This is a genomic window from Pseudomonas sp. IT-P258 (assembly GCF_949767825.1).
Lineage (GTDB): Bacteria > Pseudomonadota > Gammaproteobacteria > Pseudomonadales > Pseudomonadaceae > Aquipseudomonas > Aquipseudomonas monachiensis.
Genome location: NZ_CATKPU010000032.1, coordinates 338508 through 395684, shown reverse-complemented (window position 1 = coordinate 395684; position 57177 = coordinate 338508). Strand labels below are relative to the sequence as shown.

At 61.1% G+C, this 57177-nt stretch carries 52 protein-coding genes (2 of these 52 running past the window's edge); 36 read left to right on the top strand and 16 right to left on the bottom strand.

Translation table 11 applies throughout. The features are described 5' to 3' along the window. The 14 genes from hscA to ACM6G4_RS14290 all read left to right on the top strand — a co-directional run. A protein-coding gene (gene hscA, locus ACM6G4_RS14355) for a Fe-S protein assembly chaperone HscA (protein WP_414913938.1) crosses the window boundary here: on the top strand, window positions 1-884 show its 3' portion. Its footprint begins 979 nt before the window's first position; the window shows 884 of its 1863 coding nt (coding positions 980-1863); its start codon lies off the left edge, out of view; it ends in the stop codon at window positions 882-884. Window positions 885-886: 2 nt separating this feature from the next. Further along, entirely contained in the window at window positions 887-1228 is a 342-nt protein-coding gene (gene fdx, locus ACM6G4_RS14350) for an ISC system 2Fe-2S type ferredoxin (RefSeq protein WP_007998670.1), read from the top strand. Window positions 1229-1242: 14 nt separating this feature from the next. After that, entirely contained in the window at window positions 1243-1443 is a 201-nt protein-coding gene (gene iscX / locus ACM6G4_RS14345) for a Fe-S cluster assembly protein IscX (protein ID WP_056721260.1), read from the top strand. Window positions 1444-1644: 201 nt separating this feature from the next. Further along, window positions 1645-2070 carry a nucleoside-diphosphate kinase gene (ndk, locus tag ACM6G4_RS14340; protein WP_007903599.1) on the top strand — a complete coding sequence of 142 codons (426 nt, stop codon included), beginning with the start codon at window positions 1645-1647 and terminating at the stop codon, window positions 2068-2070. A 28-nt stretch (window positions 2071-2098) separates the two neighbouring features. Next, window positions 2099-3241: a 23S rRNA (adenine(2503)-C(2))-methyltransferase RlmN gene (rlmN, locus tag ACM6G4_RS14335; protein WP_056721259.1), complete on the top strand. Its 1143-nt coding sequence runs from the start codon at window positions 2099-2101 to the stop codon at window positions 3239-3241. Window positions 3242-3257: 16 nt separating this feature from the next. After that, a complete protein-coding gene (gene pilW / locus ACM6G4_RS14330; RefSeq protein WP_056721257.1) occupies window positions 3258-4016 on the top strand; it encodes a type IV pilus biogenesis/stability protein PilW in 759 nt (252 codons plus the stop codon). Continuing rightward, window positions 4016-5038: a RodZ domain-containing protein gene (locus ACM6G4_RS14325; protein ID WP_414913937.1), complete on the top strand. Its 1023-nt coding sequence runs from the start codon at window positions 4016-4018 to the stop codon at window positions 5036-5038. Before pilW ends, ACM6G4_RS14325 begins: the two co-directional genes overlap by 1 nt. Window positions 5039-5041: 3 nt before the next feature. Further along, entirely contained in the window at window positions 5042-6151 is a 1110-nt protein-coding gene (gene ispG, locus ACM6G4_RS14320) for a flavodoxin-dependent (E)-4-hydroxy-3-methylbut-2-enyl-diphosphate synthase (protein ID WP_003185136.1), read from the top strand. Between the two features lie 37 nt (window positions 6152-6188). Further along, window positions 6189-7478: a histidine--tRNA ligase gene (gene hisS, locus ACM6G4_RS14315; protein WP_008053247.1), complete on the top strand. Its 1290-nt coding sequence runs from the start codon at window positions 6189-6191 to the stop codon at window positions 7476-7478. Window positions 7479-7519: 41 nt separating this feature from the next. Next, window positions 7520-8161, top strand: a complete 642-nt coding sequence (locus ACM6G4_RS14310; RefSeq protein ID WP_008053246.1) for a tetratricopeptide repeat protein — start codon at window positions 7520-7522, stop codon at window positions 8159-8161. Further along, a complete protein-coding gene (gene bamB / locus ACM6G4_RS14305) occupies window positions 8154-9305 on the top strand; it encodes an outer membrane protein assembly factor BamB (protein ID WP_056721253.1) in 1152 nt (383 codons plus the stop codon). Before ACM6G4_RS14310 ends, bamB begins: the two co-directional genes overlap by 8 nt. A gap of 136 nt (window positions 9306-9441) precedes the next feature. Continuing rightward, on the top strand, window positions 9442-10911 hold the full coding sequence (gene der, locus ACM6G4_RS14300) for a ribosome biogenesis GTPase Der (RefSeq protein ID WP_046040936.1): 1470 nt from the start codon (window positions 9442-9444) through the stop codon (window positions 10909-10911). Between the two features lie 122 nt (window positions 10912-11033). After that, window positions 11034-12182 carry a pyridoxal phosphate-dependent aminotransferase gene (locus tag ACM6G4_RS14295; RefSeq protein ID WP_223542210.1) on the top strand — a complete coding sequence of 383 codons (1149 nt, stop codon included), beginning with the start codon at window positions 11034-11036 and terminating at the stop codon, window positions 12180-12182. Continuing rightward, entirely contained in the window at window positions 12170-12961 is a 792-nt protein-coding gene (locus ACM6G4_RS14290) for an amidohydrolase (RefSeq protein WP_414913936.1), read from the top strand. Before ACM6G4_RS14295 ends, ACM6G4_RS14290 begins: the two co-directional genes overlap by 13 nt. 178 nt (window positions 12962-13139) lie before the next feature. Here ACM6G4_RS14290 and leuA read toward each other — a convergent pair whose 3' ends face one another. The 3 genes from leuA to xseA form a co-directional block, all read right to left on the bottom strand. Next, window positions 13140-14819, bottom strand: a complete 1680-nt coding sequence (gene leuA, locus ACM6G4_RS14285; protein ID WP_414913935.1) for a 2-isopropylmalate synthase — start codon at window positions 14817-14819, stop codon at window positions 13140-13142. 408 nt (window positions 14820-15227) lie between these two features. Further along, on the bottom strand, window positions 15228-16049 hold the full coding sequence (locus ACM6G4_RS14280) for a peptidoglycan DD-metalloendopeptidase family protein (protein ID WP_414913934.1): 822 nt from the start codon (window positions 16047-16049) through the stop codon (window positions 15228-15230). A 3-nt stretch (window positions 16050-16052) separates the two neighbouring features. Continuing rightward, a complete protein-coding gene (gene xseA, locus ACM6G4_RS14275; protein WP_056721244.1) occupies window positions 16053-17432 on the bottom strand; it encodes an exodeoxyribonuclease VII large subunit in 1380 nt (459 codons plus the stop codon). Window positions 17433-17577: 145 nt separating this feature from the next. Here xseA and ACM6G4_RS14270 point away from each other — a divergent pair, with 145 nt between their 5' ends. Then, on the top strand, window positions 17578-18345 hold the full coding sequence (locus ACM6G4_RS14270) for a sulfite exporter TauE/SafE family protein (RefSeq protein ID WP_409078267.1): 768 nt from the start codon (window positions 17578-17580) through the stop codon (window positions 18343-18345). 42 nt (window positions 18346-18387) lie between these two features. Here the strand turns inward: ACM6G4_RS14270 and ACM6G4_RS14265 are convergent, their stop codons facing one another. From ACM6G4_RS14265 to ACM6G4_RS14255, 3 genes are read right to left on the bottom strand one after another with little or no spacing between them, the layout of a single operon-like run. Then, window positions 18388-18795, bottom strand: coding sequence for a DNA polymerase III subunit chi (locus ACM6G4_RS14265; RefSeq protein ID WP_414913933.1), 408 nt, complete (start codon window positions 18793-18795; stop codon window positions 18388-18390). Between the two features lie 8 nt (window positions 18796-18803). Further along, window positions 18804-19232, bottom strand: coding sequence for a DNA polymerase III subunit chi (locus ACM6G4_RS14260; RefSeq protein WP_056721239.1), 429 nt, complete (start codon window positions 19230-19232; stop codon window positions 18804-18806). Between the two features lie 60 nt (window positions 19233-19292). Continuing rightward, window positions 19293-20783: a leucyl aminopeptidase gene (locus ACM6G4_RS14255; RefSeq protein ID WP_414914034.1), complete on the bottom strand. Its 1491-nt coding sequence runs from the start codon at window positions 20781-20783 to the stop codon at window positions 19293-19295. Window positions 20784-21091: 308 nt separating this feature from the next. Here ACM6G4_RS14255 and lptF point away from each other — a divergent pair, with 308 nt between their 5' ends. The 8 genes from lptF to pdxJ all read left to right on the top strand — a co-directional run bounded on the left by lptF (window position 21092) and on the right by pdxJ (window position 29470). After that, on the top strand, window positions 21092-22210 hold the full coding sequence (gene lptF, locus ACM6G4_RS14250) for an LPS export ABC transporter permease LptF (RefSeq protein ID WP_056721237.1): 1119 nt from the start codon (window positions 21092-21094) through the stop codon (window positions 22208-22210). Next, window positions 22203-23264: an LPS export ABC transporter permease LptG gene (gene lptG, locus ACM6G4_RS14245; RefSeq protein WP_056721235.1), complete on the top strand. Its 1062-nt coding sequence runs from the start codon at window positions 22203-22205 to the stop codon at window positions 23262-23264. Before lptF ends, lptG begins: the two co-directional genes overlap by 8 nt. A 171-nt stretch (window positions 23265-23435) precedes the next feature. Next, entirely contained in the window at window positions 23436-25235 is a 1800-nt protein-coding gene (lepA, locus tag ACM6G4_RS14240; protein ID WP_008053223.1) for a translation elongation factor 4, read from the top strand. 5 nt (window positions 25236-25240) lie between these two features. Then, the gene (gene lepB / locus ACM6G4_RS14235; protein ID WP_056721233.1) at window positions 25241-26095 is read left to right on the top strand and encodes a signal peptidase I; all 855 of its coding nucleotides are present in this window, start codon (window positions 25241-25243) and stop codon (window positions 26093-26095) included. 183 nt (window positions 26096-26278) lie between these two features. Beyond that, window positions 26279-26968: a ribonuclease III gene (rnc, locus tag ACM6G4_RS14230; protein WP_008053221.1), complete on the top strand. Its 690-nt coding sequence runs from the start codon at window positions 26279-26281 to the stop codon at window positions 26966-26968. Continuing rightward, window positions 26961-27863 (top strand): GTPase Era, encoded by a 903-nt coding sequence (era, locus tag ACM6G4_RS14225; protein WP_007973959.1) that lies wholly within the window; start codon window positions 26961-26963, stop codon window positions 27861-27863. Before rnc ends, era begins: the two co-directional genes overlap by 8 nt. 120 nt (window positions 27864-27983) lie before the next feature. After that, window positions 27984-28673, top strand: a complete 690-nt coding sequence (gene recO / locus ACM6G4_RS14220; RefSeq protein ID WP_223542204.1) for a DNA repair protein RecO — start codon at window positions 27984-27986, stop codon at window positions 28671-28673. 50 nt (window positions 28674-28723) lie between these two features. Then, the gene (gene pdxJ, locus ACM6G4_RS14215; protein ID WP_056721229.1) at window positions 28724-29470 is read left to right on the top strand and encodes a pyridoxine 5'-phosphate synthase; all 747 of its coding nucleotides are present in this window, start codon (window positions 28724-28726) and stop codon (window positions 29468-29470) included. An 85-nt stretch (window positions 29471-29555) separates the two neighbouring features. Here pdxJ and mltF read toward each other — a convergent pair whose 3' ends face one another. Then, complete coding sequence (gene mltF / locus ACM6G4_RS14210; RefSeq protein ID WP_414913932.1) at window positions 29556-31016, bottom strand: membrane-bound lytic murein transglycosylase MltF; 1461 nt, start codon at window positions 31014-31016, stop codon at window positions 29556-29558. Between the two features lie 285 nt (window positions 31017-31301). Between mltF and purL the strand changes: the two genes are divergently transcribed. Both purL and ACM6G4_RS14200 read left to right on the top strand, forming a co-directional pair. Continuing rightward, a complete protein-coding gene (gene purL, locus ACM6G4_RS14205; RefSeq protein WP_414913931.1) occupies window positions 31302-35198 on the top strand; it encodes a phosphoribosylformylglycinamidine synthase in 3897 nt (1298 codons plus the stop codon). 20 nt (window positions 35199-35218) lie between these two features. Beyond that, complete coding sequence (locus ACM6G4_RS14200; protein WP_056721222.1) at window positions 35219-35530, top strand: YqfO family protein; 312 nt, start codon at window positions 35219-35221, stop codon at window positions 35528-35530. A gap of 95 nt (window positions 35531-35625) precedes the next feature. On the opposite strand, the gene nagE is transcribed toward ACM6G4_RS14200, so the two are convergent. From nagE to ACM6G4_RS14165, 7 genes are all read right to left on the bottom strand, one after another. Beyond that, window positions 35626-37341: an N-acetylglucosamine-specific PTS transporter subunit IIBC gene (nagE, locus tag ACM6G4_RS14195; RefSeq protein ID WP_223542203.1), complete on the bottom strand. Its 1716-nt coding sequence runs from the start codon at window positions 37339-37341 to the stop codon at window positions 35626-35628. Between the two features lie 41 nt (window positions 37342-37382). Then, window positions 37383-39899 carry a phosphoenolpyruvate--protein phosphotransferase gene (gene ptsP / locus ACM6G4_RS14190; RefSeq protein WP_414913930.1) on the bottom strand — a complete coding sequence of 839 codons (2517 nt, stop codon included), beginning with the start codon at window positions 39897-39899 and terminating at the stop codon, window positions 37383-37385. Window positions 39900-40044: 145 nt separating this feature from the next. Then, window positions 40045-41067, bottom strand: a complete 1023-nt coding sequence (locus ACM6G4_RS14185) for an SIS domain-containing protein (RefSeq protein ID WP_156385694.1) — start codon at window positions 41065-41067, stop codon at window positions 40045-40047. Continuing rightward, the gene (nagA, locus tag ACM6G4_RS14180; protein ID WP_056721211.1) at window positions 41048-42154 is read right to left on the bottom strand and encodes an N-acetylglucosamine-6-phosphate deacetylase; all 1107 of its coding nucleotides are present in this window, start codon (window positions 42152-42154) and stop codon (window positions 41048-41050) included. The genes ACM6G4_RS14185 and nagA overlap by 20 nt, the downstream gene beginning before the upstream one ends. A 49-nt stretch (window positions 42155-42203) precedes the next feature. Next, entirely contained in the window at window positions 42204-42935 is a 732-nt protein-coding gene (locus ACM6G4_RS14175) for a GntR family transcriptional regulator (RefSeq protein ID WP_056721209.1), read from the bottom strand. A 294-nt stretch (window positions 42936-43229) separates the two neighbouring features. Next, window positions 43230-43733 carry a L,D-transpeptidase family protein gene (locus ACM6G4_RS14170; protein WP_007982819.1) on the bottom strand — a complete coding sequence of 168 codons (504 nt, stop codon included), beginning with the start codon at window positions 43731-43733 and terminating at the stop codon, window positions 43230-43232. 121 nt (window positions 43734-43854) lie between these two features. After that, complete coding sequence (locus ACM6G4_RS14165) at window positions 43855-44406, bottom strand: NUDIX hydrolase (protein WP_414913929.1); 552 nt, start codon at window positions 44404-44406, stop codon at window positions 43855-43857. A gap of 14 nt (window positions 44407-44420) precedes the next feature. Here ACM6G4_RS14165 and ACM6G4_RS14160 point away from each other — a divergent pair, with 14 nt between their 5' ends. The 9 genes from ACM6G4_RS14160 to guaA all read left to right on the top strand — a co-directional run bounded on the left by ACM6G4_RS14160 (window position 44421) and on the right by guaA (window position 51865). Continuing rightward, entirely contained in the window at window positions 44421-44564 is a 144-nt protein-coding gene (locus tag ACM6G4_RS14160; protein ID WP_185754788.1) for a hypothetical protein, read from the top strand. Continuing rightward, window positions 44554-45153 (top strand): CoA pyrophosphatase, encoded by a 600-nt coding sequence (locus tag ACM6G4_RS14155; protein ID WP_056721205.1) that lies wholly within the window; start codon window positions 44554-44556, stop codon window positions 45151-45153. Before ACM6G4_RS14160 ends, ACM6G4_RS14155 begins: the two co-directional genes overlap by 11 nt. A gap of 72 nt (window positions 45154-45225) precedes the next feature. Next, the gene (locus ACM6G4_RS14150) at window positions 45226-45750 is read left to right on the top strand and encodes a gamma carbonic anhydrase family protein (protein ID WP_150754487.1); all 525 of its coding nucleotides are present in this window, start codon (window positions 45226-45228) and stop codon (window positions 45748-45750) included. Further along, window positions 45747-45962: a DUF1289 domain-containing protein gene (locus tag ACM6G4_RS14145; protein ID WP_056721201.1), complete on the top strand. Its 216-nt coding sequence runs from the start codon at window positions 45747-45749 to the stop codon at window positions 45960-45962. The genes ACM6G4_RS14150 and ACM6G4_RS14145 overlap by 4 nt, the downstream gene beginning before the upstream one ends. A 135-nt stretch (window positions 45963-46097) precedes the next feature. Beyond that, complete coding sequence (locus ACM6G4_RS14140) at window positions 46098-46565, top strand: VUT family protein (RefSeq protein ID WP_056721198.1); 468 nt, start codon at window positions 46098-46100, stop codon at window positions 46563-46565. 87 nt (window positions 46566-46652) lie between these two features. Further along, window positions 46653-47834, top strand: a complete 1182-nt coding sequence (gene purT, locus ACM6G4_RS14135; protein WP_056721196.1) for a formate-dependent phosphoribosylglycinamide formyltransferase — start codon at window positions 46653-46655, stop codon at window positions 47832-47834. A 117-nt stretch (window positions 47835-47951) separates the two neighbouring features. Then, window positions 47952-48500, top strand: coding sequence for a sugar ABC transporter ATPase (locus ACM6G4_RS14130; protein WP_414913928.1), 549 nt, complete (start codon window positions 47952-47954; stop codon window positions 48498-48500). Between the two features lie 218 nt (window positions 48501-48718). Continuing rightward, entirely contained in the window at window positions 48719-50188 is a 1470-nt protein-coding gene (guaB, locus tag ACM6G4_RS14125) for an IMP dehydrogenase (RefSeq protein ID WP_102670162.1), read from the top strand. 99 nt (window positions 50189-50287) lie between these two features. Continuing rightward, complete coding sequence (gene guaA / locus ACM6G4_RS14120) at window positions 50288-51865, top strand: glutamine-hydrolyzing GMP synthase (protein WP_008053207.1); 1578 nt, start codon at window positions 50288-50290, stop codon at window positions 51863-51865. Between the two features lie 80 nt (window positions 51866-51945). Here the strand turns inward: guaA and ACM6G4_RS14115 are convergent, their stop codons facing one another. Then, on the bottom strand, window positions 51946-54909 hold the full coding sequence (locus ACM6G4_RS14115; protein WP_414913927.1) for a dermonecrotic toxin domain-containing protein: 2964 nt from the start codon (window positions 54907-54909) through the stop codon (window positions 51946-51948). Between the two features lie 256 nt (window positions 54910-55165). Between ACM6G4_RS14115 and ACM6G4_RS14110 the strand changes: the two genes are divergently transcribed. Together ACM6G4_RS14110 and tadA are read left to right on the top strand one after the other, a co-directional pair. Then, window positions 55166-56542: a multicopper oxidase family protein gene (locus ACM6G4_RS14110; protein WP_414913926.1), complete on the top strand. Its 1377-nt coding sequence runs from the start codon at window positions 55166-55168 to the stop codon at window positions 56540-56542. Beyond that, window positions 56542-57039 carry a tRNA adenosine(34) deaminase TadA gene (tadA, locus tag ACM6G4_RS14105; RefSeq protein WP_414914033.1) on the top strand — a complete coding sequence of 166 codons (498 nt, stop codon included), beginning with the start codon at window positions 56542-56544 and terminating at the stop codon, window positions 57037-57039. Before ACM6G4_RS14110 ends, tadA begins: the two co-directional genes overlap by 1 nt. Window positions 57040-57111: 72 nt before the next feature. On the opposite strand, the gene cmoB is transcribed toward tadA, so the two are convergent. After that, window positions 57112-57177, bottom strand: the end of a protein-coding gene (cmoB, locus tag ACM6G4_RS14100) for a tRNA 5-methoxyuridine(34)/uridine 5-oxyacetic acid(34) synthase CmoB (RefSeq protein WP_414913925.1). It continues 891 nt past the right edge of the window; the window shows 66 of its 957 coding nt (coding positions 892-957); the start codon falls outside the window, past its right edge; it ends in the stop codon at window positions 57112-57114.

The following is a 57177-nucleotide window of genomic DNA, read 5'->3' as shown; positions in this document are numbered from 1 at the left end:
AAGACGTGCACGCCGTGGTCATGGTCGGTGGTTCGACTCGCGTGCCTCGCGTTCGCGAAGCCGTCGCCGAAGCCTTTGGTCGCCAGCCGCTGACTGAAATCGACCCGGATCAAGTGGTAGCCATCGGTGCTGCGATCCAGGCCGATACCTTGGCGGGCAACAAGCGCGATGGCGGCGAACTGTTGCTGCTGGACGTGATTCCGTTGTCCCTGGGGCTGGAAACCATGGGCGGCCTGATGGAGAAGGTGATTCCGCGCAATACCACCATCCCCGTCGCCCGCGCCCAGGACTTCACCACTTATAAAGACGGCCAGTCGGCCATGGCCATCCACGTATTGCAGGGCGAGCGCGAGCTGATCAGCGACTGCCGCTCCCTGGCGCGCTTCGAGCTGCGCGGCATTCCGGCGATGGTGGCTGGCGCGGCGAAGATCCGCGTGACCTTCCAGGTCGACGCCGACGGTCTGCTCAGCGTTTCCGCCCGTGAGCTGGGTTCGGGAGTTGAGGCCGGCATCCAGGTCAAACCGTCCTACGGTCTGACCGACGGCGAAATCGCCAGGATGCTCAAGGACTCGTTCCAGCACGCCAATGACGACAAGGTTGCCCGCGTACTGCGCGAGCAGCAGGTCGACGCCCAGCGCCTGATCGAGGCGGTGCAGGCTGCCCTGGAGGTCGATGGCGAGCGCTTGCTCGACGCCGAAGAGCGCCTGGTCATCGACATGCAGGTGCAGGAACTGACCGAACTGATGAAAGGTACCGATGGTTACGCCATCGAGCAGCAGACCAAGCGTCTGTCGCAAGTGACCGACGCCTTTGCTGCCCGCCGCCTGGACTCGACGGTGAAAGCCGCGCTGGCGGGGCGCAACCTGAATGAGATTGAGGAATAACGATGCCGCAGGTCATTTTTCTGCCACACGAGAAGTTTTGCCCCGAAGGCATGGTTGTTGAGGCTGAAACAGGTATTTCCATCCTCGAGCTGGCCCATGAGCACCACATCGAGATGGAAAGCGCTTGCGGCGGCGTCTGCGCCTGCACCACCTGCCACTGCATCATCCGCGAGGGTTTCGACTCGCTGGAAGAGGCTGACGAGCTGGAAGAGGACTACCTTGATAAGGCCTGGGGTCTTGAGCGCGAGTCCCGTCTGGGGTGCCAGGCCAAGGTCGGTACCGAAGACCTGACCGTCGAGATTCCGAAGTACTCGCTCAACCACGCAGCCGAAGCACCGCACTGATTCAAGGAATTGTCATGAAACTCAAGTGGACTGATGTGCTGGAGATCGCGATCCAGCTGGCTGAAAGCAAGCCCGACGTGGACCCTATGTCGGTCAACTTCGTCGATCTGCGTAAATGGGTGATGGAACTGCCCGATTTCGACGACATGCCTGAGCATTGTGGCGAAAAGATCCTGGAGGCCATTCAGGCCCACTGGATCGAAGAACGCGAGTAGGAGCTGACTCGCGAAGCGAGGCTGCGATCTTTTCCATCCGCTTGAGTTTCAAGCACGGGATCGGGATCAAAGGATCGCAGCCTTCGGCAGCTCCTACAGAAGGTAGGCGTCGCGACCGTCACTCAGTTAGGCAATACCCGAGAACCCGCGTATAATTCGCGGGTTTAATTTTTCGTAAATTACCGTTTCTGGAGTTACACCATGGCTGTTCAACGTACTTTCTCCATCATCAAGCCTGACGCCGTTGCTAAAAACGTGATCGGCGAGATCACCACTCGTTTCGAAAAAGCTGGCCTGCGCGTTGTAGCTTCGAAACTGAAGCAACTGTCCAAAGCCGAAGCCGAAGGCTTCTACGCTGAGCACAGCGCTCGTGGTTTCTTCAACGACCTGGTTGCTTTCATGATCTCCGGTCCGGTTGTCGTTCAGGTTCTGGAAGGCGAAAACGCTATCGCTCTGAACCGTGAGCTGATGGGCGCTACCAACCCTAAAGAAGCTGCTGCCGGCACCATCCGTGCTGACTTCGCTGACTCCATCGACGCCAACGCTGTACACGGTTCGGACTCCGAAGCCGCTGCCGCTCGCGAAATCTCGTACTTCTTCGCAGCTACTGAAGTAACCACTCGCTAAGCATTGGCTTAAGAGTGAAGGTGAATCCATGACTACATCGACTGTAAAAACTAACCTGCTGGGTCTGACTCAGCTGGAAATGGAAAAATTCTTCGACTCAATCGGGGAGAAGCGTTTCCGTGCCGGTCAGGTAATGAAATGGATTCACCACTTTGGTGTCGATGATTTCGATGCCATGACGAACGTCAGCAAGGCCTTGCGCGAAAAGCTCAAGACTGTTGCCGAGGTCCGTGGTCCGGAAGTGGTCAGCGAGGACATCTCCAGCGACGGCACCCGCAAGTGGGTGGTGCGCGTGGCGTCCGGCAGCTGCGTCGAGACCGTATACATTCCCCAGGGCAAGCGCGGTACCTTGTGCGTTTCGTCCCAGGCAGGCTGTGCCCTGGATTGCAGTTTCTGCTCCACCGGCAAGCAAGGCTTCAACAGCAACCTCACCGCCGCCGAAGTCATCGGCCAGGTGTGGATTGCCAACAAATCCTTTGGTAGCGTCCCGGCAACCGTCGACCGTGCCATCACCAACGTGGTGATGATGGGCATGGGTGAGCCGCTGCTGAACTTCGACAACGTCGTCGCGGCCATGCATCTGATGATGGACGACCTGGGCTACGGCATTTCCAAGCGCCGTGTGACCCTGTCGACCTCCGGCGTGGTGCCGATGATCGATGAGCTGTCCAAGCACATCGACGTCTCCCTGGCGTTGTCCCTGCACGCACCGAATGACGCATTGCGTAACCAATTGGTGCCGATCAACAAGAAGTATCCGCTTAAGATGCTGCTCGAGTCGTGCCAGCGCTACATGTCGAACCTCGGCGAAAAGCGCGTGCTGACCATCGAATACACCTTGCTCAAGGACATCAATGACAAGGTCGAGCACGCCGTGGAGATGATCGAGCTGCTCAAGAACATCCCGTGCAAGATCAACCTGATCCCGTTCAACCCGTTCCCGCACTCCGGTTACGAGCGCCCGAGCAACAACGCCATCCGGCGTTTCCAGGATCAGCTGCATCATGCCGGCTTCAACGTCACCGTCCGCACCACCCGTGGTGAAGACATCGACGCGGCCTGTGGTCAATTGGTAGGGCAGGTGCTGGATCGCACCCGTCGCAGCGAACGTTATATCGCCGTGCGTGAACTCAACGCCGAGAACGATGTAGCGCAAGACGCCGCGAAATAACCGAGAGAGGATCTCTATGTCCCTGCGCTTTGCGCTGCTTTTGCTGTTGGCCAGCCTGTGTGCTGGCTGCGTGCTTTCGGGCGACTACAACCCGATGAAGACCAGCAAGGGCCGTGATGAGGCGCGTGAGGCGTACGTGCAACTTGGTATCGGGTATTTGCAACAAGGCATGACCGAGCGCGCCAAGGTTCCACTGAAGAAAGCGCTGGAGCTCGATGGCTCCGACCCTGATGCCAACGCGGCGCTGGGGCTGGTGTTCCAGGCCGAGATGGAACCGGAACTTGCCGACGAGCATTTTCGCAAGGCGCTGGCTTCCCGTCCCGCCGATGCACGAATCCTCAATAACTACGGCAGTTTTCTGTTCGAGCAGAAACGTTACAACGAAGCCTACGAGCGCTTCGAGCAAGCCGCTGCCGATACCCTGTATCCTGAGCGTTCGCGGGTGTTCGAGAACCTGGGCATGACCGCTGCAATGCTCGGTCAGCGCGATCTGGCCCAACAGCAACTGGAAAAAGCCCTGCGCCTGAACCACCAACAACCACGTGCATTGCTGGAAATGGCTGAGTTGTCTTACGAAGACAGGCATTATGTGCCCGCGCGTGACTATTACGACCGTTTTAGCCAGCTCTCCGAACAAAATGCACGTAGTCTATTGCTCGGCGTTCGGCTGGCAAAAGTGTTCGAAGACCGCGACAAGGCCGCAAGCAAAGGCCTGCAACTAAAAAGACTCTATCCCGGTACGCCGGAATATCAGCAATACCTGTCGGAGCAATGATGAAAGCGGCGCATCCCGAAGTTGTAGCAGCGAATCGCGTAAACCCCGGTGAGACTTTACGCCAGGCCCGCGAAAGCAATGGCTGGTCGCTGGCCGAAGTGGCCCTCAAGCTCAACCTCACCACCACTTCCCTGAGCAATCTGGAAGCCGGCGCCTTCGACAAGCTGCCCGGGCATACGTTTGCTCGCGGTTACATTCGCGCCTATGCCAAATTGCTCGGCATGGACCAGGCCGTTCTGGTCCAGCAATTCGATCAATCCACCGGTACCGACTCCCAGGGCAGCAATGTTCACAGCCTGGGTCGTATTGAAGAGCCGGTGCGGGTTTCCCACACCATTTTGCGAATCGTCAGCCTGCTGTTGCTGGTCGCGGTGATCGGTGGCGGTTTCGTCTGGTGGCAGGATCAGACCTCGATGCGCACCAAGGACCTGATCGGTCTGGCACCAGAACACGTTGAAGTCGAAGGCGCCGACGGTACGACACAGATTCATCCGCTGGACGAGCCGGAAGACCAGGCCGTCGCGGAAGGTCAATCCGACGGCGGAACCGCCCTCGCGCTGCCACAGGCCGACGCTGCGGCCGAAGCACCAGAACAGGCTCAAGTGACTGCGCCAGCCGCCCCGGCAGCGCCGACCGCGCCAGCCGCACCTGCCCATACCACCGCGCCTGTTGTCGCAGCACCGGTGACCCCGGCAGCTCCGGCTCCGGCAGCTCCAGTCGTTCCGGCCCCGGTGGCGACTGCACCGGTAATCGCTCCTGCTCAAGCCGCGCCAGTGGCCGGTGAAGGCCAGGTCCAGGTGCAGTTCACCTCCGATTGCTGGACACAAGTGACCGATGGTAGCGGCAAGGTGCTGTTCAGCGGTCTCAAACGCAAAGGCGACAGCCTGGCAGTCAATGGCAAGCCTCCGTTTGCCGTGCGTCTGGGCTTTGCCCGCGGCGCTCAGGTCAGCTACAACGGCCAGCCGGTCGATGTCGCTCCGTTCACCAGTGGCGAGACTGCTCGCCTGAAGTTGGGTCAATAAGTCATGCACGGCGAATCTCCAATCAAACGTCGCGAATCCCGCAAGATCTGGGTCGGTAACGTGCCTGTTGGCGGCGATGCGCCTATCGCTGTGCAGAGCATGACCAACAGCGACACCAACGATGTCGCGGCCACGGTCGCGCAAATCAATCGTCTGGAAGCGGCCGGCGTCGATATCGTGCGGGTCTCCGTACCGGACATGGACGCCGCCGAAGCCTTCGGCAAGATCAAGCAGCTGGTCAAGGTGCCTCTGGTTGCCGACATTCACTTCGACTACCGGATCGCTCTGCGCGTCGCCGAACTGGGTGTCGATTGCCTGCGGATCAACCCGGGCAACATCGGGCGCGAAGACCGCGTGCGTGCAGTGGTGGACGCCGCCCGTGACCGCGGGATCCCGATCCGTATCGGCGTGAACGCCGGTTCCCTGGAAAAAGACCTGCAAAAGAAATACGGCGAGCCGACCCCGGCGGCGCTGGTCGAGTCGGCCTTGCGCCACGTCGAGCACCTTGAACGCCTGAACTTCCAGGACTTCAAGGTCAGCGTGAAAGCCTCCGACGTGTTCATGGCCGTCGAAGCCTACCGCTTGCTGGCCAAGGAAATCGTCCAGCCGCTGCACCTGGGCATCACCGAAGCCGGTGGTTTGCGTTCCGGCACGGTGAAATCTGCCGTGGGCCTCGGTATGCTGCTCGCCGAAGGGATTGGCGATACTATCCGCATCTCGTTGGCGGCCGACCCGGTCGAGGAAGTGAAAGTCGGCTACGACATTCTCAAGTCCCTGCACCTGCGTTCCCGTGGCATCAACTTCATCGCCTGCCCGAGCTGCTCGCGGCAAAACTTCGATGTGGTCAAGACCATGAACGAGCTGGAAGGGCGTCTCGAAGATTTGCTGGTGCCGCTGGATGTCGCGGTGATCGGTTGCGTGGTCAACGGCCCTGGCGAAGCCAAGGAAGCCCATATCGGCTTGACCGGCGGCACGCCGAACCTGATTTACATCGACGGCAAGCCGTCGCAGAAACTGACGAATGACAATCTGGTGGATGAGCTTGAACGCTTGATCCGCCAGAAAGCGGCCGAAAAGGTCGAAGCTGACGCTGCCGTTATTGCGCGCGGCTGAACCTGACTGAAGAGCCGAACGAATTTAAGGATTTAAAGTGAGCAAGTCATTGCAAGCCATTCGTGGCATGAACGACATCCTGCCCGAACAGACCCCCCTGTGGCGTCATTTCGAAGGCACCGTTTCGCGCCTGCTGGATAACTACGGTTACAAGCAGATCCGCATGCCGATCGTCGAGTTCACCGAGCTGTTCAAGCGTTCCATCGGTGAAGTGACCGACATCGTCGAAAAAGAGATGTACACCTTCGACGACCGCAACGGCGACTCCCTGACCCTGCGCCCTGAAGGCACGGCGGCCTGTGTGCGCGCGGTGCTGGAACACGGCATCACCGGCGGCGGCCAGGTTCAGAAACTCTGGTACATCGGCCCGATGTTCCGCCACGAGCGTCCACAGAAAGGCCGTTATCGCCAGTTCCACCAGATCGGTGTGGAGGTGTTCAACCTCGACGGTCCGGACATCGACGCCGAGCTGATCGTGCTGACGTGGCGCCTGTGGGGCGAACTGGGCATCCGCGATGCGGTCAAGCTCGAGCTCAACAGCCTGGGCACCAGCGAATCCCGTGGTCGTTATCGCGAGGCACTGGTGGAGTTCCTGTCCCGGCATCTGGACAAGCTGGACGAAGACAGCCAGCGCCGCCTGAAGACCAACCCGTTGCGCGTCCTGGACACCAAGAACGCCGAGACACAGGCGATTCTGGTCGATGCGCCGAAAATGGCCGACTACCTCGACGAAGAATCCCGCGTGCACTTCGAGGGCCTCAAGGCTCGCCTGGACGCCGCCGGCATTCCTTACGTGATCAACCCGAAGCTGGTTCGCGGGCTGGATTACTACAGCAAGACCGTTTTCGAATGGGTCACCGACAAACTCGGCGCCCAGGGCACCGTGTGTGCTGGTGGTCGTTACGACGGCCTGGTCGAGCAGATGGGCGGCAAGCCGACCGCCGGCGTTGGCTTTGCGATGGGCATCGAACGCCTGGTGCTGTTGCTCGAAACCCTGGAGCAGATCCCGCAAGAGATCTCCCGTCAGGTCGACGTCTACCTCTGCGCTTTCGGTGAAGCCGCCGAACTGGCTGGCCTGACCCTGGCGGAGCGGGTTCGTGACCAGTTGCCCAACCTGCGCCTGCAAGTGAATGCCGGCGCCGGCAGTTTCAAAAGCCAGTTCAAGAAGGCCGACAAGAGCGGTGCGCTGTACGCGCTGATCCTCGGTGACGACGAAATGGCCCAGCAAGTGGTAGGTTTCAAACCCCTGCGTGGCCAGGGCGAACAACAAAGCATTGCCTGGGATGCGCTTGCAGCGCACCTGGCCACCTGCGTCGTGCAGGGTTGAAGCTGTCTAAACAGCCGAATTAGCGATTAAGGAGTATTGGGGTGTCGAGTACCGAAGACGAACATTTGATGGAATTGAAGGAATGGTGGTCACGCAACGGTAAGCCCCTGGTCACTGGTGGCCTGTTGGCGCTGGTCATCGTGTTCGGCTGGCAGGCGTTCCACAAGTATCAGAGCAATCAGTCGCAAGGCGCCTCGATTCTCTATCAGCAATTGCTCGAAACCACGCTGACGCCTGACGGCAAGCCTGACGCGGCCCGTGTTTCGGACCTGGCCGGCAAGCTCAACAGCGAGTTTGGCGGCAGCGCCTACGCGCAGTACGGCAGCCTGTTCGTGGCCAAGGTAGCGGTCGACAGCGGCAAGCTGGACGACGCGGCCAGCGAGCTCAAAGCCATTGTCGCCAAGCCGGCCAACCCGGCGCTGGGCGAAATCGCCCGTCAGCGTCTGGCCCAGGTACTCGGCGCGCAGAACAAGGCCGACGAAGCACTGAAGCTGCTCGAAGGCGATGCCGACAAGGCATTCCTGGCCACTCGCGAAGAACTCAAGGGTGACCTGCTGGTGCAGCTGGGTCGTACCGACGAGGCGAGCGCGGCGTATCAAAAAGCCAAGGCGGCACTGTCGGATGAAGCGGCGGTCGGTGGCCTGCAAATCAAGCTGGACGACCTGGCCAAAGGGGATGCGTGACGTGATTCGTTGGAAACATGCAGCATTGCTGGCCCTGGCCATTTTGGCCGCGGGTTGCAGCAGCAACAGCAAAAAAGAACTGCCTCCGGCCGAGCTGGTCGACTTCAAGGAAGAAGTGGTTCTGCACAAGCAGTGGAGTCGTTCGATCGGTGACGGTCAGGGCGAAACCTACAACATGCTGGTTCCGGCCATCGATGGCGATACCATCTATGCCGCCGACGTCACTGGCGTGTTGATGGCGATGGACCGCAACACCGGCGACGTCAAATGGAAGAAAGACCTCGAACTGCCTGTCTCCGGCGCCGTGGGTGTTGGTTACGGACTGGTCACCATTGGTACGATCAAGGGTGAAATCGTTGCCCTGGACGCGATCAACGGTGAAGAAAAGTGGCGCGCTCGCGTGTCCAGCGAAGTACTGGCGCCGCCAGCCAACAACGGCGACGTCGTGGTGGTCCAGACCCAGGACGATCGTCTGATCGGCCTGGATGCCTCCACCGGTGACCGTCGCTGGATCTATGACAGTACGCCTGCGGTACTGACCCTGCGCGGTACCAGTGCGCCGATCGTGACCAACCGCCTCGCGGTGGCTGGCCTGTCGACCGGTAAAGTGGTTGCCGTGGACATCACCAACGGCGTACCAGTGTGGGAACAGCGCGTAGCGATCCCGCAAGGCCGTTCGGAACTGGAGCGCGTGGTCGACATCGACGGTGGCTTGCTGCTGTCGGGCGAGACGCTGTATGTCGCCAGCTATCAGGGGCGCGTTGCCGCTCTGGACCTGCAAAGCGGCCGTCAGCTCTGGCAGCGTGATGCTTCCAGCTATGCCGGTGTCGCCCAGGGTTTCGGTACCGTTTATGTGAGCCTGTCTTCGGGCACCGTTGAAGGCGTCGATGAGCGTTCCACCACAGCCTTGTGGAGCAACGACTCGCTGGCCCGCCGTCAACTGTCGGCTCCGGAAGTGTTCTCCAGCTACGTTGCAGTCGGTGACCTGGAAGGTTACCTGCACCTGCTGAGTCAGGTGGACGGTCGTTTCGTCGGCCGCGAGCGCATCGACAGCGACGGCCTGCGTGCCCGTCCGCTGGTGGTGGGTGACACGATTTATGTGTATGGCAACAGCGGCAAACTGGAAGCCCTGACCATCAAGTAACGACTATGCTTGGGGTTTAACCCCCAAGCGGCCCCGGTTTACCGGGGTTTGCAGCGCTTTCAAGCGTTGCCCCGAGCACCAGCCGCTGCCTCGCAGCGGCTTTTGTATTTTCTGAAATAACGAAGTGGAGAGCCGCATGGTTCCCGTAATCGCCCTGGTGGGCCGACCGAACGTCGGCAAGTCCACCTTGTTCAACCGCCTGACCAGGACTCGTGACGCCATCGTCGGCGACTTGTCCGGTCTGACCCGTGATCGCCAGTACGGTGAGGCCAAGTGGCAAGGGCGTTCCTACATTCTGATCGACACCGGCGGTATCTCCGGTGACGAACACGGTATGGACGAAAAGATGGCCGAGCAGTCGCTGCTGGCCATCGAAGAAGCGGATGTCGTTCTGTTCCTGGTAGATGCCAAGGCCGGTTTCACCGCCGCCGACCAGATGATCGCCGAGCATTTGCGCAAACGTAACAAGCGTTCCTACGTGGTTGCCAACAAGGTCGACAACATCGACCCGGAAATGGCCCGCGCCGAATTCGCTCCATTGGGCATGGGCCACGCGATTCCAATCGCTGGTGCTCACGGTCGTGGCATCACCCAGATGCTGGAAATCGCCTTGAGTGACTTCCCGAAAGACGATGACGAGCTGGAAGAAGGCGAGGAAGAAGACGTCGCCGAAGGCGAGGAAGCCAAGCGCATTCCTGGCCCGAGCGAAAAAGACGGGATCAAGATCGCCATCATCGGCCGTCCGAACGTCGGCAAGTCGACCCTGGTCAACCGCATGCTCGGCGAAGACCGGGTAATCGTCTACGACCAACCCGGCACCACCCGCGACAGTATCTACATCCCGTTCGAGCGTAACGACGAGAAGTACACGCTGATCGACACCGCCGGTGTGCGCAAGCGCGGCAAGATCCACGAAGAAGTCGAAAAGTTCTCCGTGGTCAAAACCCTGCAAGCGATCAAAGACGCCAACGTGGTGATCTTCGTGATGGACGCCCGCGAAGGCGTGGTGGACCACGACCTCAACCTGCTGGGCTTTGCCCTCGAGGCCGGTCGTGCGTTGGTCATCGCGATCAACAAGTGGGACGGCATGACGCCGAGCGAGCGCGACTTCGTCAAGATCGAGTTGCAGCGTCGCCTGTTCTTCGTCGAGTTTGCCGATATTCACTTTATCTCGGCACTGCACGGCACCGGCGTGGGCAACCTCTACGCCTCGGTACAGAACTCGTTCAAGTCCGCGGTTACCCGCTGGCCGACCAGCCGCCTGACCCAGATTCTGGAAGACGCGGTCAGCGAGCACCAGCCGCCGATGGTCAACAGCCGCCGGATCAAGCTGCGTTATGCCCACCTGGGTGGCGCGAACCCGCCGATCATCGTGATTCACGGTAACCAGATCGAGAAGGTGCCGAAGTCCTACGTGCGTTACCTGGAAAACACGTATCGCCGTGTGCTGAAGCTGGTCGGTACGCCGATCCGCATCGAGTTCAAGGGTGGCGAGAACCCGTACGAAGGCAACAAGAACACGCTCACCGACCGTCAGGTCAACAAGAAGCGTCGCTTGATGTCGCACCACAAGAAGGCCGACAAGAAGCGTCGCGACAAGCGCTGATCGAGGTTTTTCCCGTGGGATGGAAAGGGCGCCAATGGCGCCCTTTTTCATGCCTGCCGTTTGGGCTATCCTCGGACTCCCCCGCGCCGCCGTAGAGCCGGGTGTAGAGCAGGGAACCACCGATGATCACCAGCAAGCTGCCGAATGTCGGCATCACTATCTTCACTCAGATGTCTCAGCTCGCGGCACAGACCGGCGCGCTCAATCTGTCCCAGGGCTTTCCCGATTTCGCGGCCCCGCAGGCCCTGTGCGATGCGGTCGGCCGGCATATCGCCAGCGGTCATAATCAATATTCGCCAATGACCGGGCTGCCGGTGTTGCGTCAGCAGATCGCGGCGAAGATCGCCCGCAGTTATGGCGCACAGGTGGATGTAGATACTGAAGTGACGGTTACCCCCGGTGCGACCGAGGCGATTTTCTGTGCCATTCAGGCGGTTATCCACAGCGGTGACGAAGTCATCGTGTTTGATCCGGCATACGACAGCTACGAGCCTTCGGTGGAGTTGGCCGGCGGTCGTTGCGTGCATGTGCAACTGGGCCTGAACGACTTCAGTATCGACTTCGAGAAGCTTGCCCTGGCACTCAGCCCGCGTACGCGAATGATCATCCTCAACACCCCGCACAACCCCAGTGGCGCATTGATCAGCCGTGCCGAACTCGACCAGTTGGCAGACTTGATCCGCGATCGCGACATCTACGTGATCAGCGACGAAGTCTATGAACACCTGGTGTATGACGGTGTGCCCCACGTCAGCGTGCTGAATCATGAAGAGCTGTATCAGCGTGCCTTCGTGGTCAGCTCGTTCGGCAAGACCTACCACGTCACAGGCTGGAAAACCGGCTATGTGGTTGCACCACCGGCCCTGACGGCGGAATTGCGCAAGGTGCACCAGTACGTGAATTTTTGTGGGGTGACGCCGCTGCAATATGCATTGGCCGATTACATGGCCGAACATCCCGAACACGTCGAGGAGCTGCCGGGTTTCTATCAGGCCAAGCGTGATTTGTTCTGCGATCTGCTGCTACCGTCGCGTTTCAGCTTCACCCGGGTGACCGGCACCTATTTCCAGTTGGTCGATTACTCGCAGATCCGCCCGGATCTCAATGATGTCGAGATGGCCCTGTGGATGACCCGCGAGCACGGCGTGGCCAGTATCCCGATCTCGGTGTTCTACCAGACGCCACCGGTCGGCCAGCGCCTGGTGCGGCTGTGCTTTGCCAAGCGTGAGGAGACCCTGCGTGAAGCAGCGGAAAAACTATGCGTGATCTGAGTGCATTGCCCAAGCTGACCGTTGCGCTGATCCAGACGTCCCTGGCCTGGCACGACCGCCAGGCCAACCTCGAGCATTTCGAGCCGTTGCTGGAGCAGGCTCGCGGCGCCGACCTGATCATTCTGCCGGAGATGTTCACCACCGGGTTCTCCATGGAATCCGAGGCCCTCGCCGAAGCGGAAAACGGCCCCACCAGCAAATGGCTGCGGGTCCAGGCGGCAAAGCTTGATGCGGTGATCACCGGCAGCGTCATCGTCCAGGCCGCCGACGGCAGCCATCGCAATCGCCTGCTGTGGGCGCGCCCGGATGGCGAGGTGCTGCACTACGACAAGCGTCACCTGTTCCGCATGGCCGGTGAGCATAACCACTACACCCCCGGCGAACGCCAGGTGCAGTTCGAGCTCAAGGGCTGGCGAGTGCGGCCGTTGATCTGCTACGACCTGCGCTTCCCGGTGTGGAGCCGTGACGCCCAAGACACCGACCTGCTGCTGTACACCGCCAACTGGCCAGGTGCGCGGCGCCAGCACTGGAACCGCTTGCTGCCGGCGCGGGCGATCGAGAACCTGTGCTATGTCGCGGCGGTCAATCGCATCGGGACTGATGGCAAGGGCTTTGCCTATACGGGTGACAGTCAGGTGCTGGATTTCCAGGGCGAGACGCTGCTCAGTGCCGGAGAGGCAGACGGGGTGTTCACGGTGGTGCTGGATGCGGCAGAGCTGGCGGCGTATCGCACGCGGTTTCCGGCGAATCTGGATGCCGATACCTTTGAGTTCATCTGATATTCCGGTGTACTCCAAAAGATCGCAGCCTTCGGCAGCTCCTACAGGGGGTCGCGTTCCAACGTAGGAGCTGCCGAAGGCTCGGGCCGCGTTCGGACGATCTTTTGATCTTAAAGCCGCACAAACGAAAAGGCCCCGAGGTTCACACCCCCGGGGCCTTTTGCATTTCAGCGATGGCTTACGCCGCTTTCGCTTCCGGCTGGCTCAGCGAGCGGTTCAGCGCACTGAACAGGGCCTTGAAGCTGGCGGTGGTGATGTTTTCGTCGATGCCGACGCCATGCACCGCACGTTCGCCATTCACTCGCAGTTCAATGTAGGCCGCGGCCTTGGCATTGGTGCCCGCGCCGATGGCGTGCTCGTTGTAGTCCATGATTTCCACCGGTACCGGCAGGCCGGCCACCAGCGCTTCCAGGGCACCGTTGCCCTTGCCGCGCCAGTGCAGGTTGGTCTCGCCCTGGCCCTGGCTGGCCACTTCCACTTCAACGGCGCTGTGACCGTTTTCTTCCTGCAGGCGATGGCTGACCAGCGCGTACGGGGTGTTGGCCTGCAAGTACTCGCTGTGCAGCAGTGCGTGGATCTGCTGGGCGGTCATTTCCAGGCCGAGGCGGTCGGTTTCACGCTGCACGACCTGGCTGAACTCGATCTGCATGCGACGCGGCAGGCTGATGCCGTACTCCTGCTCCAGGAGGTAGGCGATGCCGCCCTTGCCCGACTGGCTGTTGACGCGGATGACCGCCTCGTAGCTGCGGCCGATGTCGGCCGGGTCGATCGGCAGGTACGGTACTTCCCACAGTGCATCGGATTTCTGCTGGGCGAAGCCCTTGCGGATCGCATCCTGGTGCGAGCCGGAGAATGCGGTATGCACCAGGTCGCCGACGTACGGGTGACGCGGGTGCACCTGGATCTGGTTGCACTCTTCGACGACTTTGCGCACGCCGTCGATGTCGGAGAAGTCCAGCTCAGGGTTCACGCCCTGGGTGTAGAGGTTCAGGGCCACGGTCACGAGGTCGACGTTACCGGTACGCTCGCCGTTGCCGAACAGGCAGCCTTCGACACGGTCGGCACCAGCCATCAGGCCCAGTTCGGTGGCGGCAACGCCAGTGCCACGGTCGTTGTGGGTGTGCAGGCTGATGATCACGCTGTCACGACGGTTGATGTGGCGGCCGAACCATTCGATCTGGTCGGCATAGATGTTCGGGGTCGCGCATTCCACCGTGGCCGGCAGGTTGAGGATCATCTTGTGCTCGGGCGTCGGGTTCCAGACCTCGATCACCGCGTCGCAGACTTCCTTGGCGAACTCCATTTCGGTGGCGCTGAAGGTTTCTGGCGAGTATTCGAAGGTCCACTCGGTGTCCGGCTGCAAGGCCGCGTATTTGACGAACAGCTTGGCGGCGTTCACGGCGATGGCCTTGACCCCGTCCTTGTCCTGGTTGAAGACAATGCGGCGGAAGGAAGGGGAGGTCGCGTTGTACAGGTGAACGATGGCTTTCTTCGCGCCGCGCAGGGATTCGAAGGTGCGCTCGATCAGGTCTTCACGGCCCTGGGTCAGCACCTGGATGGTGGTGTCGTCCGGGATGTGGTTGCCTTCGATCAGGGTGCGGACGAAGTCGAAGTCGGTTTGCGAGGCGGCCGGGAACGACGCTTCGATTTCCTTTACGCCGACCTGCACCAGGGTTTTCCAGAAGCGCAGCTTCTTGACGGCGTCCATCGGCTCGATCAGCGACTGGTTGCCGTCACGCAGGTCGGAACTGCACCAGATCGGCGCGGCGGTGATGGTTTTCGACGGCCAGGTGCGGTCCGGAATGTCGATGGTCGGGAACGCGCGGTATTTCGAAGACGGGTCTTTGAGCATGCTCATCGGGAAATCCTTATTGTGTTGGCCGAAAAAAGGCGGCCTGCCGGTGGATCAAAAGTTCTTGGAGTACAGCCTGGGACGAGACACCACGATTCAGCCCGGCAGTCGTGCACTGACGAGGCACAGGCTGCGGTGCTGGCGGAGCTGAATGAGGGTGTGAGAGGTTTTCATGCCTTCAACCCTAACCTTGGGGGGGAAGGTTGGCAAGCAGTCGAAAAAAATTGAGAGGAATACTCGTGAACGGGTATTTATCGAGATTTTATTGCTGTGATTGGCGGTGATTGTTTTGTTGTTTGCGCGAGGTTTGAGTGGTGCGCAATTGACGAGGTGACACTGCCGGACTGCTTTCGGTGTCTGTGATATTGCCATCGCGAGCAAGCTCGCGATGAGGCCAGAGGCCTTATTTTGGAATCAGGGCTGAAACGCACCAATGAAGATTGCCGGATCGACCCGCGCATCGTTCAGGCTGATGTTCCAGTGCATGTGCGGTCCGGTCGCGCGGCCGGTCGCACCGACTTTGCCGACCACGTCACCACGGGCCAGTGGCTGTCCCACCTTCACGTCGATTTTCGACATGTGGCAGAACATGCTGATGAAGCCCTGGCCATGGTCGACGAACACCGTGTTGCCATTGAAGAAGTAGTTGCCGATCAGGATCACCTTGCCGGCAGCCGGGGTTTTGATCGGTGTGCCGGCGCCCACGGCGAAGTCCAGGCCAGAGTGGGGGTTGCGTTCTTCACCGTTGAAAAAACGGCGCACGCCGAACTTGCTCGACAGCGGCCCGTTCACCGGTTTGTCCAGCAGCAGGTTGCTCGGGGTGTTGGGGCTGAACGTGCGGTAAGCGGCAATCTGTTCGGCCAGTTCACGCTCGATGCGCTTGAGGTTCTCCGGGGCCGGATTGACCTGCTGGGTGTTCTTCAGGGTGATGCGCTGTTCCGGGTATTTTTTGTTGCCAACCGTAAAATTCAGGTTACGACCGCCGCTGCTGACCGATTGAGCCCCCGGCTTGACCGTCAGTGGCACGCCGACAATGGCCAGCCAGTTGTTCTGTTCCTTGACTACCAACACCGGTTTGCCTTGATAGGTGGCTTTTGGCGCCTGGGCGGACGTGCCCAGGTCCACCACCGCCACGCCGCCCGGCACCGGTTTGTTCAACTGACGGGTGATGTAGCTGTCGGCGTGGGCGTTGAAGGTCAGCAGCAGTAACAACAACGGAGCAAAGAAGCGCGGCATGGATCAATCCAGTAAAGAAAGGGTGACGGGCGTCAGGTGATTGTCTTCGACCCGCACTTGCAGTTCGCCTTCGCCCAGTTTGGCCTTCAGGCGCTGGCCGGTATGGGTTTGCGCGGCGTTGCGGATCGCGTTGCCGCGCTCATCCAGCAAGATGCTGTAGCCACGGCCAAGGGTCGCCAACGGGCTGACCACATGCAGTGTCTGCATCTGGCTGTGCAGTTGCAGGCGACGGTTCTTCAGCCCTTCGCGGATGGCGCGCGGCAGGCGTTCGGCCAGGCTGTCGAGGCGCTGGCGCAGCATTGCCAGTTGCCGGCCCGGATGTTGTGCGGCCAGACGGGTTTCCAGGCGGATCAAGCGCTCGCGACGGGTGTTGAGGCTGCGCTCGAACGCGCGGCGCATGCGCATGTCCAGGTCATCCAGGCGTTGCGCTTGTTGGCGCAGGCGCTCGCCGGGATGGCGCAGGCGTCGGGAAATGCCTTCCAGGCGCAAGCGATCGCGCATCAAGCGGTCACGCATGCGCATCACCAGCCGTCGGTGCAGGCTTTCGACCCGACGCACCAGATCGCTGGAGTCCGGTGCCAGCAATTCGGCGGCAGCGGAAGGGGTGGGCGCGCGTACGTCAGCCACGAAGTCACTGATCGACACGTCGGTTTCGTGGCCGACCGCGCTGACAATCGGTGTCACGCAAGCGTCCACGGCGCGGGCCACGGCTTCTTCGTTGAAGCACCAGAGGTCTTCCAGGGAACCGCCACCCCGGGCCAGGATCAGTGCGTCGAAACCGCGGGCATCCGCCAGTTTCAGGGCGCGGACAATCTGCGCGGTGGCTTCGCGGCCCTGCACGGCGGTAGGGATCAGCGTCAGTTGTATTTGCGGTGCACGGCGGCGGAACACGCTGATGATGTCGCGGATCACCGCCCCGGTGGGCGAACTGATGATGCCGATGCGTTGCGGATGCGCCGGCAACGGCACCTTGCGTTCGGCACTGAACAGGCCTTCGGCGCTGAGCTTTTCCTTGAGTGCATCGAAGGCCAGGCGCAAGGCGCCGTCGCCGGCCGGCTCCACGGTGTCGAGGATCAGCTGATAATCACCGCGCCCCTCGAACAGAGAGACCTTGCCGCGCACCTTGACCGCCAGACCGTCCTTCAAGGCCTGGCGAACCCGTGCCGCGTTCTGCCGGAAAAGCGCGCAACGCACCTGGGCGCCGCTGTCCTTGAGGGTGAAATACACGTGGCCGGACGCCGGGCGGGCGAGGTTGGAGATTTCGCCTTCGACCCAGATGTTGCTGAACACGTCTTCGAGCAACACCCGGGCGCGGCCGTTGAGCTGGCTGACGGTCAGGACTTCGCGGTCCAGGCCGAGTCTTGCAAAGGGATCTTTAATCATGGGGCGCAGTTTAAAGGCATTTTCCAACTGAATGCACGATCCCTTGTAGGAGCTGCCGAAGGCTGCGATCTTTTGAATTTGCTTTCAAAAGCAAAAGATCGCAGCCTTCGGCAGCTCCTACGGAGATAACGGATATTCAAGGAAGGTGTACGTGCTCGAGTTGTTGAATCAATGGCCCTTCGGCCCGCTGGACTGGCTGGTGATCGGTGCAGGCGTCGCCCTGGCCTACATCGTGTTCGGCATCGCCGGTTTTGGCACCGCACTGGTGGCGGGGCCGATTCTGATTCTGTTCATGCCGCTGTCCAAGATCGTGCCCTTGCTGGTGTTGCTCGACTTTGTCGCGGCATTCGGCAATCTGTTGCCTTCGCGGCGTGATGTGGCGAAACCGGAACTTCTGCGGTTGCTGCCGTGCATGGCGGTGGGGTGCACCCTCGGCGTGATATTCCTGCTGAACCTGAAATCCGACCTGTTGCTGCTGTTGATGGGGCTGTTTATCAGTGCCTATGCGATTTACAGCCTGTGGATAAAGGTCCGTCCGGCGCAGTTGTCCGCCGCGTGGGCGCTGCCGATGGGGACGGTGGGCGGGATGTTCGGCGCGTTGTTTGGCAGCGGCGGCTTTCTCTATGCGATCTATTTGAACAGCCGATTGCCCAAGGAGGCGGCGCGGGCGACCCAGAGTGCGCTGATCAGTTGCAGTACGGTGGTGCGTTTGAGCCTGTTTGCCATCGCCGGTGTGTATGCCGATTTGCCGTTGCTGGTGCTTGCGGTTTGTCTGTTGCCGGCGATGGTGCTGGGGCTTTGGGTTGGCCGGAAGTTGACCATGCGCCTGTCCCGCGAGGCGTTCGTGCGGCTGGTGACGTGGCTGGTGCTGGCCAGTGGAATTGCGTTGATCGGGCGTTACTTGAGCACCTGAAGATTCAACCTGTGGAGAGGGAGCAAGCTCCCTCTCTACTATTCAGTCGTTGTACTGGCTCAACAACCGCTCCAGTCGTGCACTGAGGCGACGTTTGATTTCGGTCTCGATGTGCGGGGCGAAGTCGTCGATCACGTCTTGCATGATCAACTGCGCGGCGGCGCGCAATTCGCTGTCCAGGTGCAGCAGGTCATCCGGGTTCTTGCTGGCGGCAGGCGCCGGCGTTGCCATGGTGACGGGTTCAACGTTGGGGGCAGGGGTTGTCGGTACGACAGGGGGCGAAGGCTCGCTCACGGCGTCGAACAACATGGGAATCTGTTCCTGGTCACCTTCCTCGACCGTGTCGGTCAGCAGGGGCGGTTGCAGGTTGTCATCGCCGAGCAATTGGCGGATCGACTCAAGGTCGTCCAGCAGGTGCGCGGACTGTTGCAGCGGTTTTGGAGTGTCCATTGGAAGGCTCAGAGTCGCTGTAAACGGTGATCTTGCAGAGGATAGCCCTGTTCGCGGTAGAAACGGAAACTCTCCCGCGCGGCCGCTCTGATCGTCGGATCCTCCACCACCACTTCCGCCACCCGGGCGAACTTGTTGGCGAAGGCCGGGACCTTCAGGTCGAGATTGACCAGCAAATCCTGATGCTGACCGCAGTCATCGCCCAACCCAAGGACAATAAAACCTTCAGGTTCGCTGTCGGCAGGGCCGTGGGGCACGAAGCTTTCACCCTTGAACGCCCACAGCCGCGCATCGAGATCGTCACGCTGGGCCGCGTCGCTGCAATGCAGGTAGATGCGGTGGCCCATGCGCCAGGCTTTCTCGGTGAGCTTGCAGGCAAAGTCCAGGCGTGCCGAAGGATCGGCGCTGGGCAGGATATAGAAGTCGACTTTGGTCATTGCGGTTCCAGAGCGGCAAGCGGCGTCACCGCAGAGTGACGCCGCCGCCCATCAACGGTTTCAGGCTTTGGCGCGGTCCAGCAGGTATTGGGTCAGCAGGGGAACCGGACGGCCGGTGGCGCCCTTATCCTTGCCGCCGCTGGTCCAGGCCGTGCCGGCGATGTCCAGGTGCGCCCAGTTCAGGTTCTTGGTGAAGCGCGACAGGAAGCAGGCCGCGGTGATGGTGCCGGCTTTCGGGCCGCCAATGTTGGCGATGTCGGCGAACGGGCTGTCAAGCTGTTCCTGGTACTCATCGAACAGCGGCAGTTGCCAGGCGCGGTCGTCGGCAGCCTTGCCGGCGCTCAGCAGTTGGCCGATCAGTTCGTCATTGTTGCCCAGCAGGCCCGAGGTGTGGGAACCCAGGGCAACCACGCAGGCGCCGGTCAGGGTCGCGATGTCGATGACCGCTTGCGGCTTGAAGCGCTCCGAGTAGGTCAGGGCGTCGCACAGCACCAGACGGCCTTCGGCGTCGGTGTTGAGGATTTCCACGGTCTGGCCGCTCATGGTGGTGACGATGTCGCCCGGGCGCGAAGCGTTGCCGCTCGGCATGTTCTCGGCGCAGGCCAGGATGCACACCAGGTTGATCGGCAGCTTCAGTTCGAGCACGGCACGCAGGGTACCGAACACGCTGGCGGCGCCGCCCATGTCGTACTTCATTTCATCCATGCCGGCACCTGGCTTGAGGCTGATGCCGCCGGTGTCGAAGGTGATGCCCTTGCCGACCAGCGCGTACGGCTTCTCGGATTTCTTGCCGCCGTTGTACTGCATGACGATCAGGCGCGGAGGCTGGGCGCTGCCCTGGCCGACGGCGTAGAACGAGCCCATGCCCAGGGCCTTGATCTTCTTCTCGTCGAGGACTTCGACTTTCAGGTCCTTGAATTCCTTGCCCAGGTCTTTGGCCTGCTCGCCGAGGAAGGTCGGGTGGCAGATGTTCGGCGGCAGGTTGCCCAGGTTGCGGGTGAAGGCCATGCCGTTGGCGATGGCGGTGGCGTGGGCCACGGCGCGTTGCACTTCGGCCTGGGCAGCCTTGATGGTCAGCAGGGTGATTTTCTTCAGGGCGCGGGCTTCGGCTTTCTGGCTCTTGAACTGGTCGAAGCTGTACTCGCCGTCCACCAGGGTTTCGGCCAGCAGGCGGGTCTTGCCATAGCTGTCGCGGCCTTTGACCACGACTTCGTCGAGGGCCAGCACCGCGTCGCTGCCGCCCAGGCCTTTGAGGGTGTTGAGGATGCCGGCGATGATCTTGCGGAACGGGCGGTCACCCAGTTCGTCGTCCTTGCCCACACCCACCAGCAGCACGCGCTCGGCCTTGAGGTTCGGCAGGCTGTGCAGCAACAGGCTCTGGCCAACCTTGCCGGCCAGGTCGCCGCGCTTGAGCACAGTGCTGATCGCGCCGCCGCTCAGTTCGTCGAGTTGTCGGGCAACAGCGCCGAGCTTGCGGCCTTCGCCAACGGAGACCACGAGAGTGGCGGTCTTCAACGTTTCGGGGTTGACGCTTTTTACAACCAGTTCCATGTCCGGGTCCCTGAATTGATGGTTATCACGCATGCGCCCGACACCTTATGTGCGTCGATTGCTTATAAATAGAAAGGCGCCAGGATCGACCGGCGACAAAGGCCGCAGTTTGAACCTCGCTACCGGCGGCTGACAACCCTCGGTTGTACGATCTTCAACGCTTTGACAGGCTGCTTGAGCTTGTGCAGTGACAGGCGCACCCAATCACAGGATAATGCGCCATCTTTTTTCGGCGGCTCTGCCTTGCGGGCCGGCCGATATGTTTGCTTGTTTGGCCGCCTTAGCCTGACAACCCTGGAGTGTCTGGTTTGATCGTCTTCCGTTATCTATCCCGCGAAGTCCTGTTGACCTTGAGCGCCGTCAGTGCCGTGCTGCTGGTCATCATCATGAGCGGTCGCTTCATCAAATACCTCGCCCAGGCGGCTTCAGGCCTGCTGGATCCGGGTTCGTTGTTCCTGATCATGGGCTATCGCCTGCCGGGGTTCCTCCAGCTGATCCTGCCGCTTGGGCTGTTTCTCGGGATCCTGCTGTCCTACGGGCGCCTGTACCTCGAAAGCGAAATGACCGTGCTCTCGGCCACCGGCATGAGCCAGCAGCGGCTGTTTTGCATGACGCTGTTCCCGGCCACTCTGGTTGCGCTCCTCGTGGCGTGGCTGAGCCTGAGCCTGGCGCCACAGGGGGCCAATCAGTTTCAGTTGCTGCTGAACAAGCAGGATGCCCTGACTGAATTCGATACCCTGGAGCCTGGGCGCTTCCAGGCTTTGCGTGACGGCACCCGGGTCACCTACACCGAGAGCATGTCCGATGACCGCGTCAATCTGGGGGGTGTGTTCATCTCGCAAAAAAACATCAGTTCCAATAACAAGGATCGCGGGATTTCTGTGCTGGTGGCGGAAAAGGGTCGCCAGGAAATTCGTCCGGACGGCAACCGCTACCTGATCCTTGATAACGGCTATCGCTATGACGGTAGTCCGGGGCAGGCTGACTACCGGGCGATCAAGTACGACGAGTACGGTGTGTTGCTGCCAAAGCCGGAAGTCAGTGACGAAGTCACCGACCGTGACGCGATGCCGACCCGTACCTTGATCGGCAGTGAGGACATTCGCATGCGCGCCGAACTGCAATGGCGTATGTCTCTGCCGTTGCTGGTGTTCATCGTGACCCTGATGGCGGTGCCACTGTCGCGGGTCAATCCGCGCCAGGGCCGATTCCTCAAATTATTGCCGGCGATTCTTCTCTATATGGCTTACCTGACCATTCTGATCGCCGCCCGCGGTGCCCTCGACAAGGGCAAGATCCCCGCGATGTTTGGCTTGTGGTGGGTGCACGGGATTTTCCTGTCCATCGGCCTGGGCTTGCTCTATTGGGAACCCTTGCGCTTGAAGAGGGCGAGTCGCCGCAGCGCGCTGGAGGTGGCCCGTGGTTAAGCTGGATCGCTACATTGGTAGCAGTGTGTTCATGGCGATCCTGGCGGTGCTCGGGATCATTCTTGGTCTGGCGACACTGTTTGCCTTCATCGACGAGATGGGTGAAGTCAGCGATACCTACACCTTGGTCGATGTGCTGAGTTATGTGGTGTTGACCGCTCCGCGCCGGATGTACGAAATGCTGCCGATGGCTGCGCTGATCGGCTGCCTGATCGGTCTTGGCAGCCTGGCCAGCAACAGTGAGCTGACCATCATGCGCGCCGCCGGTGTGTCGATCGGCCGGATCGTCTGGGCGGTCATGAAGCCGATGCTGGTATTGATGCTGGCCGGTGTGCTGGTCGGTGAGTACGTCGCTCCGCCTGCCGAAACCATGGCGCAGGCCAATCGCTCGCTGGCACAGGGCAGCGGTGATGCACAAAGCGCCAAGCACGGCTTGTGGCACCGCCAGGGCGATGAGTTCATTCACGTCAACTCGGTGCAACCCAACGGCATCCTGTACGGCGTGACCCGCTATCGTTTCGACAACGAGCGGCACATGCTGTCGGCGAGCTTCGCCAAGCGTGCCGAGTTCGACACCGATCACTGGCAGTTGACGGATGTCACGACCACGCTGTTCCACGAGCGCAGCACCGAAGTGGTTGCGACCCCGCAAGAGCGCTGGGAAGTTGCGTTGAGCCCGCAGTTGCTCAATACCGTAGTCATGGTGCCGGAGTCGCTGTCGATCAGCGGCCTGTGGGGTTACATCCACTATCTGGCGGACCAGGGGCTGAACAATGGCCGCTACTGGCTGGCATTTTGGGTCAAGGTGTTGCAGCCGCTGGTGACTGCCGCCCTGGTGTTGATGGCGATTTCCTTCATCTTTGGTCCGCTGCGTTCGGTGACCCTGGGTCAACGGGTGTTCACCGGCGTGCTGGTGGGTTTCACCTTCCGCATCGTTCAGGATCTGCTGGGGCCTTCGAGCCAGGTATTCGGCTTCCCGCCGTTGCTTTCGGTGCTGGTGCCGGCGGGTATTTGTGCCGTCGCGGGGCTCTGGCTGTTGCGTCGAGCCGGCTGATGGCGGGCATTTTCCGACCGTTTTGACGTTAAAAAACGCCCTTGTCGCAAGACCGGGGCGTTTTTGTAGGCACCGTCTGACCTGCGAACGTGACGCTCGCGCCGTGGATCAGGTACAATTCCCGGCTATTTTTCGGCGGGCTATGCCTGCAGCCTTTTTGAGTGTTGATCCGTGAGTGATTTGAGTCATATCCGCAATTTCTCCATCATCGCCCACATTGACCATGGCAAGTCGACGCTGGCCGATCGCTTCATCCAGATGTGTGGCGGCCTCGCCGAGCGCGAAATGGAAGCCCAGGTCCTGGACTCCATGGACCTTGAGCGTGAACGCGGGATCACCATCAAGGCGCACAGCGTCACCCTGTATTACAAGGCTCGCGACGGTATCAACTACCAGTTGAACTTCATTGATACCCCCGGTCACGTTGACTTCACCTATGAGGTGAGCCGTTCGCTGGCCGCCTGTGAAGGCGCACTGCTGGTGGTCGATGCCGGTCAAGGCGTTGAAGCGCAGTCGGTTGCCAACTGCTACACCGCGATCGAGCAGGGCCTGGAAGTGATGCCGGTGCTGAACAAGATCGACCTGCCACAGGCCGATCCGGACCGTGTCAAAGAAGAAATCGAAAAAATCATCGGCATCGATGCCACCGATGCGGTCGAGTGCTCGGCCAAGACCGGCCTGGGCGTCGACGAAGTGCTCGAGCGCCTGGTCGCCACCATTCCAGCGCCGACCGGCAACTACGAAGATCCGCTGCAAGCGTTGATCATCGACTCCTGGTTCGACAACTACCTGGGCGTTGTTTCCCTGGTACGCGTGCGCCACGGTCGTGTGAAGAAGGGCGACAAGATCCTGGTCAAGTCCACCGGCAAGATCCACCTGGTGGACAGCGTCGGTGTATTCAACCCGAAGCATACCCCTACCGCTGACCTGAAGGCCGGTGAAGTGGGCTTCATCATCGCCAGCATCAAGGACATTCACGGTGCGCCAGTGGGCGACACCCTGACCTTGAGCTCGACGCCGGACGTTGACGTACTGCCAGGCTTCAAACGTATTCAGCCGCAGGTTTACGCCGGTCTGTTCCCGGTCAGCTCCGACGACTTCGAAGATTTCCGCGAGGCGCTGCAAAAGCTCACGCTCAATGACTCGTCCCTGCAGTACACCCCGGAAAGTTCCGATGCCCTGGGCTTCGGTTTCCGTTGCGGGTTCCTCGGCATGCTGCACATGGAAATCATCCAGGAGCGCCTGGAGCGCGAGTACAACCTGGACCTGATCACCACGGCGCCGACGGTAATCTTCGAGCTGCTGCTCAAGACCGGCGAGACGATCTACGTCGATAACCCGTCGAAGCTCCCGGACCTGTCCTCGATCGAAGACATGCGTGAGCCGATCGTGCGGGCCAATATTCTTGTGCCGCAGGAGCACCTGGGCAACGTCATTACCCTGTGCATCGAAAAACGTGGTGTGCAGGTTGACATGCTGTTCCTCGGCTCCCAGGTACAAGTGACCTACGACCTGCCGATGAACGAAGTGGTGCTGGACTTCTTCGACCGTCTGAAGTCCACCAGTCGCGGCTATGCTTCGCTGGACTACCATTTCGATCGTTATCAATCGGCCAGCCTGGTGAAACTGGACGTGCTGATCAACGGTGACAAGGTCGATGCCCTGGCGCTGATCGTGCACCGTGACAACTCGCACTACAAAGGTCGCCAGCTGACCGAGAAGATGAAAGAACTGATTCCGCGGCAGATGTTCGACGTAGCAATCCAGGCCGCCATTGGCGGGCAGATTGTGGCGCGGACAACCGTCAAGGCGCTCAGAAAGAACGTATTGGCCAAATGCTACGGTGGTGACGTCAGCCGTAAGAAGAAACTGCTGGAGAAGCAAAAGGCCGGTAAGAAACGCATGAAGCAGGTCGGCAACGTGGAAATTCCACAGGAAGCCTTCCTTGCCGTGCTCAGGTTGGATAGTTAGGTCCTATGTCGCTAAATTTCCCGCTGTTGCTGGTCATTGCCGTGTTCGTCTGCGGCCTGTTGGCGTTGCTCGATCTGTTGATCCTGGCCCCGCGTCGGCGTGCCGCCATCGCTTCCTATCAGGGCAGCGTCAGCCAGCCTGACATGGTCGTGGTCGAGAAGCTGAACAAAGAGCCGCTGCTGGTTGAATACGGCAAGTCGTTCTTCCCGGTGTTGTTCATCGTGCTGGTGCTGCGTTCGTTCCTGGTGGAACCGTTCCAGATTCCTTCCGGTTCGATGAAGCCAACCCTGGATGTCGGCGACTTCATCCTGGTGAGCAAGTTTTCCTACGGGATCCGCTTGCCGGTGATCGACAAGAAAGTCATCGAAGTCGGTGATCCGCAGCGCGGCGATGTCATGGTGTTCCGCTACCCGAGCGATCCGAACGTCAACTACATCAAGCGTGTGGTTGGTTTGCCGGGCGACACGGTTCGCTACACTGCCGACAAGCGCCTGTTCGTCAACGGTCAATCGATCGCCGAGCAACTGGTCGGCTCCGAGCCGGGCACGTTGGGCAGCGCTGAGCTCTACAAGGAAAAACTAGGTGCGGCCGAGCACATGATCCGCAAGGAAATGAGCCGCTACCGCGCCATGCCGGACCGTTCGTGGACCGTGCCGGCCGGGCACTACTTCATGATGGGCGACAACCGCGACAACTCGAACGACAGTCGCTACTGGGATGATCCGAACATTCCCAAGGATCTGCTGGGCATGGTTCCCGACAAGAATATCGTCGGCAAGGCCTTTGCGGTCTGGATGAGCTGGCCGGAACCCAAACTCAGCCACCTGCCGAATTTCTCGCGGGTTGGCCTGATCAAGTAATCAGACACGGCGCTGTGAACACAGCGCCGAATGCATTTCTGGAACCGGCACAATGGGCGCCAGAGGCATGCAAACAATGATATTCAGGACGTTATTTTTGAACACAGCTTTAATTGTCCCAAGCCTGCGCCACCTTACGGCGATGGCGGTGGAATCCAGCCACGAACTCAGCGTGGGTAAACCGTGAGCGTCTCCTTAAGCCGTCTAGAGCGTCAGCTCGGCTACACCTTCAAGGATCAGGAACTGATGGTCCTGGCCCTGACTCACCGCAGTTTTGCCGGGCGTAACAACGAACGCCTGGAATTCCTCGGTGACGCCATTCTCAACTTCGTCGCCGGGGAGGCGCTGTTCGAGCGCTTTCCGCTGGCTCGCGAAGGCCAGTTGTCGCGTTTGCGCGCGCGCCTGGTCAAAGGCGAGACCCTGGCCGTACTGGCCCGTGGTTTCGATCTGGGTGAATACCTGCGCCTGGGCTCGGGCGAGCTGAAAAGCGGCGGTTTCCGTCGCGAGTCGATCCTGGCCGATGCCCTCGAAGCGCTGATCGGTGCGATCTACCTCGATGCCGGCATGGAAATGGCCCGCGAGCGTGTGCTCGCCTGGCTTGCTGGCGAGTTCGAAGGCCTGACGCTGGTCGACACTAATAAAGATCCAAAGACCCGCCTGCAGGAGTTCCTGCAGTCCCGTGGTTGTGAGCTGCCGCGTTACGAAGTGGTGGATATCCAGGGTGAGCCGCATTGCCGGACGTTCTTCGTCGAATGCGAAATCATCTTACTGAATGAAAAAAGCCGAGGTCAGGGTGTGAGTCGTCGTATTGCCGAACAGGTAGCGGCCGCCGCAGCACTGATTGCCCTGGGTGTGGAGAATGGCAATGACTGATACAAACGCAACTCGCTGTGGCTATGTTGCCATCGTCGGCCGTCCGAACGTGGGCAAGTCCACGCTGCTGAACCACATCCTGGGTCAGAAGCTGGCAATCACCTCGCGCAAACCGCAAACCACCCGTCACAACATGCTCGGTATCAAGACCGAGGGCGATGTGCAGGCGATCTACGTCGACACCCCTGGTATGCACAAGGGTGGCGAGAAGGCCCTGAACCGCTACATGAACAAGACCGCTTCGGCGGCGTTGAAAGACGTCGACGTGGTGATCTTCGTGGTCGACCGCACCAAGTGGACCGAAGAGGATCAGATGGTTCTCGAGCGCGTCCAGTACGTGACCGGCCCGCTGATCGTGGCGTTGAACAAGACCGACCGCATCGAAGACAAGGCCGAGCTGATGCCGCACCTGAGCTGGTTGCAGGAGCAGTTGCCGAATGCGCAGATCATCCCGATTTCCGCACAGCACGGGCATAACCTCGATGCTCTGGAGCGCGTGATCGCCGAGCACCTGCCGGAAAACGATCACTTCTTCCCGGAAGACCAGATCACCGACCGCAGCAGTCGTTTCCTCGCCGCCGAGCTTGTGCGCGAGAAAATCATGCGCCAGATGGGCGCCGAGCTGCCGTACCAGATCACCGTTGAAATCGAAGAGTTCAAGCAGCAGGGCAAGACCCTGCACATCCATGCCTTGATCCTCGTCGAGCGCGATGGCCAGAAGAAAATCATCATTGGCGACAAGGGCGAGCGCATCAAGCGTATCGGCACCGAAGCGCGCAAGGACATGGAGCTGCTGTTCGACTCCAAGATCATGCTCAACCTGTGGGTCAAGGTTAAGGGCGGCTGGTCCGATGACGAGCGTGCGTTGCGTTCGTTGGGTTACGGCGACCTGTAACAGGCTTTAAAGATCAAAAGATCGCAGCCTTCGGCAGCTCCTACATGAGATGGTGTGTACCTGTAGGAGCTGCCGAAGGCTGCGATCTTTTTGCAATCCCTGACAGGTAAATCCATCACCATGTCGACCACCGCTCCCATCGCCCAGCCCGCCTACGTCCTGCACTCCCGCGCCTACCGTGAAAACAGCGCGCTGGTGGACTTCCTCACGCCGCAAGGCCGGTTGCGGGCGGTGTTGCGCAGTGCGCGGGGCAAGGCCGGGACGCTGGCGCGGCCATTCGTGCCACTGGAAGTCGAGTTCCGGGGCAAGGGCGAGCTGAAGAATGTCGGGCGCATGGAAAGTGCCGGGGTTTCAACCTGGCTCAATGGCGAGGCGCTGTTCAGTGGGCTTTACCTCAATGAGCTGCTGATTCGCCTGTTGCCCGCTGAAGATCCGCTCCCTTCGGTGTTCGATCACTACGCCGCCACCTTGCTGGCCCTGGCCGAAGGTCGACCACTGGAGCCCTTGCTGCGCTCCTTCGAATGGCGCTTGCTCGATGACCTCGGCTACGGGTTTTCGCTGACGACTGATATTCATGATCAGCCCATCGCGCCGGACGGCCTCTACCGTTTGCAAGTGGATGCAGGGCTTGAGCGGGTCTATCTGCTGCAACCGGGCCTGTTCAACGGCGTCGAACTGCTGGCCATGGCTGAGGCCGACTGGTCCGCCCCCGGCGCCCTGTCTGCCGCCAAGCGCTTGATGCGCCAGGCGTTGGCCGTTCACTTGGGCGGCCGTCCACTTGTCAGTCGCGAGCTGTTTCGCAAGCCCTGATCACACCGTATGCTGTGCACCGAACTTTCTCTTCTTCTGGAGCGCTTTCCGTGACCACCAGCACCCGCATTCTTCTTGGCGTGAACATCGACCACGTTGCCACCCTGCGTCAGGCCCGGGGCACCCGTTACCCGGACCCGGTCAAGGCTGCACTGGACGCGGAAGAGGCGGGCGCCGACGGCATCACCGTGCACCTGCGCGAAGACCGTCGGCACATTCAGGAGCGCGACGTTCTGCTGCTCAAGGACGTGCTGCAAACCCGCATGAACTTCGAAATGGGTGTCACCGAAGAAATGATGCTGTTCGCCGAGCGCATCCGCCCGGCACACATCTGCCTGGTGCCGGAAACCCGTCAAGAGTTGACCACCGAAGGTGGCCTGGACGTGGCGGGGCAGGAAGCGCGAATCAAGGCCGCGGTCGAGCGCCTGTCGAAGATCGGCTCTGAAGTGTCGCTGTTCATTGACGCCGATGAGCGCCAGATCGAAGCCTCCCGCCGAGTCGGCGCGCCGGCCATCGAACTGCACACCGGGCGTTATGCCGATGCCGAGACGCCGACTGAAGTCGCCGAAGAACTCAAGCGTGTGGCCGATGGCGTGGCTTTCGGCCTGGCCCAGGGGCTGATCGTCAATGCCGGCCATGGCCTGCACTATCACAACGTTGAAGCCGTGGCGGCGATCAAGGGCATCAACGAGCTGAACATCGGCCATGCGCTGGTGGCCCATGCGCTGTTCGTTGGCTTCAAGTCGGCTGTTGCGGAGATGAAGGCGCTGATTCTGGCGGCGGCGTTGAAGGGTTAAGAGCAAAAGATCGCAGCCTGCGGCAGCTCCTACAGGAGAACACATAACCCTGTAGGAGCTGCCGCAGGCTGCGATCTTTTGCTTTTTAGAGCGGGGCGGGCTCTTGAGCAGGCTTGCTCTTGTCGATCCCCGGAACAAGCAGTTTGCCCTCGGCGACCTGATCGCCCTCAAGCTGCGGCTGCGTGACCCAGGTCAGGATGTCGTAGTAGCGACGGATGTTCGCCACGAAATGCACCGGTTCGCCGCCACGGGCGTAGCCGTAACGGGTTTTGCTGTACCACTTCTTTTCCGACAGGCGCGGCAGGATCTTCTTCACGTCCAGCCATTTGTCCGGGTTCAACCCTTCCTTGGCGGCCAGTTTGCGGGCGTCGTCGAGGTGACCGCTGCCGACGTTGTAGGCGGCCAGGGCGAACCAGGTGCGATCCGGTTCCTGGATCGAGTCGTCCAACTGGTCCTTCATGTAGGCCAGGTACTTGGCGCCACCCATGATGCTCTGCTTCGGATCGAGGCGGTTGGACACGCCCATGGCCTGCGCGGTGTTCTGGGTCAGCATCATCAGGCCACGCACGCCAGTCTTGGACGTGACGGCCGGTTGCCACAACGACTCCTGATAGCCGATCGCAGCCAGCAGGCGCCAGTCGACTTTCTCCTTCTTGGCGTAGGCCTTGAAGTGCTGTTCGTACTTGGGCAGGCGTTGCTGCAAATGTTGGGCAAAGGTGGTGGCGCCCATGTAGCCGAGGACATCGACATGCCCGTAGTAGCGGTCCTTGAGGCGTTGCAGGGTGCCGTTCTTCTTGACCTTGTCGAGGTAATCGTTGATTTCGTTGAGCAGGCTGTTGTCCTCGCCCGGGGCGACGGCCCAGCTCTGGTTGCTCGCGTCACCGAGGTCGAAGGCGACCCGGATGTTGGTGAAGTACACCTGGTTCATCGCCACTTCGTTGGAGTCGACCAGTGTCAGGTCGATCTGGCCTTCGTCCACCATGCGCAGGAGATCGACGACCTCGACCGCGTCGGACTCTTCGTATTCAATGCCGGGAAATTTCTGCTTCAGTTGCGCGAGTTGTTCGGCGTGGGTGCTGCCCTTGAGCACCATGATCTTCTTGCCCACCAGATCCTTCGCATCGGTCGGCCGGGACTGGCCGTTGCGGTAGATGATCTGCGGGGTGACTTCCAGATAGGAGTGGGAGAAGCGCACCTGCTTCTTGCGCTCTTCGCTGCTGACCAGGCCGGCAGCCGCCAGCACCGGTCCGTTGGGCTTGCCGACCTGGTTGAACAGATCATCGAGGTTGTCGGCGGTCTCGATCTTCAGCTCGACCCCCAGATCGTCGGCGAAGCGCTTCACCAGCTCGTATTCGAAGCCGGTTTCACCGTTGCGATCCTGAAAGTAGGTGGCGGGGCTGTTTCGGGTAACCACCCGCAGCACACCATCCTCCTTTACGCGCTCGAGCGTGTTGGGTTTATCAACACAGCCACCGAGCATCAGGAAGAGTCCGGTTGCGATCAGCCATTTGGCGTACCGCGGACGCAAAGCCGTTGGGAAAAACATCTGCGCAGTATACGCAAAGGACCACGGGCGCCATATCTCGACAGTGAGGGGCTAGTCTGCTAGAGATCACAAAACCGGCCGAAACCCCGCAGGAATGGGCCTTTTCTGCATTTTGTTACAGTAAAAATAAGCTGTCGTCACACGCCCAATTAACCTGACTTTCGAGGCAGAAACACAGATCGGCACCCGAGTGCAACCGTGCGTAGCGTTTCGGGTGATGTCGCGGGCTGTTTAGGCTAGAATGCACGGCCTCAAAGCACACCCCTTCCCGAGGCTGTCCCGAAGATGTTGATCCTGCGCGGCGCTCCTGCCCTTTCTGCCTTTCGCCACAGCAAGCTCCTTGAGCAACTGAGCCAGAAGGTTCCGGCTGTCAGTGGCCTGTATGCTGAATTCGCTCACTTCGCCGAAGTTACCGGCGTCCTGACCGGCGACGAACAGCAGGTGCTTGCGCGCCTTCTGAAGTACGGTCCAAGCGTTCCGGTACAGGAACCGACCGGTCGTCTGTTTCTGGTACTGCCGCGTTTCGGCACCATCTCGCCGTGGTCGAGCAAGGCCAGCGACATCGCTCGCAACTGTGGCCTGGCGAAAATCCAGCGTCTGGAGCGCGGTATCGCGTTCTACGTGGCCGGCCAGTTCAGCGACGCTGAAGCCCAGCTGATCGCCGACGGTCTGCACGACCGCATGACCCAGATCGTCCTGGGCAACCTCGAACAGGCCGCCGGCCTGTTCAGCCACGCCGAGCCAAAACCCCTGACCGCGATCGACGTGTTGGGTGGTGGCCGCGCCGCGCTGGAAAAAGCCAACACCGAGCTGGGCCTGGCCCTGGCCGAAGACGAGATCGACTATCTGGTCAACGCCTTCGTCGGCTTGAAGCGCAACCCGCACGACATCGAACTGATGATGTTCGCCCAGGCGAACTCCGAGCACTGCCGCCACAAGATCTTCAACGCCAGTTGGGATATCGACGGCGAGAGCCAGGAAAAAAGCCTGTTCGGCATGATCAAGAACACCTACGTGATGCACAGCGAAGGCGTTCTGTCAGCTTATAAGGACAACGCTTCGGTGATCGTCGGCTCCGTGGCCGGTCGTTTCTTCCCGGACCCTGAGACCCGCCAGTACGGCGCGGTGCAGGAACCGGTGCACATCCTGATGAAGGTTGAAACCCACAACCACCCGACCGCGATTGCCCCGTTCCCGGGCGCATCCACCGGTTCCGGTGGCGAAATCCGCGACGAAGGCGCGACCGGCCGTGGCGCCAAGCCGAAGGCTGGCCTGACCGGTTTCACCGTGTCGAACCTGCAGATCCCGGGCTTCGAACAGCCGTGGGAAGTGCCGTACGGCAAGCCTGAGCGCATCGTTACCGCGCTGGACATCATGATCGAAGGCCCGCTGGGCGGCGCTGCGTTCAACAACGAATTCGGTCGTCCGGCGCTGACCGGCTACTTCCGTACCTTCGAACAATCGATCACCACCCCGCACGGTGACGAAGTTCGCGGTTACCACAAGCCGATCATGCTGGCTGGCGGCATGGGCAACATCCGTGAAGAACACGTCAAGAAAGGCGAGATCCTGGTCGGCTCCAAGCTGATCGTGCTCGGCGGCCCGGCGATGCTGATCGGCCTGGGCGGCGGCGCGGCTTCCTCCATGGCCACCGGTACCAGCTCGGCAGACCTGGACTTCGCTTCGGTACAGCGCGAAAACCCGGAAATGGAACGTCGCTGCCAGGAAGTCATCGACCGTTGCTGGCAGCTGGGCGACAAGAACCCGATCAGCTTCATCCACGACGTGGGTGCGGGCGGTCTGTCCAACGCCTTCCCGGAGCTGGTCAACGACGGCGACCGTGGTGGCCGTTTCGAACTGCGCAACATTCCAAACGACGAGCCGGGCATGGCCCCGCACGAAATCTGGTCCAACGAATCCCAGGAACGCTACGTTCTGGCGGTCGGTCCGGCTGACTTCGAGCGCTTCAAGGCGATCTGCGAACGCGAGCGCTGCCCGTTTGCCGTGGTCGGCGAAGCCACCGCCGAACCGCAGCTGACCGTGACCGACAGTCACTTCGGCAACAGCCCGGTGGACATGCCACTGGAAGTGTTGCTGGGCAAGGCTCCGCGCATGCACCGTTCGGTGGTTCGTGAAAACGAGCTGGGCGACGATTTCGATCCGTCGACCCTCGACATCGCCAACTGCGTCGAGCGCGTCCTGCATCACCCGGCCGTGGCGAGCAAGAGCTTCCTGATCACCATCGGCGACCGCACCATCACCGGCCTCGTGGCCCGTGACCAGATGGTCGGCCCATGGCAGGTTCCGGTGGCCGACGTTGCCGTAACCGCCACCAGCTTCGACGTCTACACCGGTGAAGCCATGGCCATGGGCGAGCGTACTCCGCTGGCACTGCTGGACGCTCCGGCGTCGGGCCGCATGGCCATCGGCGAAACCCTGACCAACATCGCTGCTTCGCGCATCGGCAAGATCTCCGACATCAAGTTGTCGGCGAACTGGATGTCCGCAGCCGGTCACCCGGGTGAAGATGCACGCCTGTACGACACCGTGAAAGCGGTTGGCATGGAGCTGTGCCCTGAGCTGGGTATCACCATTCCGGTGGGCAAGGACTCGATGTCCATGGCCACCCGCTGGAACGATGAAGGCGTGGACAAGTCCGTCACGTCGCCGATGTCCCTGATCGTGACCGGTTTCGCGCCAGTGACTGACATCCGTCAGACCCTGACCCCGCAACTGCGCATGGACAAGGGCACCACCGACCTGATCCTGATCGACCTGGGCCGTGGCCAGAACCGCATGGGTGCCTCGATCCTGGCACAGGTTCACGGCAAGCTCGGCAAGCAGGCTCCGGACGTCGATGACGCCGAAGACCTGAAAGCTTTCTTCGCGGTGATCCAGGGCCTCAACGCCGACGGTCACCTGCTGGCCTACCACGACCGTTCCGACGGTGGCCTGCTGACCAGCGTTGTCGAGATGGCGTTCGCCGGTCACTGTGGCCTGAGCCTGAACCTCGACGGTCTGGCGGAAACCTCCGACGACATCGCCGCCATCCTGTTCAACGAAGAACTGGGCGCCGTGATCCAGGTTCGCCAGGACGCTACCCCGGACATCCTCGCGCAGTTCAGCGCCGCCGGCCTGGGCGATTGCGTGTCGGTGATCGGTCAGCCAATGAACAATGGCGAGATCAGCATCACCTTCAACGGTGACACCGTGTTCGAAGGCCAGCGTCGTCTGCTGCAACGCCAGTGGGCCGAGACCAGCTACCAGATCCAGCGTCTGCGCGACAATGCCGACTGCGCCGAGCAAGAGTTCGACGTGCTGCTGGAAGAAGACAACCCTGGCCTGAGCGTCAAGCTGAGCTACGACATCAACCAGGACATCGCCGCGCCTTACATCAAGAAAGGCATTCGCCCACAGGTTGCCGTACTGCGTGAGCAGGGCGTCAACGGTCAGGTGGAAATGGCGGCTGCATTCGACCGCGCCGGTTTCAACGCGATCGACGTGCACATGAGCGACATTCTGGCCGGCCGTGTCGACCTGAACGAGTTCAAGGGCATGGTCGCTTGCGGTGGTTTCTCTTACGGCGACGTACTGGGTGCCGGTGAAGGCTGGGCGAAATCCGCGCTGTTCAACAGCCGTGCCCGCGATGCGTTCCAGGGTTTCTTCGAACGCAACGACAGCTTCACCCTCGGCGTGTGCAACGGTTGCCAGATGATGTCCAACCTGCACGAGCTGATCCCGGGCAGCGAGTTCTGGCCGCACTTTGTGCGTAACCGTTCCGAGCAGTTCGAAGCCCGTGTTGCCATGGTGCAGATCCAGGAGTCGAACTCGATCTTCCTGCAAGGCATGGCCGGTTCGCGCATGCCGATCGCCATCGCCCACGGTGAAGGTCATGCCGAGTTCGCCAGCGAAGAAGCACTGCTGGAAGCCGATCTGTCCGGTTGCGTGGCGATGCGTTTCGTCGACAACCACGGCAAGGTCACCGAAAGCTACCCGGCCAACCCGAACGGTTCGCCGCGCGGGATCACCGGTTTGACCAGCCGCGACGGTCGCGTGACCATCATGATGCCGCACCCGGAGCGTGTGTTCCGCGCCGTGCAGAACTCGTGGCGTTCGGACGACTGGAACGAAGATGCACCGCTGATGCGTATGTTCCGTAATGCTCGGGTCTGGGTAAACTAAAAGCGGGTGAACCAAGCGCCGTGTACAAGCTCAGCTTTTTTGTTCCTACCAGTCACGTCGAAGACGTGAAGAGTGCCGTATTCGCCGCCGGTGGCGGTCGAATCGGTGCTTACGACCACTGCGCATGGCAGGTGTTGGGCCTGGGCCAGTTTCGTCCACTGGATGGCAGCCAGCCGTTCATTGGCGAGGCCGGGCAGGTCGAGCAGGTCGAGGAATGGAAGGTTGAGCTGGTGGTGGCCAATGAGTTGATTCGTTCGGTGGTGGCGGCTCTGAAACAGAGCCATCCCTACGAGACGCCGGCTTATGAAGTGTGGCGGTTGGAGGATTTCTGATCTTCCTGGCTGCTGAAATGAGAAACCCGCTGAAAGAGATTTCAGCGGGTTTTTTATTGCCTTGAGTTCCCCTCCTACAATATGTGCGTCGTAGATTAAACCTTGGCACTCACCTCACTGCGATTGACCAACGCTTCCAGCGCATCACTCAAGCTCGACGCCTTGTCGCCAATCAGCAGATGCCAGATGCCGCCTTCAAGCTGGCTGACACCCTGGCAGCCCAGCGCTTTCAAATCACACTCCGACAGCGCCTTGCCATTGGCCAGTTGCAGGCGGATGCGGGTCATGGCGACGCAATCGAGTTGCAGCACATTGTCGCCACCCCCCAGGGCATTGAGCCATTGCTGCGCCTCGGGTGTCGCCACGGCGGCAGGTGGCGCTGCTTCGGTTTCCGCCGCTGGTGACGACACCAGGGCGCGGCCCAACGCCGGCATTGCCAGGCGAATCTCATCGGCGATGACATCGGCCATTGGCCCGACCACCACCTGCAAACTCCCGCCCTTGCCGGGGCGCACCACGGCCATGGCGCCGAGCGCTTTCAAATCGGTATCCGAGGCCTTGTTGCGATCCACCATGTCCAGGCGCAAGCGGGTGGTGCAAGCGCCGACGGTGATCAGGTTTTCGGCTCCGCCCAAGGCCTTGATGTAAGCCCCGGCGCGTTCATTGTCGGCCACCTTAACCTGCGGGCTGGCAGCGCTGGTTTCGCGGCCCGGTGTCTTCAGGTCGAAGCGGCGGATACAGAAATCAAACACCACGTAATAGATCACCGCATACGCCAGGCCCACCGGGAACACCAGCCAGCCGTTGGTGGACTTGCCCCAGCCAAGGATCATGTCGATGAAGCCGCCGGAGAAGGTGAACCCCAGGTGGATGTTCAGGGCATTGGTGATGGCCATCGACAGGCCGGTCAGCAACGCATGCAGCAGAAACAGCAGCGGCGCGAGGAACATGAAGGCGAATTCGATCGGCTCGGTGACGCCGGTCAGGAACGCGGTCAATGCCATCGACAGGAAGATCCCGCCCATCACCTTGCGCCGCTCCGGCAGGGCGTTGCGGTACATCGCCAGGCAGGCGGCGGGCAGGCCGAAGATCATCATCGGGAACATGCCGGTCATGAACTGGCCACCCTTCGGGTCGCCGGCGAAGTAGCGCGACAGGTCGCCAGTCACCAGCGCGCCAGTGGTGGGGTCGGTAAAATTACCGAACACGAACCACGCCATGTTGTTGAGGATGTGGTGCAGGCCGGTGACGATCAGCAGGCGGTTGAACACACCGAAAACGAACGCGCCGAAGCTGCCGCTTTCCATCATCAGCGTGCCGAAGCTGTTGATGCCGTGCTGGATCGGCGGCCAGATGTAGCCGAACACCACGCCCAGCCCCACGGCGGCGAACCCGGTGACAATCGGCACAAAACGCCGGCCACCGAAGAACGCCAGGTACTCCGGCAGCTTGATGTCCTTGAAGCGGTTGTACAGCGCGCCAGCCATCAGGCCGCTGACGATCCCGGCAAGCATGCCCATGTTGATGCTCGGGTCGAGCACCTTGAGGGTGGAGATCATCACCAGGTAGCCGATCACCCCGGCAAGCCCCGCCGTACCGTTGTTGTCCTTGGCGAAACCGACCGCGATGCCGATGGCGAAGATCATCGCCAGGTTGGCGAAGATCACCTGGCCAGCGTCGTGGATGATCGCGATGTTCAGCAGGTCGGTATCGCCCAGGCGCAGCAGCAGGCCGGCAATCGGCAGGATCGCGATCGGCAGCATCAGCGCGCGGCCGAGGCGTTGCAGGCCTTCGATGAAAAGTTGGTACATGGCGGTTCTCCGTGGATTTTTGTTCTTCTTTTGTAAAGAGCTCAGCTCAGCGGCCAATGCTGGTGGCAGGCGTGACGCACCGCGCTGGCGCTGCCCAGCTTGAGCAGATCCTGGCTGATGCGCCGGCATTCGCTGGCGTCGAGGTGACGCACGCGGTCCTTGATTTCACCGACCTGTACCGGGCTCACCGACAACTCACTGACCCCCAGGCCGATCAACACCGGCGTGGCCAATGGATCGGACGCCAGTGCACCGCACACACCCACCCAACGGTTGTGCTGTGCCGCACCGGCGCAGGTCTGGGCGATCAGCCGCAACAGTGCCGGGTGCAGCGCATCGACACGCGCAGCGAGCCCGGCGTGGTCGCGGTCCATGGCCAGGGTGTATTGCGACAGGTCGTTGGTGCCGATGGACAGGAAGTCCGCGTGTTCGGCCAGTTGCTCGGCCAGCAGCGCGGCGGCCGGCACTTCGATCATCACCCCCAGCTCCGGACGTTGTGCCAGGCCAAGTTCACTGCACAAGGCGTCGAGGCGCTGGCGGATGTGCAGCAGTTCATCGACTTCCGTGACCATCGGCAGCAGGATCCGGCAGCGTGACAACGGGTTGAGGTGCAACAATGCGCGCAGTTGCTGGTCGAGCAGTTCTGGACGGACCTGAGCCAGGCGAATGCCGCGCAGACCGAGCACCGGATTGGCCTCGGCGGGCAGTGGCAGGTAGTCCAGTTGCTTGTCGCCGCCGACGTCGATGGTGCGGATGATCACCGACTTGTCGCCCATGGCGTCGAGCACTGCTTGATAGGCGTGGTGCTGTTCCTGTTCGTCGGGGGCGGTGTGGCGGTCGACGAAGAGAAACTCGGTGCGCAGCAAGCCGACGCCGTCGGCGCCATTGGCCAGTGCGTCTGCCGCTTCCGTGCTGGACGCCACATTGGCAGCGACTTCGATGCGCAGGCCATCGGTGGTCAGCGCGGGTGTGTGCGCCTGGGCCTGCTGTTCGGCCCGGCGTTGTTGCTGTTGCTGTTGCAACTGGCGCACGTCGGCCAGGCGCTGTGTGCCGGGTGTCAGTTCGAGGCGGCCACCGTCGGCGTCCAGCACCACCGGTTGCCCCTGTTGCTGATCGAGCAGCGTCGAGCCCAGTGCGACCAAGCATGGCAGGCCTTTGCCCCGGGCCAGAATCGCCACGTGAGAAGTCGCGCCGCCTTCGGCCATGCACAGCCCCGCGACGCCTTGCTGGCTCAGTTGCAGTAAATCCGATGGCGTCAGTTCATGGGCCGCGACGATGGCGCCGGCCGGCACATCGTAATGCCAGGTATCGCCGAGCAACGCGCGCAGCACCCGTTGCTTGAGGTCGCGCAGGTCGTTGGCGCGTTCGGCCAGCAGCGTGCTGCCGGTTTGCTGGAGGACTTCGCATTGCGCGTCGATGGCCTGGCTCCAGGCGTGGGTCGCGGCTGTACCCTGGGCGACGGTTTGGCTGGCGGCGTCCAGCAGGGCCGGGTCTTCGAGCAGTGCCAGGTGCGCGGCGAAAATCGCCTCTTCAGCGGTGTCCTTGTGTTTTCTCGCCAGGGCCAGTGTGTGCTCGATTTCGCTGCGCACCTGGCTCAGTGCCGCGTCCAGCACGTGCTGTTGTTGCTGCGGATCATGATGGCCGGCATCCACCGGCAGGCTGATCGCATTCAGGCGAAACAGCGGCCCGCCGACCAGCCCGGGCGCGGCGCAGACACCGTGCAATACGCCGGCTTCGGCGGGGCGATTGCGTTGGGCAATCGTGGCTGGCGCGGCGGCGTGATGGTCTTCGGCCAGGGCTGTGGATAACGCCGTCAGCAAGGCTTGCAGCGCGGCTTCGGCGTCCGGGCCCTGGCAACTGACCTGGACCTCCGCCTGTTCGCCGATGGCCAGCCCCATCAGGCCGATCAGGCTGTCGCAGGTGGCCGACTTGCCGGCGAAATGCAGCTGCGACTTGCTTTTGAAGCCTTGCGCGGTCTGACGGATCAACGCCGCCGGCCGCGCGTGCAGGCCGCCACGGTGAGCAATGCGCACCAGACCGACAATCTCTGCGCCGGCAAACTCGGTATCCACCTGTGCGCTCGACGTCTGTCGACGAATGATGTGCAGCAGCGGCTCACCGACCTTGACTGACTTGAGGGTGATGGGTCGTGCCTGAAAGTCCTGGCTGTTGGTGAGGATCAGCAGGCTGACCAGGCTCTTGCACTGTTGCGCGACCTTGTCCAGGTCGTAGCGCAGCAGCGGCTGGCCGTTGGCGACGCGCGCGCCTTCCTTGACCAGCATCGAGAAGCCCTGGCCCTGCAACTCGACCGTGTCGAGGCCAAGGTGCAGGAGCAATTCCGCGCCGTTGTCGGCACGCAGGGTTAGCGCGTGACCGGTGCGGGCGACATGCACCACCACGCCCGCGCAGGGGGCGTGGAGCGTGTCGTTGAGCGGATCGATGGCGATGCCGTCACCCATGGCGCCGCTGGCAAACACCGGGTCCGGGACTTTGGCGAGCGTGAGCACCGGGCCGCTGAGCGGGGCGCTTAAGGTCAGCTCTTTATTGTTGTTATGCATGGCTCGGTCTCATCAAAAAATACGGTTCGGATCAACCCACTTCCTGTAGGAGCTGCCGAAGGCTGCGATCTTTTGATCTTGTCTTTAAAAAGATCGCAGCCTCGTTTCACTCGACAGCTCCTACAGGGGAATTCGCACCCCTGGCTCAGTGGGTGCGTGTCACTTTGCTCAGGTGCCGTGGCTGGTCCGGGTCCATGCCACGGGCCACGGCCAGGCCGGCGGCCATCACGTAGAAACTCTGGATCGCCAGAATCGGGTCGAGGGCCGGGTGTTCGGCACGGGTCAGGGTCAGGTCGCGTTCAAGCACGTCATCCGGTGCGGCCAGCAGGACACGGGCGCCGCGTTGGCGCATGTCGGCGGCCAGGCTCAGCAGACCGGCCTGTTCGGCACCCCGTGGGGCAAACACCAGCAGCGGGTAGTTGTCGCCGATCAAGGCCATCGGGCCGTGACGAACTTCAGCGCTGCTGAAGGCTTCGGCCTGGATCGCCGAAGTCTCCTTGAACTTGAGCGCCGCTTCCTGGGCGATGGCGAAACCGGCGCCACGGCCGATCACCATCAGCCGCTGACAATCGCGCAGGGCGTCGATGGCCGGGCTCCAGTCCTGTTGCGCGGCGTGGCGCAGGCCATCGGGCAAGGCAGAGCCGGCCTCGAGCAATTCGGCGTCTTCTTTCCAGTGGCCAATCAGCCGGGCGCTGGCGCTGAGGGTGGCGATAAAGCTCTTGGTCGCGGCGACGCTGCTTTCGGTGCCGGCACACAGCGGCAGGCTGAATTCACAGGCGGCCTCCAGTGGCGACTCTTCGGCGTTGACCAGCGAAATGCTCAGGGCACCGCGCTTGCGCAACAGGCGCAGGCTGTTGACCAGGTCCGGGCTTTGCCCCGATTGCGAAAAGGCGAATGCCACCTGGCCACTGACCTTCAATGGCGCCTGCTGCATGGTCACCACCGACATCGGCAGCGAAGCCACCGGGATGCCCAGCAGTTGCATGGTCAGGTAGGCGAAGTAACTGGCGGCATGGTCGGAGCTGCCGCGCGCCACGGTCATGGCCACTTGCGGCGGCTGACGACGCAGGCGCCCGGCGATCTCGATCATCTGCGGGTCGAGTTTTTGCAACTGGGCCTGCACGGCCTCGAACGAGGACAGCGCCTCTTCAAGCATTTTTGAAGTCAATGTCTTCTCCTTCGACCATCACGGCGGTCAGTTTCAGTGAGCGATCCAGCCGCACGCAGTCGGCCCAGGCCCCTGGTTGCAGGCGCCCGCGTTCGGTGATGCCGAGGTAGTCGGCGGGGAATTGCGACAGGCGCTGCGAGGCTTCGGCGATGGGCAGGCCGATCTTCACCAGGTTGCGCAGGGCCTGATCCATGGTCAGGGTGCTGCCGGCCAGGGTGCCGTCGGGCAGGCGCACGCCGCCCAGGCATTTGGTCACGGTGTGGCTGCCGAGCTTGTACTCACCGTCGGGCATGCCGGCGGCGGCGGTCGAATCGGTGACGCAATACAGGCACGGAATAGAGCGCAGGGCCACGCGGATGGCGCCGGGGTGCACGTGCAGCAAGTCCGGGATCAGTTCGGCGTATTTGGCGTGGGCCAAGGCTGCGCCGACGATCCCTGGCTCGCGGTGATGCAGAGGGCTCATGGCGTTGTAGAGGTGGGTGAAACTGCTGGCACCGGCCTCCAGCGCGGCCACGCCTTCCTCATAACTGCCCAGGGTGTGGCCGATCTGCATGCGGATGCCGCGGCTGCTGAGGTCGCGGATCAAGGCGTCGTGACCGGCGATTTCCGGGGCAATGGTGATCACGCGGATCGGCGCGAGCGCCAGGTACGCTTCGACTTCGGCCATCAGCGCGGTGTGGGCGAAGTTGGGTTGCGCGCCGAGTTTGCCGGGGTTGATGTAGGGGCCTTCGAGGTGCACGCCGAGCACCCGGGCGCAGCCTTGGGGCCGCTGCTCACAGAATTCGCCGACGGCCTGGAGCACGCTGGAGATTTCTTCGCTCGGTGCGGTCATGGTGGTGGCCAGCAGCGACGTGGTGCCGAAGCGCACGTGGGTACGGGTGATGGTTTCGAAGGCCGGCGCGCCTTCCATGATGTCTTTGCCGCCGCCGCCGTGAACGTGCAGGTCGATGAAACCCGGCAGCAGGTAGGGCAGGTCATTGTCCGCCGGATCGCAGGGCTGGCCTTCGATCGACACGACTTTGCCGTGTTCGTGCACCAGTCGGCCGCGAACCCAGCCGTGGGCGGTGAGGATGTTGTCTTCGGACATGATCGGGATCTCGGTGTTTGGCGACGCAGTTCTTTATCTTCGAAGCTCTTTATCTGCGGAGCTCTGCGACAAAGTCGTAGTAGTCGTTACGGCAATAGGTGTCGGTGACTTCGATGGGCGTGTTGTCTTCGAGGTAGCCGACCCGGGTCATCAGCAACATGGCGGTGCCGGGGGCGATGCCCACCAGTGCGGCGAACTCGTCCGAGGCATTGATCGCCTGGATGTGCTGCAGGGCGCGGACCACCGGCTTGCCGATGCCGTCGAGGAATTCGTAGAGGGAATCGCCCACCGCCTGGGGCTTGGGAATGATCGAGGCGGGCAGGGTGCTCATCTCGATGGCCATCACCGTGTCGTCGGCCTTGCGCAGGCGTTTGAGGCGCGCAACCTTGTCGTTGGGCGACAGGCCGAGGCGGATCAGCTCTTCGTGGGTCGGCAGGGTGATTTCCCGCTCCAGCCATTGCGAACCGGGCACGAAACCCTTGAGGCGGAGCATTTCGCTGAAGCCGGAAAGACGCGACAACGGTTGTTCGAGGCGCGGCGTGATGAAGGTGCCGGAGCCCTGGTTGCGGCGGATCAGGCCTTGTTCGAACAACACTTCCAGCGCCTTGCGGGCGGTGACGCGGGAGATGCCCAGCGCCTCGCTCAAATTGCGTTCCGATGGCATCGCCTGCTCGGCTTTCCACTGGCCGGCGTGGATCGCCGCTTCCAGATTGCGTGCCAGTTGCAGGTACAACGGCGTGGGTTGGGTGTCGTCGGGGCGCAGGGCCTGGAGATCGTTCATGGCGGGTGTCCGGGGCGGATATTGGAATGTTTTTGCCCGTGAATGGATAAAAACTAATACCACTTGAATACCATGTCAACGCCGGAGCTTTGCTGTTTGTGTAGGAAGTGCTGCCTTGTCGACTGCTTGAAATGGAGGTTGGTTTGAAGTGGTATTAGTGGTGGGCTTTGAAGCGACAAAGATCGCAGCCTGCGGCAGCTCCTACAGAGCGAAATGGTATTCACCCTGTAGGAGCTGCCGAAGGCTGCGATCTTTTGAATTTATTTTTTGCGGGCGACCAATGGTCGTGGGGAATTACGGGCGGATTTCGATCATCGTGCCGTCCGGCACCAGGTTCCAGACTTCGCGCATGTCCATGTTGCGCATGGCGATGCAGCCGTCGGTCCAGTCCAGGGTGTGGAACAGGTCTTCGGGCGTGTCTTCGCTGTCCGGAGTGCCGTGGATCATGATCATGCCGCCGGGCTCGACGCCTTCACGACGGGCGCGGGCAGAGTCGCTGATGTTCGGGTAGGAAATGTGCATCGCCAGGTTGAAGCGGTCGCTGATCTTGCGCCAGTCGACCCAGTAGAAACCTTCCGGGGTGCGCTTGTCGCCTTCCATCAGCTTGGGCCCCTTGGGACGCTTGCCCAGGGAAATGCGATAGGTCTTGAGCGGCTTGCCGTCATTGATCAATTGCAATTGATGGGAAGACTTGAGAATCAGAATCTTCTCGATGACCTTGCCGTCCAGGGTTTCCACGGCAGAAGCCTGGGACACCGTGACGAACGACAAACAGAACAGGGCAAGCAACCAGCGCATTGAAACGATTCCCCAGGAGGTGTCGCGACTATTTATGTATAGAAGTTTTTGCAGGAGCTGCCGCAGGCTCGTGCCGCATTCAGGCGGTCTTTAGGCGCCTTTGAGTGATGCCGCGATGACATCAGATAATGGCAGGCTGAGCAAGTGGCGGGATCGATTCAGACCGAACGGGATAGACCTCGGTCCGCCGGTCAGCGAAGAAGCATTCTAAGGTACGGCCCACCGTGCGGAAAGCCAGCTCATCCCATGGAATGTCCGCTTCGTCGAATAGTTGCACTTCCAGGCTCTCGGGGCCGGCAGAAAAGTCCAGGTCCGCAAGTGTGGCACGGAAGAACACATGCACCTGGCTGATGTGCGGCACGTCGATCAGGGTATAGATGCTCAGGTTGCGCACCCGGGCGCAGGCTTCCTCGGTGGTTTCGCGAATGGCGGCCTGTTCGATGGTCTCGCCGTTCTCCATGAAACCGGCGGGCAGGGTCCAGTAGCCGCGACGTGGCTCGATGGCCCGCCGGCACAACAACACCTTGGTGCCCCAGGTCGCCACGCAACCGGCGACGATGTTGGGGTTCTGGTAGTGAATGGCGTGACAGCTGTCGCAGACAAAACGCAGGCGCGAATCGCCTTCGGGAATGCGCTGGGTCACCGGGTTACCGCACTGGCTGCAAAATTTCATGCTGGGGTTCCTGAATGCTGCGCCTATCTTGGCGTGCGGCAGTGCCGGTCGGCAAGTTGTCGTTTCGCGACATGGGGCGGTTGCGGGGGTTGGGCGACCGCAGCGATTGGTGCATGATGCCGGGTAAGGCACAGATCGAGAACACTCATGCTGGATGAGCTACTGCATCGGGTTAGTCACCACACACCACGCATACTGGAGACCGACCGTCGTTTTCCCGAGGCCGCGGTGCTGGTACCCATCACCCGCAGTGACGAGCCCGAGCTGGTGTTGACCCTGCGTGCCAGCGGCCTGTCGACCCATGGCGGCGAAGTCGCCTTCCCCGGCGGACGCCGTGACCCCGAAGACCCTGACCTGATTTTCACCGCCCTGCGAGAAGCCGAAGAAGAGATCGGCCTGCCGCCCGGGCTGGTCGAGGTGATCGGCCCGCTCAGCCCGTTGATCAGCCTGCATGGCATCAAGGTCACGCCCTATGTCGGGGTGATCCCGGATTTTGTCGAATACCGGGCCAACGACGCCGAGATCGCCGCGGTGTTCAGCGTGCCCCTGGAGTTCTTCCGCAAAGACCCCCGCGAACATACCCATCGCATCGATTATCAGGGCCGCAGCTGGTACGTGCCGAGCTATCGCTTTGGCGAATACAAGATCTGGGGGCTGACGGCGATCATGATCGTCGAGTTGATCAACCTGCTGTATGACGCCAAAATCAGCCTGCATCAGCCTCCCAAAAGCTTTATCAATATCTGAAGCCATCGTTCGAATGGCCTGAATCCTGATTTTGCTGACAAAAAGCCTGCCTGAGCCTTGAGGAATACCACAATGAAATACCGCCTGGGCGACGCCCGCGTCGAAACCCATCCACAGAGCTGGGTCGCACCCAATGCCGTGCTGGTGGGCAAGGTCAAGCTGGAAGAGGGCGCCAACGTCTGGTTCAACGCCGTATTGCGCGGCGACAACGAGTTGATCCTGATCGGCAAGAACAGCAACGTCCAGGACGGCACCGTGATGCACACCGACATGGGCTACCCGCTGACCATCGGCACCGGCGTGACCATCGGCCACAACGCCATGCTCCACGGCTGTACCGTCGGCGACTACAGCCTGATCGGCATCAACGCGGTGATACTCAATGGCGCGAAGATCGGCAAGAACTGCATCATCGGCGCCAACTCGCTGATCGGCGAAGGCAAGGAGATTCCGGATGGATCGCTGGTCATGGGGTCGCCTGGCAAAGTGGTGCGCGAATTGACCGAGCCGCAGATCAAGATGCTGGAGGCCAGTGCTGCTCACTACGTGCACAACTCGCAGCGTTATGCCCGCGACCTGGCCGAGCAGGAAGAATGACTGCCACTGAACGCCCGGTTGCATCGCCCTGCGTGAACATTTGTGCGCTGGATGACGATGACATCTGCACCGGTTGCCAACGTACCGTGGAAGAAATCACCCGCTGGAGCCGCATGGACAACGACGAACGCCGCAAGGTGCTTGGGTTGTGTCATGAGCGGGCGAAGTCCAGTGGGTTGGTGTGGATGATCGGCAAAACGCCTGGTCAGTAATAGAAGATCAAAAGATCGCAGCCTCCGGCAGCTCCTACACCGATCCTTGTAGGAGCTGCCGGAGGCTGCGATCTTTTGACTTTGAGGTCAGCTGAAGTACCCTGTGCACAAAATTGACAGGTACTTGTACACGCCATGCTCTTCCTGATCGCCTACATCAGCAGCGTCGTGCTGATCAACTACGCCTTTTCCACCGCGCCGCACCTGGACATCATCTGGTCGGCCTGGGGTGGGCTGGTGTTTGTGTTGCGGGACATGGTGCAAGCCCGATTCGGGCATGGCGCCCTCGCAGCGATGCTGGTGGCGCTGGTGTTGTCCTATGTCACCTCCGATCCGTCCATCGCCCTGGCCAGCGCCACGGCGTTCGCGGTATCCGAGTGCATCGACTGGCTGGTGTTCAGCATCACCAAACGCCCGCTGCACGACCGTCTGTGGATAAGTTCGGCCCTGAGCATCCCCCTCGATACCTTTATCTTTTTCGGCATGATCGACGCCCTGACACCGGGGGTGATCCTCACCGCCCTGGGTTCGAAGTTCGCCGGGGTCACCGCCGTGTGGCTGATCATGGCCTGGCGCCTGCGCAAACAGGCTGTCGTCAGCTGAAGTTCATGTAAAATGCCGCGCTTTCTCCCCATGGGAAGCGCGCATGGCGACGCATCCCTCGATGATCCGCTCCTTGAGGACCTTCAGATGACCCGTATCGGAACCCCATTGTCGCCCACCGCGACCCGCGTATTGATGTGTGGCTGTGGCGAGTTGGGCAAGGAAGTGGTGATCGAGCTGCAACGCCTGGGCGTTGAAGTGATTGCCGTGGACCGCTACGCCAATGCGCCGGCCATGCAGGTGGCGCACCGCAGCCACGTGATCAACATGCTCGATGGTGCTGCCCTGCGCGCCGTGATCGAAGCCGAGAAACCGCATTTCATCGTCCCGGAAATCGAGGCCATTGCCACCGCGACCCTGGTGGAACTGGAAGCCGAAGGCTTCAACGTGATCCCGACCGCCCGTGCCGCGCAATTGACCATGAACCGCGAAGGCATCCGTCGCCTGGCCGCTGAAGAGCTGGACCTGCCAACCTCGCCGTACCACTTCGCCGACACCTTCGAGGACTACAGCAAGGCCGTTGAGGACCTCGGTTTCCCATGCGTGGTCAAGCCGGTCATGAGTTCCTCGGGCAAGGGCCAGAGCCTGCTGCGCAGCATCGATGACGTGCAGAAAGCCTGGGACTACGCCCAGGAAGGCGGCCGTGCCGGTAAAGGTCGGGTGATCATCGAAGGCTTCATCGATTTCGACTACGAAATCACCCTGCTGACCGTGCGCCACGTCGGCGGCACCACCTTCTGCGCCCCGGTCGGTCACCGTCAGGAGAAGGGCGACTATCAGGAATCCTGGCAGCCACAAGCCATGAGCCCGGTTGCCCTGGCTGAATCCGAGCGTGTTGCCAAAGCGGTGACCGAAGCCCTGGGTGGCCGTGGTCTGTTCGGCGTCGAGCTGTTCATCAAGGGCGATCAGGTGTGGTTCAGTGAAGTCTCGCCGCGCCCGCATGACACCGGCCTGGTGACCCTGATTTCCCAGGACCTGTCGCAGTTCGCCCTGCATGCCCGCGCGATTCTGGGCCTGCCGATCCCGTTGATCCGTCAGTTCGGGCCTTCGGCCTCGGCGGTGATCCTGGTGGAAGGGCAGTCGACCCAGACCGCTTTCGCCAACCTGGGTGCTGCCTTGAGCGAACCGGATACCGCGCTGCGTCTGTTCGGCAAGCCTGAAGTCAACGGCCAGCGCCGCATGGGCGTGGCCCTGGCCCGCGACGAATCGATCGAAGCCGCCCGCGCCAAGGCGACCCGTGCTTCGCAAGCGGTTGTCGTAGAGCTGTAAAAACTCTCTCGGGCAGGTCTGTAACCCACAGGTTCAGTGGTCCGGCCCGACTTTACGGGTCGACCTATAATTTGTGAATGCTCAAGTTCCTTTATTAAAGCTCCAGGCCTGTACCTCATGAATTCCCAAAGCATCATCGTCCCGAAAATCTCCACCCTGCCGGTGCACGAACCCCGGGCCCGGGCCGTCGTGCGCTGGCTGGTGCGCAAGAACATCATCGAGGAAGAACTGACCACCTGTGGCCGCACCGGCAATCGCATGGCCCACGCCATCGCCGACGGTGCCCGGGCAGTGGTCCTGCACCCCGAAGCCCTGCCGTTCGGCGAGCCGATCAATGGCCTGGAGATCATCACCAAGCGCTGCATCTACACGCCAGCCAAGGGCTTCCTTGAAGAGGCGGGCTGCGCCGAATGCCGCAAGGAAGTCGGTGAAGCCCTGTTCGAAAGCCTGGAAGACTGGATGCCGGGGCGTACCGACAACTTCACCTGCCCCGAATGCGGGCATGAAGACGACATCAACGGCTTTCTGTTCCTGCAGGAATGCGGCTTCTCCAACCTCGGTTTCATCTTCAATAACTGGGCCGAAGCCGGGTTCAAGCAGAGCTTTATCGATGAATTCGCCGATTGGCTCGATCAGTCGGTCAGTTGGGTGAAAGTCGAACTCTAAACGCCGTATTCCCCTGTAAGAGCTGCCGCAGGCTGCGATCTTTTGATCTTGTTTTGTGAAAATCAAAGTCAAAAGATCGCAGCCTTCGGCAGCTCCTACGAAAAGCCCGAATCCCCGTATATCTGTAACATCGATAATAGACAGAGTTTTACATTGAACCCGAGGGGGTGTCTGACTATAATGGCGCGCTTCCATTTTCCCGCTCGGGAGCCCCCGCGATGCTGCGTATCAGCCAAGAAGCTCTGACATTCGACGACATTCTCCTAGTGCCCGGTTATTCCGAGGTGCTTCCTAACGAAGTCAGTCTCAAGACCCGCCTTACCCGTGGCATCGAGCTGAATATTCCACTGGTCTCCGCCGCCATGGACACCGTCACTGAAGCCCGTCTGGCAATCGCCATGGCTCAGGAAGGTGGTATCGGTATCATCCACAAGAACATGACCATCGAGCAGCAAGCTGCCGAAGTCCGCAAGGTCAAGCGTTACGAAGCCGGTGTGGTCAAGGACCCGATCACCATCGTCGCCGACGCCACCGTGCGCGAATTGTTCGAACTGACCCGCATGCACAACATCTCCGGCGTTCCGGTGCTGCACAATGGCGACCTGGTCGGCATTGTCACCTCCCGTGACGTGCGTTTCGAGAACCGTCTGGAAGCCACTGTCCGTGAAGTGATGACGCCTAAAGAGCGCCTGGTCACGGTCAAGGAAGGCGCCGACAAGAACGATGTGCGTGAATTGCTGCACAAGCACCGCATCGAACGCGTGCTGATCGTCGACGACAAATTTGCCCTCAAGGGCATGATGACCGTCAACGACATCGAAAAAGCCAAGGCTTACCCGCTGGCCAGCAAGGACGATCAAGGTCGTCTGCGTGTTGGTGCTGCAGTCGGTACCGGTAAAGACACCGGTGACCGCGTTGCCGCGCTGGTCGCCGCCGGCGTTGACGTGGTGGTGGTCGACACCGCTCACGGTCACTCCAAGGGCGTGATCGACCGCGTTCGCTGGGTCAAGCAGAACTTCCCTGAAGTGCAGGTGATCGGCGGCAACATCGCTACCGGCGCTGCCGCCAAGGCCCTGGCCGAAGCTGGCGCGGATGCCGTCAAGGTCGGTATCGGCCCTGGCTCGATCTGCACCACCCGCATCGTCGCCGGTGTCGGCGTGCCGCAAATCAGTGCCATCGCCAACGTCGCCGCTGCCCTTGAAGGCACTGGCGTTCCATTGATCGCCGACGGCGGCATCCGTTTCTCCGGTGACCTGTCCAAGGCCATCGTGGCCGGTGCTTCCTGCGTGATGATGGGCTCGATGTTCGCCGGTACCGAAGAAGCGCCGGGCGAGATCGAACTGTTCCAGGGTCGTTCGTACAAGGCTTATCGCGGCATGGGTTCGCTGGGCGCCATGTCCCAGGCCCAAGGCTCCTCCGACCGCTACTTCCAGGACTCTTCGGCAGGCGCCGAGAAGCTGGTTCCGGAAGGCATCGAAGGGCGTGTGCCATACAAGGGCACCCTGAGCGCGATCATCCACCAGTTGATGGGCGGCCTGCGTTCCTCGATGGGCTACACCGGTAGCGCCAACATCGAAGAGATGCGCACCAAGCCTGAGTTCGTGCGGATCACCGGCGCTGGCATGGCCGAGTCCCACGTCCACGACGTGCAGATCACCAAGGAAGCGCCAAACTACCGCGTAGGTTGAGCCTTCAAGCAACACGTTAAGCAACCGGGGCTGTTTTATTCAGCCCCGAGTTGTTTCTGAATCACGACTGTTTCCGAATTTTTTAGACGAGACTGAATCATGGCCCTCGACATTCACGCTCACCGCATCCTGATCCTCGACTTCGGTTCCCAGTACACCCAGCTGATCGCCCGCCGCGTGCGTGAAATCGGCGTGTACTGCGAACTGCACCCGTTCGACATGGACGAAGATGCGATCCGCGAATTCGCCCCTAAAGGCGTCATCCTCGCCGGCGGCCCGGAGTCGGTCCACGAAGCCAACAGCCCGCGCTGCCCGCAAGCGGTTTTCGATCTGGGCGTGCCGGTCTTCGGTATCTGCTACGGCATGCAGACCATGGCCGAGCAACTGGGCGGCAAGGTTGAAGGTTCCGAGCTGCGTGAGTTCGGCTATGCCCGCGTTGACGTGGTCGGCAAGAGCCGCCTGCTCGACGGCATCGAAGACCACATCGACGCCGATGGCCTGTTCGGCCTCGACGTATGGATGAGTCACGGTGACAAGGTCACCCGCATGCCGGAAGACTTCCACATCCTGGCCAGCACCCCGAGCTGCCCGATTGCCGGCATGTTCAGCGACGAGCGTCGTTACTACGGCGTGCAGTTCCACCCGGAAGTGACCCACACCAAGCAAGGCGGTCGCATCCTGTCGCGTTTCATCCTCGACATCTGCGAGTGTGAAGCACTGTGGACTCCGTCGAAAATCGCTGAAGACGCCATCGCCCAGGTTCGCGCCCAGGTCGGCACCGACAACGTCCTGCTCGGCCTGTCCGGCGGTGTGGACTCGTCCGTGGTTGCCGCGCTGCTGCACAAGGCCATCGGCGACCAGCTGACTTGCGTATTCGTCGACAACGGCCTGCTGCGCCTGCACGAAGGCGAGCAAGTGATGGCCATGTTCGCCGAGAACATGGGCGTCAAGGTGATCCGCGCCAACGCCGAAGAGCAGTTCCTGGGCAACCTGGCCGGCGAAGCCGACCCGGAGAAGAAGCGCAAGATCATCGGCCGTACCTTCATCGACGTGTTCGATGCCGAATCCTGCAAGCTCGACAACATCAAGTACCTGGCCCAGGGCACCATCTACCCGGACGTGATCGAGTCGGCTGGCGCGAAAAGCGGCAAGGCCCACGTGATCAAGTCGCACCACAACGTGGGCGGCCTGCCGGAAGAAATGAACCTCAAGCTGGTTGAACCATTGCGCGAGCTGTTCAAGGACGAAGTCCGTCGTCTGGGCCTGGAACTGGGCCTGCCGTACGACATGGTCTACCGTCACCCGTTCCCGGGCCCGGGCCTGGGCGTGCGCATCCTCGGTGAAGTGAAGAAGGAATACGCCGACCTGCTGCGTCGTGCCGACCACATCTTCATCGAAGAACTGCGCAAGGCCGACTGGTACCACAAGGTCAGCCAGGCATTCGTGGTGTTCCAGCCGGTGAAATCGGTTGGCGTGGTGGGCGATGGCCGTCGTTACGCCTGGGTCGTGGCCCTGCGTGCCGTGGAAACCATCGACTTCATGACCGCGCGTTGGGCACACCTGCCTTACGAACTGCTGGAAACCGTCAGCGGCCGCATCATCAATGAAATCGAAGGCATCTCCCGCGTCACCTATGACGTGTCGAGCAAGCCGCCGGCGACCATTGAGTGGGAGTGATCGTATGAGCCTGTGAAGCCAGGCTCAAATCGATTATGCCAAGCAAGCCCCGGGTCGAGAGACCCGGGGCTTCTTGCGTTTCAGGGGATGCGTGTGGGTTTCAAGCCGTTGCGGCGCAGTGCATCCGAAAGGTCGGCCAGGCTGGCAAATCGCTTGCTATTGATGCTGCCCCACTGTGGGCGCTCGATGTACACGCCTGTGGCGTCGGCGTGGATGAGTGTGCGTACCAGTGAGCCGTCGCGGGCGCGGTGAACCAATTCGAGCTGGTTGCCGTACTTCTCGATGCTGATCATGCCCGGTTGATTGAGTGCAGCCTCGAGTACCAGTTCCCTGGCAAGCTCGGGGGATTCCACTTTCAGGAGCAGGTCGTTCTTGACGATGTATACGGTGGTGTCCGTACCGCTGCTTCCGGATTCTCCCGGATCTGGCTCAATGCTCGTGGGCTGGGCGATCTCGGCACTTTTTACCCGCAGTCCGATGCCACCTTCCAGTTCACTGATGCCCGCGACCCCTTCCCAGGTGTTGGAGTGGGTATTGCCAACCAGTGCAATCCAGCGATGGGGGCCTTTGGCAGCCTGGTCACTTTCAATGATGATCTTGCTGAAGAAATTCATCATTTTGTGCCTGTGGAAGGGGGTTACTTCATGCATGTTTTCGACGCGATAGCTGGCAGCGCAGTCGATCGCCTGCACGCGAATGTGGTTTTTGCGTGCAGCCTTGACCACTTTCAGAAAGGTAAAACGGCCAGTGGGGTCGGTGTGGTGACCCTTGTCCAGATTGTTGAGGTAGCTCTCCAGATCTTCCGAGAGGACGCCATCGCTATTGAAAATATCCAGATCCACCTGGTGAAAGTCGTTGAACAGATGCTCCATGTACAGCGTCTTGACCTGCTGCTTGGCGAGTGTCCCCATGTTCTCAATCAGGAACTGTTTGCTGCCAACGCTGGAGTGGCTTTCGCCGATCACCAGGGAGGGTGATTCTTTGTACAGTGCCTTGATGATGTCCTTGGTTCGGTTCACCGGGCCAAAGTTCGGAACAGTTGGCCTCGGGGGCAGTTCCGGGAGGTTTTGGTAGTAGGCCTGAGCGTCTCGATACAAGGTTTTTCTCAGGGCCTTGAACTGCACCAGGGGGCCGCCGGGATTAGAAATGTCTTCGAAATCGTCACTGAGTGCACGCAGAGAGTTAGCGTCAACGGTACTGACGTACGGCTGCAACTCAGTCCGCAGCGCCTGGGGCACGTCATAAGCCGTGGTGGGGCTGGCTACGTCGGGCAAAGGATCTGGCGTCCGCCCCCATGGCCAGCGTCCGAAAATTTTACCGCCGCCATACAGCCCGGGCCGGGTCAGGAGTTCCCATTCACCCTCGGCGTTCAAGCGAACCGGCAGGTTGCGGAAAAAAGAAAACGGGTTGGCGGGGTCGATGATCACCCAGGTCTTCATTTCGTTGACGTAGCGCACCAGGTAGTAGGAATTGTCGATTCGGATGTAATTTTCGCCTCTTGGTGTTTGGTAAACGTTGCGGTATTGGCCTTCGTCGGCCACGACCTCCATCCCATCGAGTACTTCATTGGTCTCGAACGGAGCCAGCGGGTTTTCACCTTCCAGCACATAGGCCCGGCCAGGGGCGGCGACAGTGATTTTCGGCGGGGCGCCAGTGGGGTGTTCGATTTCGTCGGCGAGGTTCTCCTGGGGGGTGAACTCATCGTTGGCTTCATCGACCTCCGCTATTTCGGCCGAGCCGCCGAGTGCCAGTGCATTGAAGAGGGTTTCGATGCTGCTGGAGATGGCGCCGAGCACACCGGCCTTGCGATCTTGGGCATTCTTCCCGTTGACGGCCTGGTCGATGTTCAGGCCGATGTTGGCCAGGCCGGCGCCGACGGCCGCCAGGGCCACCGGCCAGCCCGCCACGGCCATGGCCCCAAAGAGGCGGGTGACGGTGCTCAGGTAGCCGACCCACATTTTTTCCCGTAGGTCGCCATTGGAACGCAGGGACAGATCGGCATCGTCGAACATACGCTCCCTGACCGAGTCACGGACCCAGCTGAAGGTGTCAACGTTGATGTCAGGTGCGTCCTGATCGAACAGGCTGCTGTCGTATTTGCCCCAGGTCGAATACAACAGGTCGATGGTGTGATTCAGGCCGACGTTGTCGCCGTCCTGTTGTTGCGCCGACAGTGGAAAGTGCGCCATGAACCGGGCGCGATTGTCCGGGTGATTGTTCTGGCACAGCAGCCACCAGTGCAGGTCATGGGAGGTTTCGAACACATGGAAGGCATCTGTTTCGCCAGGTGTATACAGGATCTGCCGACCCTGACGGTCGATGATGCGCAGTATGTCGCAGGCACGGTAGTTGCCGATGTACAACGGCGCGACCCGCAACCCTTCGGCAGGCGGCTCATGGGCGTGGAGCAAATCGAGGGTGATGGGCCAGGAGAGATGGCCGGCCACGGCCTTGAGCACGGTCTTGAGGTTCTCGTTGCTCAGGCGTGAGCCGTCGTGTTCCTCCAGCGCCTTGGAAATGAAGTTGAGCTTGGCCAGGGTTCGGAAGTTGTCCGAATGCCGGCGCCAGAAGGCGCTCATCTTGTCCCAGTAGCGGTCGTGAAAATTGATGCGCCACAGGTCCTTGATGACCTTACTCGGATACATCTTCACTTCGTTGGTTTCGTTGTAGATCCGGGCGTTCGCTCCCTCGTTGTAGAAACCGCCGTCACTGTCCAGCAGGTCGGCGTTGTCCTGGTCATGGGCTTGAAAGCGCTGGATCACCAACTGCGGCAAAGTCAGCGACTCAATGGGCTTGGGGTAGTGTTCCCAGAACAGGAAGGCCTTGGTGCTGGTCACCGAGGTGTTGTCGAAACGGTGCCACCAGATCTGGTCCGGATCGATGTGCCGGATGCTGTACTTGTCGAGAATGCCCTGGGCTTCGATATGGGCCATGTCGTGCATGTCGGGGCACGCTTCCACGAACGGAGTCACCAGGTCTTTGAGGGCCTGCACGTCCTCGGGGTTGGGAAGTAGGAATTGTGAGTTTGTATCTGAAGAATTCATTTCTCTCTCCTTGAGAAATAGATGGGTTTGAAGTCGGCACTATGCCCGCGGACTACAGCCGGATCTGTAGGAATGACGGCGCACGGTGTCAGGTATTGATGGATCGGTGCTGTCAGAGGAGGTGCCGAATAGATTGCGGTCCCGCTGCGGCCCGCCGCCGCGCCCTCTTTGCTGTTTCTTTCACAACTGCGGGTGTATCGTATTCGCCTTTTGCGGGCCCCCGGGCCTGTCGCTGATACGTGAGGTAGTTGAGTTCATGTCGTTTACCCGTCGCCAAATCCTCGGTGGCCTGGCCGGTCTTGTTGTCGTTGGTGTCGGTGCCGGGGGCGCGTCGCGCTACTGGCTGGGCAAGATGGCTGACGCCGAGGCGGGCCACGACTACGAGCTGATCGCGGCGCCGCTGGATGTCGAACTGGTAGCGGGGCACAAGACCCAGGCCTGGGCCTTCGGTCCGTCGGCGCCGGGCACCGAATTGCGGGTGCGCCAGGGTGAATGGCTGCGGGTGCGCTTCATCAACCATCTGCCGGTCGCCACCACCATTCACTGGCACGGCATCCGCCTGCCGCTGGAAATGGACGGTGTGCCTTACGTGTCGCAATTGCCGGTGTTGCCGGGTGAGTACTTCGATTACAAATTCCGCGTGCCGGATGCCGGCAGCTACTGGTATCACCCGCATGTGAACAGCAGTGAGGAGCTCGGTCGTGGCCTGGTCGGCCCTTTGATCATCGAGGAACGCGAGCCGACCGGGTTCAAGTTTGAAAAAACCTTGAGCCTCAAGAGCTGGCATGTCGACGAGGTCGGTAATTTCGTCGAGTTCAGCATCCCCCGGGAGGCGGCCCGGGGCGGTACGGCGGGGCGCCTGGCGACCATCAATGGCGTGCCGCAAGCGGTGATCGACCTGCCGGCCGGGCAGATCACCCGTGTACGCCTGCTCAACCTCGACAACACCCTGACTTATCGCCTGAACATTCCCGGCGTCGAAGCGCAGATCTATGCGCTGGACGGCAACCCGATCGAGCCACGACCATTGGGCAAGGAATACTGGCTTGGTCCGGGCATGCGCATTTGCCTGGCGATCAAGGCCCCGCCGGCAGGTGAGGAGTTGTCGCTGCGCAACGGCCCGGTGCGCCTGGGCACGTTCCGTTCGGTGGCCAACACCGATGCGCCGACCGAATGGCCGCCGGCACTGCCGGCCAACCCGATTGCCGAGCCGGACCTGGCCAATGCCGAGAAACTCAACTTCAATTTCGAATGGGTTGGTTCGGTGTCGGTCAACGTCGACAACGGCAAGCCGCCGAGCCTGTGGCAGATCAACGGCAAGGCCTGGGACATCACCGACAAGACCTGCGCCGACCGCCCGATTGCCAGGCTCGAGAAAGGCAAGAGCTACATTTTCGAATTGAAGAACATGACTCAGTACCAGCACCCGATTCACCTGCACGGCATGAGTTTCAAGGTCATCGCCTCGAACCGGCACAAGGTCATTCCGTATTTCACCGACACCTACCTGCTGGGCAAGAACGAGCGCGCGCAGGTAGCGCTGGTGGCGGATAACCCGGGTGTCTGGATGTTCCACTGCCATGTGATCGACCACATGGAAACCGGCCTGATGGCCGCCATCGAGGTGGCATGATGCGTCAGATTCGTCCCGCCGCCATCATCGACCGCAGCCGTGATCGCGAATTCATGCGTGAGGCCCTGGCACTGGCAGCCCAAGGCGCAGCCCTCGGCGAAGTGCCGGTGGGCGCGGTGCTGGTGCAAGATGGAGAGATCATCGGTCGCGGCTTCAACTGTCCGATCACTGGCAGCGATCCGAGCGCTCACGCCGAAATGATCGCCATCCGCGCCGCCGCCCAGGCGGTTAGCAACTATCGCCTGCCGGGCAGCACGCTGTATGTGACGCTGGAGCCGTGCAGCATGTGCGCAGGCCTGATCGTGCATTCGCGGATTGCGCGGGTGGTGTACGGGGCGCTGGAGCCGAAAGCCGGGATTGTGCAGAGCCAGGGGCAGTTCTTTACCCAGGGATTTTTGAATCACCGGGTGCTGTATGAAGGCGGGGTGTTGGCGCAGGAGTGCGGGGCGGTGCTCAGCGAATTCTTCAAGGCCCGCCGCGCCAAACCTGCAGACTGAACACCGTACCAATGTGGGATCGCCGCACCGCCGCTCCCACATTTTGATCTCCGTTGATCGGGGGATTGGGGTTTACTTACGCGCCACAATCACCGCCCGCATCGGCGCCGGCAGCCCTTCAACGGTCTTGCTGTGATC

Bases quoted from the DNA above. Each gene is read 5' to 3' on its own strand.
- ACM6G4_RS14110 (WP_414913926.1), top strand. From the start codon at position 55,166: ATGTCGTTTACCCGTCGCCAAATCCTCGGTGGCCTGGCCGGTCTTGTT.
- ACM6G4_RS14265 (WP_414913933.1), bottom strand. From the start codon at position 18,795: ATGGACACTCCAAAACCGCTGCAACAGTCCGCGCACCTGCTGGACGAC.
- ACM6G4_RS14175 (WP_056721209.1), bottom strand. From the start codon at position 42,935: ATGAACGATCTCCAGGCCCTGCGCCCCGACGACACCCAACCCACGCCG.
- ispG (WP_003185136.1), top strand. From the start codon at position 5,042: ATGCACGGCGAATCTCCAATCAAACGTCGCGAATCCCGCAAGATCTGG.
- tadA (WP_414914033.1), top strand. From the start codon at position 56,542: ATGCGTCAGATTCGTCCCGCCGCCATCATCGACCGCAGCCGTGATCGC.
- ACM6G4_RS14140 (WP_056721198.1), top strand. From the start codon at position 46,098: ATGCTCTTCCTGATCGCCTACATCAGCAGCGTCGTGCTGATCAACTAC.
- ptsP (WP_414913930.1), bottom strand. From the start codon at position 39,899: ATGCATAACAACAATAAAGAGCTGACCTTAAGCGCCCCGCTCAGCGGC.
- recO (WP_223542204.1), top strand. From the start codon at position 27,984: ATGTCGACCACCGCTCCCATCGCCCAGCCCGCCTACGTCCTGCACTCC.
- ndk (WP_007903599.1), top strand. From the start codon at position 1,645: ATGGCTGTTCAACGTACTTTCTCCATCATCAAGCCTGACGCCGTTGCT.
- nagE (WP_223542203.1), bottom strand. From the start codon at position 37,341: ATGTACCAACTTTTCATCGAAGGCCTGCAACGCCTCGGCCGCGCGCTG.
- purT (WP_056721196.1), top strand. From the start codon at position 46,653: ATGACCCGTATCGGAACCCCATTGTCGCCCACCGCGACCCGCGTATTG.
- ACM6G4_RS14145 (WP_056721201.1), top strand. From the start codon at position 45,747: ATGACTGCCACTGAACGCCCGGTTGCATCGCCCTGCGTGAACATTTGT.
- fdx (WP_007998670.1), top strand. From the start codon at position 887: ATGCCGCAGGTCATTTTTCTGCCACACGAGAAGTTTTGCCCCGAAGGC.
- ACM6G4_RS14150 (WP_150754487.1), top strand. From the start codon at position 45,226: ATGAAATACCGCCTGGGCGACGCCCGCGTCGAAACCCATCCACAGAGC.
- mltF (WP_414913932.1), bottom strand. From the start codon at position 31,016: ATGTTTTTCCCAACGGCTTTGCGTCCGCGGTACGCCAAATGGCTGATC.
- leuA (WP_414913935.1), bottom strand. From the start codon at position 14,819: ATGAGCATGCTCAAAGACCCGTCTTCGAAATACCGCGCGTTCCCGACC.
- era (WP_007973959.1), top strand. From the start codon at position 26,961: ATGACTGATACAAACGCAACTCGCTGTGGCTATGTTGCCATCGTCGGC.
- ACM6G4_RS14160 (WP_185754788.1), top strand. From the start codon at position 44,421: ATGCTGCGCCTATCTTGGCGTGCGGCAGTGCCGGTCGGCAAGTTGTCG.
- ACM6G4_RS14165 (WP_414913929.1), bottom strand. From the start codon at position 44,406: ATGAAATTTTGCAGCCAGTGCGGTAACCCGGTGACCCAGCGCATTCCC.
- ACM6G4_RS14295 (WP_223542210.1), top strand. From the start codon at position 11,034: ATGATCACCAGCAAGCTGCCGAATGTCGGCATCACTATCTTCACTCAG.
- bamB (WP_056721253.1), top strand. From the start codon at position 8,154: ATGCGTGACGTGATTCGTTGGAAACATGCAGCATTGCTGGCCCTGGCC.
- der (WP_046040936.1), top strand. From the start codon at position 9,442: ATGGTTCCCGTAATCGCCCTGGTGGGCCGACCGAACGTCGGCAAGTCC.
- ACM6G4_RS14155 (WP_056721205.1), top strand. From the start codon at position 44,554: ATGCTGGATGAGCTACTGCATCGGGTTAGTCACCACACACCACGCATA.
- guaA (WP_008053207.1), top strand. From the start codon at position 50,288: ATGGCCCTCGACATTCACGCTCACCGCATCCTGATCCTCGACTTCGGT.
- ACM6G4_RS14130 (WP_414913928.1), top strand. From the start codon at position 47,952: ATGAATTCCCAAAGCATCATCGTCCCGAAAATCTCCACCCTGCCGGTG.
- ACM6G4_RS14325 (WP_414913937.1), top strand. From the start codon at position 4,016: ATGAAAGCGGCGCATCCCGAAGTTGTAGCAGCGAATCGCGTAAACCCC.
- ACM6G4_RS14170 (WP_007982819.1), bottom strand. From the start codon at position 43,733: ATGCGCTGGTTGCTTGCCCTGTTCTGTTTGTCGTTCGTCACGGTGTCC.
- xseA (WP_056721244.1), bottom strand. From the start codon at position 17,432: ATGATTAAAGATCCCTTTGCAAGACTCGGCCTGGACCGCGAAGTCCTG.
- ACM6G4_RS14115 (WP_414913927.1), bottom strand. From the start codon at position 54,909: ATGAATTCTTCAGATACAAACTCACAATTCCTACTTCCCAACCCCGAG.
- purL (WP_414913931.1), top strand. From the start codon at position 31,302: ATGTTGATCCTGCGCGGCGCTCCTGCCCTTTCTGCCTTTCGCCACAGC.
- iscX (WP_056721260.1), top strand. From the start codon at position 1,243: ATGAAACTCAAGTGGACTGATGTGCTGGAGATCGCGATCCAGCTGGCT.
- lepB (WP_056721233.1), top strand. From the start codon at position 25,241: ATGTCGCTAAATTTCCCGCTGTTGCTGGTCATTGCCGTGTTCGTCTGC.
- guaB (WP_102670162.1), top strand. From the start codon at position 48,719: ATGCTGCGTATCAGCCAAGAAGCTCTGACATTCGACGACATTCTCCTA.
- ACM6G4_RS14255 (WP_414914034.1), bottom strand. From the start codon at position 20,783: ATGGAACTGGTTGTAAAAAGCGTCAACCCCGAAACGTTGAAGACCGCC.
- ACM6G4_RS14260 (WP_056721239.1), bottom strand. From the start codon at position 19,232: ATGACCAAAGTCGACTTCTATATCCTGCCCAGCGCCGATCCTTCGGCA.
- ACM6G4_RS14290 (WP_414913936.1), top strand. From the start codon at position 12,170: ATGCGTGATCTGAGTGCATTGCCCAAGCTGACCGTTGCGCTGATCCAG.
- pilW (WP_056721257.1), top strand. From the start codon at position 3,258: ATGTCCCTGCGCTTTGCGCTGCTTTTGCTGTTGGCCAGCCTGTGTGCT.
- nagA (WP_056721211.1), bottom strand. From the start codon at position 42,154: ATGTCCGAAGACAACATCCTCACCGCCCACGGCTGGGTTCGCGGCCGA.
- ACM6G4_RS14280 (WP_414913934.1), bottom strand. From the start codon at position 16,049: ATGCCGCGCTTCTTTGCTCCGTTGTTGTTACTGCTGCTGACCTTCAAC.
- rlmN (WP_056721259.1), top strand. From the start codon at position 2,099: ATGACTACATCGACTGTAAAAACTAACCTGCTGGGTCTGACTCAGCTG.